The 55,402-nt window shown below is 72.4% G+C and carries 58 protein-coding genes (2 of these 58 only partly in view); 4 read left to right on the top strand and 54 right to left on the bottom strand.

Going from position 1 to position 55,402, the window contains the following annotated elements; genetic code table 11:
- The 22 genes from add to ABEA53_RS11290 all read right to left on the bottom strand — a co-directional run.
- Window positions 1-743 carry the 5' portion of an adenosine deaminase gene (gene add, locus ABEA53_RS11395; protein WP_345481293.1) on the bottom strand. The gene continues 262 nt to the left of window position 1, outside the view, so only the first 743 of its 1,005 coding nucleotides appear in the window; the start codon lies at window positions 741-743; its stop codon lies off the left edge, out of view.
- 34 nt (window positions 744-777) lie between these two features.
- Entirely contained in the window at window positions 778-1,902 is a 1,125-nt protein-coding gene (locus ABEA53_RS11390; protein ID WP_345481291.1) for a DNA topoisomerase IB, read from the bottom strand.
- A gap of 266 nt (window positions 1,903-2,168) precedes the next feature.
- Window positions 2,169-3,728, bottom strand: a complete 1,560-nt coding sequence (locus tag ABEA53_RS11385) for a Mur ligase family protein (protein WP_345481290.1) — start codon at window positions 3,726-3,728, stop codon at window positions 2,169-2,171.
- 244 nt (window positions 3,729-3,972) lie between these two features.
- Window positions 3,973-5,166, bottom strand: coding sequence for an elongation factor Tu (tuf, locus tag ABEA53_RS11380; RefSeq protein WP_345481289.1), 1,194 nt, complete (start codon window positions 5,164-5,166; stop codon window positions 3,973-3,975).
- Between the two features lie 220 nt (window positions 5,167-5,386).
- Window positions 5,387-7,507, bottom strand: coding sequence for an elongation factor G (fusA, locus tag ABEA53_RS11375; protein ID WP_345481288.1), 2,121 nt, complete (start codon window positions 7,505-7,507; stop codon window positions 5,387-5,389).
- A 143-nt stretch (window positions 7,508-7,650) separates the two neighbouring features.
- A complete protein-coding gene (gene rpsG, locus ABEA53_RS11370; protein ID WP_345481287.1) occupies window positions 7,651-8,121 on the bottom strand; it encodes a 30S ribosomal protein S7 in 471 nt (156 codons plus the stop codon).
- Window positions 8,121-8,495, bottom strand: a complete 375-nt coding sequence (rpsL, locus tag ABEA53_RS11365) for a 30S ribosomal protein S12 (protein ID WP_055964941.1) — start codon at window positions 8,493-8,495, stop codon at window positions 8,121-8,123. Before rpsL ends, rpsG begins: the two co-directional genes overlap by 1 nt.
- Before the next feature lie 287 nt (window positions 8,496-8,782).
- Window positions 8,783-9,211, bottom strand: coding sequence for a hypothetical protein (locus ABEA53_RS11360; protein WP_345481286.1), 429 nt, complete (start codon window positions 9,209-9,211; stop codon window positions 8,783-8,785).
- Between the two features lie 25 nt (window positions 9,212-9,236).
- The gene (locus ABEA53_RS11355; protein ID WP_345481285.1) at window positions 9,237-10,061 is read right to left on the bottom strand and encodes a hypothetical protein; all 825 of its coding nucleotides are present in this window, start codon (window positions 10,059-10,061) and stop codon (window positions 9,237-9,239) included.
- 45 nt (window positions 10,062-10,106) lie between these two features.
- Window positions 10,107-11,756 carry a S8 family serine peptidase gene (locus ABEA53_RS11350; protein WP_345481284.1) on the bottom strand — a complete coding sequence of 550 codons (1,650 nt, stop codon included), beginning with the start codon at window positions 11,754-11,756 and terminating at the stop codon, window positions 10,107-10,109.
- A 70-nt stretch (window positions 11,757-11,826) separates the two neighbouring features.
- Entirely contained in the window at window positions 11,827-12,516 is a 690-nt protein-coding gene (locus ABEA53_RS11345; protein WP_345481283.1) for a hypothetical protein, read from the bottom strand.
- A complete protein-coding gene (locus ABEA53_RS11340) occupies window positions 12,513-13,223 on the bottom strand; it encodes a hypothetical protein (protein ID WP_345481281.1) in 711 nt (236 codons plus the stop codon). Before ABEA53_RS11340 ends, ABEA53_RS11345 begins: the two co-directional genes overlap by 4 nt.
- A complete protein-coding gene (gene pilM, locus ABEA53_RS11335) occupies window positions 13,220-14,275 on the bottom strand; it encodes a type IV pilus assembly protein PilM (RefSeq protein ID WP_345481280.1) in 1,056 nt (351 codons plus the stop codon). Before pilM ends, ABEA53_RS11340 begins: the two co-directional genes overlap by 4 nt.
- Before the next feature lie 100 nt (window positions 14,276-14,375).
- Entirely contained in the window at window positions 14,376-15,206 is an 831-nt protein-coding gene (locus ABEA53_RS11330; protein ID WP_345481279.1) for a prepilin peptidase, read from the bottom strand.
- On the bottom strand, window positions 15,206-17,044 hold the full coding sequence (locus ABEA53_RS11325; protein WP_345481278.1) for a hypothetical protein: 1,839 nt from the start codon (window positions 17,042-17,044) through the stop codon (window positions 15,206-15,208). The genes ABEA53_RS11330 and ABEA53_RS11325 overlap by 1 nt, the downstream gene beginning before the upstream one ends.
- Window positions 17,044-17,748: a PulJ/GspJ family protein gene (locus ABEA53_RS11320; RefSeq protein WP_345481277.1), complete on the bottom strand. Its 705-nt coding sequence runs from the start codon at window positions 17,746-17,748 to the stop codon at window positions 17,044-17,046. The genes ABEA53_RS11325 and ABEA53_RS11320 overlap by 1 nt, the downstream gene beginning before the upstream one ends.
- A complete protein-coding gene (locus ABEA53_RS11315) occupies window positions 17,745-19,250 on the bottom strand; it encodes a prepilin-type N-terminal cleavage/methylation domain-containing protein (protein ID WP_345481276.1) in 1,506 nt (501 codons plus the stop codon). Before ABEA53_RS11315 ends, ABEA53_RS11320 begins: the two co-directional genes overlap by 4 nt.
- Entirely contained in the window at window positions 19,250-19,699 is a 450-nt protein-coding gene (locus ABEA53_RS11310) for a prepilin-type N-terminal cleavage/methylation domain-containing protein (protein WP_345481275.1), read from the bottom strand. The genes ABEA53_RS11315 and ABEA53_RS11310 overlap by 1 nt, the downstream gene beginning before the upstream one ends.
- Before the next feature lie 547 nt (window positions 19,700-20,246).
- Complete coding sequence (locus ABEA53_RS11305) at window positions 20,247-21,482, bottom strand: type II secretion system F family protein (RefSeq protein WP_345481274.1); 1,236 nt, start codon at window positions 21,480-21,482, stop codon at window positions 20,247-20,249.
- On the bottom strand, window positions 21,479-22,636 hold the full coding sequence (locus ABEA53_RS11300) for a type IV pilus twitching motility protein PilT (protein WP_345481273.1): 1,158 nt from the start codon (window positions 22,634-22,636) through the stop codon (window positions 21,479-21,481). Before ABEA53_RS11300 ends, ABEA53_RS11305 begins: the two co-directional genes overlap by 4 nt.
- Complete coding sequence (locus tag ABEA53_RS11295) at window positions 22,623-23,762, bottom strand: GspE/PulE family protein (RefSeq protein ID WP_345481272.1); 1,140 nt, start codon at window positions 23,760-23,762, stop codon at window positions 22,623-22,625. Before ABEA53_RS11295 ends, ABEA53_RS11300 begins: the two co-directional genes overlap by 14 nt.
- Entirely contained in the window at window positions 23,648-24,142 is a 495-nt protein-coding gene (locus tag ABEA53_RS11290; protein WP_345481270.1) for a GspE/PulE/PilB domain-containing protein, read from the bottom strand. Before ABEA53_RS11290 ends, ABEA53_RS11295 begins: the two co-directional genes overlap by 115 nt.
- Window positions 24,143-24,352: 210 nt before the next feature.
- Between ABEA53_RS11290 and ABEA53_RS11285 the strand changes: the two genes are divergently transcribed.
- Entirely contained in the window at window positions 24,353-25,654 is a 1,302-nt protein-coding gene (locus ABEA53_RS11285; RefSeq protein WP_345481269.1) for an alpha/beta fold hydrolase, read from the top strand.
- A 46-nt stretch (window positions 25,655-25,700) separates the two neighbouring features.
- Here the strand turns inward: ABEA53_RS11285 and csrA are convergent, their stop codons facing one another.
- The 27 genes from csrA to ABEA53_RS11150 form a co-directional block, all read right to left on the bottom strand.
- Entirely contained in the window at window positions 25,701-26,051 is a 351-nt protein-coding gene (csrA, locus tag ABEA53_RS11280; protein WP_345481267.1) for a carbon storage regulator CsrA, read from the bottom strand.
- Between the two features lie 9 nt (window positions 26,052-26,060).
- Window positions 26,061-27,224: a hypothetical protein gene (locus ABEA53_RS11275; protein ID WP_345481266.1), complete on the bottom strand. Its 1,164-nt coding sequence runs from the start codon at window positions 27,222-27,224 to the stop codon at window positions 26,061-26,063.
- On the bottom strand, window positions 27,199-29,196 hold the full coding sequence (locus tag ABEA53_RS11270) for a flagellar biosynthesis protein FlhA (protein WP_345481489.1): 1,998 nt from the start codon (window positions 29,194-29,196) through the stop codon (window positions 27,199-27,201). The genes ABEA53_RS11275 and ABEA53_RS11270 overlap by 26 nt, the downstream gene beginning before the upstream one ends.
- A 273-nt stretch (window positions 29,197-29,469) precedes the next feature.
- Window positions 29,470-30,402 (bottom strand): KPN_02809 family neutral zinc metallopeptidase, encoded by a 933-nt coding sequence (gene ypfJ / locus ABEA53_RS11265; RefSeq protein WP_345481264.1) that lies wholly within the window; start codon window positions 30,400-30,402, stop codon window positions 29,470-29,472.
- Window positions 30,403-30,517: 115 nt separating this feature from the next.
- The gene (locus tag ABEA53_RS11260; RefSeq protein WP_345481263.1) at window positions 30,518-31,273 is read right to left on the bottom strand and encodes an SDR family NAD(P)-dependent oxidoreductase; all 756 of its coding nucleotides are present in this window, start codon (window positions 31,271-31,273) and stop codon (window positions 30,518-30,520) included.
- Window positions 31,274-31,368: 95 nt separating this feature from the next.
- The gene (locus tag ABEA53_RS11255) at window positions 31,369-32,448 is read right to left on the bottom strand and encodes an EscU/YscU/HrcU family type III secretion system export apparatus switch protein (protein WP_345481262.1); all 1,080 of its coding nucleotides are present in this window, start codon (window positions 32,446-32,448) and stop codon (window positions 31,369-31,371) included.
- A 22-nt stretch (window positions 32,449-32,470) separates the two neighbouring features.
- Window positions 32,471-33,241, bottom strand: coding sequence for a flagellar biosynthetic protein FliR (locus ABEA53_RS11250; protein ID WP_345481261.1), 771 nt, complete (start codon window positions 33,239-33,241; stop codon window positions 32,471-32,473).
- Entirely contained in the window at window positions 33,238-33,513 is a 276-nt protein-coding gene (gene fliQ / locus ABEA53_RS11245) for a flagellar biosynthesis protein FliQ (protein WP_345481260.1), read from the bottom strand. The genes ABEA53_RS11250 and fliQ overlap by 4 nt, the downstream gene beginning before the upstream one ends.
- Before the next feature lie 10 nt (window positions 33,514-33,523).
- Window positions 33,524-34,363, bottom strand: coding sequence for a flagellar type III secretion system pore protein FliP (gene fliP, locus ABEA53_RS11240; RefSeq protein ID WP_425550622.1), 840 nt, complete (start codon window positions 34,361-34,363; stop codon window positions 33,524-33,526).
- On the bottom strand, window positions 34,360-35,043 hold the full coding sequence (locus tag ABEA53_RS11235; RefSeq protein ID WP_345481259.1) for a FliO/MopB family protein: 684 nt from the start codon (window positions 35,041-35,043) through the stop codon (window positions 34,360-34,362). The genes fliP and ABEA53_RS11235 overlap by 4 nt, the downstream gene beginning before the upstream one ends.
- A gap of 14 nt (window positions 35,044-35,057) precedes the next feature.
- A complete protein-coding gene (locus ABEA53_RS11230) occupies window positions 35,058-35,759 on the bottom strand; it encodes a FliM/FliN family flagellar motor switch protein (RefSeq protein ID WP_345481258.1) in 702 nt (233 codons plus the stop codon).
- Complete coding sequence (locus ABEA53_RS11225) at window positions 35,756-36,649, bottom strand: FliM/FliN family flagellar motor switch protein (protein ID WP_345481257.1); 894 nt, start codon at window positions 36,647-36,649, stop codon at window positions 35,756-35,758. Before ABEA53_RS11225 ends, ABEA53_RS11230 begins: the two co-directional genes overlap by 4 nt.
- 58 nt (window positions 36,650-36,707) lie before the next feature.
- The gene (locus ABEA53_RS11220) at window positions 36,708-37,538 is read right to left on the bottom strand and encodes a flagellar motor protein MotB (protein ID WP_345481256.1); all 831 of its coding nucleotides are present in this window, start codon (window positions 37,536-37,538) and stop codon (window positions 36,708-36,710) included.
- 1 nt (window position 37,539) lies between these two features.
- Window positions 37,540-38,361, bottom strand: coding sequence for a motility protein A (locus ABEA53_RS11215; RefSeq protein ID WP_345481255.1), 822 nt, complete (start codon window positions 38,359-38,361; stop codon window positions 37,540-37,542).
- Window positions 38,361-38,675, bottom strand: coding sequence for a flagellar FlbD family protein (locus ABEA53_RS11210; protein WP_345481254.1), 315 nt, complete (start codon window positions 38,673-38,675; stop codon window positions 38,361-38,363). The genes ABEA53_RS11215 and ABEA53_RS11210 overlap by 1 nt, the downstream gene beginning before the upstream one ends.
- A 169-nt stretch (window positions 38,676-38,844) precedes the next feature.
- Window positions 38,845-40,017 (bottom strand): flagellar hook protein FlgE, encoded by a 1,173-nt coding sequence (locus ABEA53_RS11205; protein ID WP_345481253.1) that lies wholly within the window; start codon window positions 40,015-40,017, stop codon window positions 38,845-38,847.
- A gap of 130 nt (window positions 40,018-40,147) precedes the next feature.
- On the bottom strand, window positions 40,148-40,579 hold the full coding sequence (locus ABEA53_RS11200) for a flagellar hook capping FlgD N-terminal domain-containing protein (protein ID WP_345481252.1): 432 nt from the start codon (window positions 40,577-40,579) through the stop codon (window positions 40,148-40,150).
- Between the two features lie 10 nt (window positions 40,580-40,589).
- Complete coding sequence (locus ABEA53_RS11195) at window positions 40,590-41,993, bottom strand: flagellar hook-length control protein FliK (RefSeq protein WP_345481251.1); 1,404 nt, start codon at window positions 41,991-41,993, stop codon at window positions 40,590-40,592.
- Window positions 41,993-42,835, bottom strand: coding sequence for a C40 family peptidase (locus ABEA53_RS11190; protein ID WP_345481250.1), 843 nt, complete (start codon window positions 42,833-42,835; stop codon window positions 41,993-41,995). Before ABEA53_RS11190 ends, ABEA53_RS11195 begins: the two co-directional genes overlap by 1 nt.
- Before the next feature lie 14 nt (window positions 42,836-42,849).
- Window positions 42,850-43,281, bottom strand: coding sequence for a flagellar FliJ family protein (locus ABEA53_RS11185; protein ID WP_345481249.1), 432 nt, complete (start codon window positions 43,279-43,281; stop codon window positions 42,850-42,852).
- Complete coding sequence (locus ABEA53_RS11180) at window positions 43,281-44,594, bottom strand: FliI/YscN family ATPase (RefSeq protein ID WP_345481248.1); 1,314 nt, start codon at window positions 44,592-44,594, stop codon at window positions 43,281-43,283. The genes ABEA53_RS11185 and ABEA53_RS11180 overlap by 1 nt, the downstream gene beginning before the upstream one ends.
- Window positions 44,591-45,340 (bottom strand): FliH/SctL family protein, encoded by a 750-nt coding sequence (locus ABEA53_RS11175; protein ID WP_345481247.1) that lies wholly within the window; start codon window positions 45,338-45,340, stop codon window positions 44,591-44,593. Before ABEA53_RS11175 ends, ABEA53_RS11180 begins: the two co-directional genes overlap by 4 nt.
- Entirely contained in the window at window positions 45,330-46,445 is a 1,116-nt protein-coding gene (locus ABEA53_RS11170) for a flagellar motor switch protein FliG (RefSeq protein ID WP_345481245.1), read from the bottom strand. Before ABEA53_RS11170 ends, ABEA53_RS11175 begins: the two co-directional genes overlap by 11 nt.
- Window positions 46,442-48,088 (bottom strand): flagellar basal-body MS-ring/collar protein FliF, encoded by a 1,647-nt coding sequence (gene fliF / locus ABEA53_RS11165; protein ID WP_345481244.1) that lies wholly within the window; start codon window positions 48,086-48,088, stop codon window positions 46,442-46,444. Before fliF ends, ABEA53_RS11170 begins: the two co-directional genes overlap by 4 nt.
- Entirely contained in the window at window positions 48,088-48,408 is a 321-nt protein-coding gene (gene fliE / locus ABEA53_RS11160; RefSeq protein WP_345481243.1) for a flagellar hook-basal body complex protein FliE, read from the bottom strand. Before fliE ends, fliF begins: the two co-directional genes overlap by 1 nt.
- Window positions 48,408-48,794, bottom strand: coding sequence for a flagellar basal body rod protein FlgC (locus ABEA53_RS11155; protein ID WP_345481242.1), 387 nt, complete (start codon window positions 48,792-48,794; stop codon window positions 48,408-48,410). The genes fliE and ABEA53_RS11155 overlap by 1 nt, the downstream gene beginning before the upstream one ends.
- On the bottom strand, window positions 48,794-49,135 hold the full coding sequence (locus ABEA53_RS11150) for a flagellar basal body rod protein FlgB (protein ID WP_345481241.1): 342 nt from the start codon (window positions 49,133-49,135) through the stop codon (window positions 48,794-48,796). Before ABEA53_RS11150 ends, ABEA53_RS11155 begins: the two co-directional genes overlap by 1 nt.
- A 251-nt stretch (window positions 49,136-49,386) precedes the next feature.
- On the opposite strand from ABEA53_RS11150, the gene ABEA53_RS11145 reads away from it, so the two are divergent.
- The gene (locus ABEA53_RS11145; RefSeq protein ID WP_345481239.1) at window positions 49,387-49,719 is read left to right on the top strand and encodes a cupin domain-containing protein; all 333 of its coding nucleotides are present in this window, start codon (window positions 49,387-49,389) and stop codon (window positions 49,717-49,719) included.
- A gap of 45 nt (window positions 49,720-49,764) precedes the next feature.
- Here ABEA53_RS11145 and ABEA53_RS11140 read toward each other — a convergent pair whose 3' ends face one another.
- The 5 genes from ABEA53_RS11140 to ABEA53_RS11120 form a co-directional block, all read right to left on the bottom strand.
- Window positions 49,765-50,103 (bottom strand): hypothetical protein, encoded by a 339-nt coding sequence (locus ABEA53_RS11140; protein WP_345481238.1) that lies wholly within the window; start codon window positions 50,101-50,103, stop codon window positions 49,765-49,767.
- Window positions 50,096-50,515 (bottom strand): flagellar export chaperone FliS, encoded by a 420-nt coding sequence (gene fliS, locus ABEA53_RS11135; RefSeq protein ID WP_345481236.1) that lies wholly within the window; start codon window positions 50,513-50,515, stop codon window positions 50,096-50,098. Before fliS ends, ABEA53_RS11140 begins: the two co-directional genes overlap by 8 nt.
- A gap of 7 nt (window positions 50,516-50,522) precedes the next feature.
- The gene (gene fliD, locus ABEA53_RS11130) at window positions 50,523-51,962 is read right to left on the bottom strand and encodes a flagellar filament capping protein FliD (protein ID WP_345481234.1); all 1,440 of its coding nucleotides are present in this window, start codon (window positions 51,960-51,962) and stop codon (window positions 50,523-50,525) included.
- Between the two features lie 80 nt (window positions 51,963-52,042).
- Window positions 52,043-53,179 carry a flagellin N-terminal helical domain-containing protein gene (locus tag ABEA53_RS11125; RefSeq protein WP_345481233.1) on the bottom strand — a complete coding sequence of 379 codons (1,137 nt, stop codon included), beginning with the start codon at window positions 53,177-53,179 and terminating at the stop codon, window positions 52,043-52,045.
- A 130-nt stretch (window positions 53,180-53,309) separates the two neighbouring features.
- The gene (locus ABEA53_RS11120; RefSeq protein WP_345481232.1) at window positions 53,310-54,128 is read right to left on the bottom strand and encodes a sigma-70 family RNA polymerase sigma factor; all 819 of its coding nucleotides are present in this window, start codon (window positions 54,126-54,128) and stop codon (window positions 53,310-53,312) included.
- Window positions 54,129-54,411: 283 nt separating this feature from the next.
- On the opposite strand from ABEA53_RS11120, the gene ABEA53_RS11115 reads away from it, so the two are divergent.
- Both ABEA53_RS11115 and flgK read left to right on the top strand, forming a co-directional pair.
- Window positions 54,412-54,906: a flagellar protein FlgN gene (locus ABEA53_RS11115; RefSeq protein ID WP_345481231.1), complete on the top strand. Its 495-nt coding sequence runs from the start codon at window positions 54,412-54,414 to the stop codon at window positions 54,904-54,906.
- 2 nt (window positions 54,907-54,908) lie between these two features.
- Window positions 54,909-55,402: the 5' end (the start) of a flagellar hook-associated protein FlgK gene (flgK, locus tag ABEA53_RS11110; RefSeq protein WP_345481230.1), read on the top strand. Its footprint extends 928 nt past the window's final position; the window shows 494 of its 1,422 coding nt (coding positions 1-494); it begins with the start codon at window positions 54,909-54,911; its stop codon lies off the right edge, out of view.

Here is a 55,402-nt window from a genome sequence, read left to right as displayed (position 1 = left end):
TCCGTGACGAACCCGTTCGAGATCGGGCAGCAGGTCAGGCCGATGCCGCGCTCGCGGACGAGGTCGACCAGCGCGGGGTCCTCGACGATGTTCGTGCCGTGGTCGATGCGGTCCACCGCGATGTCGAGCAGGGCCGAGCGGATGTGCTCGATGGAGCCGGGCTGGTCGATGTCGCAGTGCATCGTCAGCAGGAAGCCCTCCTCCCGCGCCCGCGCGAACACCGCGGCGAACTTGGCGGGCGGGTTGCCGCGCTCGTCGGAGTCGAGGCCGACGCCCACGATCCACGCCTTGTACGGCAGCGCCTCCATCAGCGTCGACATCGCGTGCTCCGCGCTCAGGTCGCGCAGGAAGCAGAGGATCAGGTCCGCGTGCACGCCCAGCTCGCGCTGCGCCTTCTCGATCGCCCGCCGGTAGCCGCCGATCACGTCCGGGAAGGGCACGCCGCGGCCCGTGTGCGCCTGCGGGTCGAAGAACAGCTCCGCGTGCACCACGGACTGCTCGGCGGCGCGCAGGAGGTAGGCCCAGGCGAGCTCGAAGAAGTCGTCCTCCGTGACCAGGGCCCGCATCGCCGGGTAGTACTGCGCCAGGAAGCTCGTCAGGTCGGTGAACCCGCCCTCGGGCAGGGGCACGTCGACCCCGTTCTCCGCCGCGAGCCGCATCAGCAGGTCCCGCTCGAGCGTGCCCTCGAGGTGCACGTGCAGCTCGGTCTTCGGCATCCCCGCGACGAACGACTCCAGGTCCATGCCCGGACGGTAGCGGCGCCGTGTTTCCGCGCTGCTACGGGGTCGTGACGGCGGCCTCCTCCTCGGCGCCGGGCTCGCCGACCTCGAGCTCGGCCGCCGCCTCGGCGGCCGGTTCCGGGACGCCGTCCGGCTGGGCGATCGGCTCGTTCGGGGACTCGAACAGCAGCGCCCGGACCTCCGCCTCCGCCGACGACGTGCGCGCGGGGTCGATCGTCTCGCCGGCCCGGTACCGGTCGACGAGCCGCGGGTCCACGTAGCTCGCCTTGGCGACCGTCGGGGTGTTCGAGAGGTCCTCGGCCGCGGCGCGCATCGCGTCCGCGATCGCCCGCTTCTGCGTGCCCTTCTTCTCCTCGGGCCCGTGCTTCGCGAGGCTCACCGCGGCGGACACGGTGCCGCGGAGCGTGCGGAAGTCCTTCGCGGAGAACTTGCCGTGCAGCCGCTTGCGCACGTAGTCGTTCACGTCCGCCGGGGTGATCCCGTGCCACTCCCCCGCGCGCTCGTAGGCCAGCAGGCGCTCGTCGTCGCCGCGGGCCTTCAGCTCGGTGAGCAGGACGGCCAGGTCGTGGTCGCGCATCGTCGAGTCCCAGGTCTTGTGGCTCTTCGCCGGGAAGCGCAGGTGCACCTCGTCGCCGTCGATGGTCACGTGCTCGCCGTGCAGGGTCGTGAGCCCGTAGCTGCCGTTCTCCTCCTCGTAGATGGAGGAGCCGATGCGGAGGCCGCCGAGGTCGAGCATGCGGAACGCGGCGGCCAGCACGCGGCGTCGCGGGTGCTCGGGGTCGCGGAGGTGCCGGCGCACGGTGCCGCGGGCGCCGGGCAGCGCCTCGGCGAGCAGCAGCATGCGCTCGAACTTGCGCTTGTCGTTCCGCTCGCGCCAGGTCGGGTGGTAGATGTACTGCTTCCGGTTCGCCTGGTCGTACCCGATCGCCTGGATGTGCCCGTTCTCGTAGGGCGCGATCCACACGTCGGTCCACGCGGGCGGGATGCCCATCGCCTCGAACCGCTGCCGCAGCTGCGGATCCTTCACCGTCGACCCGTCCGGCGCCCGGTAGCTGAAGCCGCTGCCGGCGCGGACGCGGTGGTACCCCTTGCCGAGCGGGTTGCTCTTGCGGAGCTTCGTTCTGCGCGGGCCGGGGGCCTGCTGGACGGGGGCGTCGGTCACGCTGCGGAAGCGTACGGACGCTCGGCTGGGCGTCGGACGGCGCGCAGCCGACGCTCGGTGGACGTGGAGGAGGAGAGGGCCGCCGAGCCCTCTCCTCCCCGTCCACCCGGTCCGGGACGGGCCGCGCAACCCCTCCGGTCGATCCGACTGCCCATCGGATCGGGGTGCAGGCGGCCCGGGTGCTCCTCGGACTGTCCGGGAGCGAAGCTAGGCGGCGCTGCTGTCGAGCGGTGCGGCGGACGCCAAGAGGACCCTGAGGACGCCGCTCAGGACGCGAGGTCGTGGGAGGGCGCGGCCTGGTAGCCCGCCTCCTGCAGCGCGGCCCGCGCCTCGCGCCTCGCGGAGTAGTCCGTGCGCACACCGCGGATGTCGCGGTAGTTCTGGTGCCCGGGACCGGCCCAGAGGATCGCGTCGCCCGGCTCGGCGAGGGACACCGCGAGCCGGATCGCGCGCTCGGGCTGCCCCTCCTCGTGGACGGGGTGGTCCGGCGCCGCCTCGCGCGCCGCGGCGACGAGCGTCGCGCGGATGCTCGCCGGGTCCTCGAAGCGCGGATGGTGGTCGGTGACGACCAGGACGTCGCTGCCCGCGACCGCCGCACGGGCCATGTCGGGGCGCTTGGTCGTGTCGCGGTCGCCGTCCGCGCCGAACAGCATGATCACCTTGCCCGGCGTCACCGCCCGCACGGCCGCGAGGGTCTCCTGGAAGGCGTGGGGGGAGTGCCCGAAGTCGACGTAGACCGCCGGTGCGCCCGGGCCGGACACCAGCTCGGTGCGGCCGGGCAGCGTCGCCGCCATCCCCTGCGGCCCCTCGAGCACCCGCTGCAGCCGCTCGAAGGCGTAGCCCGCCTCGAGCAGCATCACGACGGCGAGGCCGGCGTTGGCGGCCATGTGCGCACCGAGCACCGGGATGCGGGTCGCGATCCGTCGACCCTCCGGCCCCTCGAGCACGAACGCGGTGTGCGCCTGCGTCTCCTCGGTCACGGTGACGGTCCAGTCCGCGGCCTCGCCGCCGGCGAGGGCGATGGAGACGGTCGGCACGCCGGCGTCGGTCAGCACCCGCGCGCCCCACGCCGTGTCGAGCGACACCACGGCGCGGCGCGAGCGGTCCGGCTGGAACAGCACGGCCTTCGCGGCGTAGTACTCCTCCATGTCCGCGTAGTCGTCGAGGTGGTCGTGGCTGAGGTTCGTGAACCCGGCGACGTCGAACACGATGCCGTCCAGCCGGTGCCGCGACAGGCCCTGCGCGCTCACCTCGATGGCGGCGGCCTCGACGCCCGTCTCCTCCATGCGCGCGATCAGCGCGTGCAGCTCCGTCGCCTCCGGCGTCGTGAGCCCGGCGACGCGGCGCTCCTGGCCCACGCGTCGCTCGGCGGTCGAGCTGAGGCCGTTCGGCACCTCGAGCAGGTCGAGCAGCCCCGCGAGGAAGTGGCTGGTGGAGGTCTTGCCGTTGGTCCCGGTGACGCCGAGCAGCAGCGGGTGGTGCTCCCGCGTGCCGTAGACCTCGGCCGCGAGCTCGCCGAGCAGCACGCGCGGCTCGGGCGTCGTGAGCACGGGCACCTCGACGGCGAGCTCGCCGTGCGCGGGGTCCGTCAGCACGGCGACGGCGCCGCGGGTCAGCGCGTCGGCGACGAAGTCCGCACCGTGGCTGCGCACCCCCTGCAGCGCGATGAAGAGGTGACCGGGGCGGACGGCCGCGGTGCTGAGGCTGATGCCGCTCACGGCGACGTCGCGGGGGTCGCCCGCGAGGTCGAAGCGGGCGACGAGGTCGGCGAGCGGGACCGGATGGGTCGACTCGGGGACGAACGGGGACGGGACCGGAGCAGGCATGACCGGACCACTGTAGGTGGCGCGCTCCCGCCGCAGCGGACCCCGTGCCGGTGCCGGGTGCGCCGCCCACGCCCGTGCAGTACCGCGCGCAGCCGCCCGGAGTTCCGGACCGACCAGTGGAACCTGCCCGACATGCGCGGACGCGGCGGGTTCAGGGCCCGGCAGGGCACAGCCGCGGCGGCGCGGCGATGAACACAGAAGGGCCCGGTCCTCGCGGACCGGGCCCTTCTGGCAGCAGCGGAAGCTACTTGATGATCTTCGTCACCGTGCCGGCACCGACGGTGCGGCCGCCCTCGCGGATCGCGAAGCGCAGACCCTCCTCCATGGCGATCGGCTGGATCAGCTCGACCGTCATCTCGGTGGTGTCACCGGGCATGACCATCTCGGTGCCCTCGGGCAGGGAGATGACGCCGGTGACGTCGGTGGTGCGGAAGTAGAACTGCGGGCGGTAGTTCGCGTAGAACGGGTTGTGACGCCCGCCCTCGTCCTTGGACAGGATGTACGCGTTCGCCTCGAAGTTCGTGTGCGGCGTGACCGAGCCGGGCTTGACCACGACCTGGCCGCGCTCGACCTCCTCGCGCTTCGTGCCGCGCAGCAGCAGGCCGACGTTCTCGCCCGCGCGGGCCTCGTCGAGCAGCTTGCGGAACATCTCGACGCCGGTGACCGTGGTCTTGATGCTCGTCGGCTTGATGCCGACGATCTCGACCTCGGTGTTGACCTTGAGGACACCGCGCTCGACGCGACCGGTGATGACGGTGCCACGACCGGTGATCGTGAAGACGTCCTCGATCGGCATCAGGAACGGACGGTCGACGTCGCGCTCGGGCTCCGGCACGAACTCGTCGACCTTGTCCATCAGGTCGGCGACCGTGGCGCCCCACTTCTCGTCGCCCTCGAGCGCCTGCAGCGCGGAGACGCGGACGATCGGCGCGTTGTCGCCGTCGAACTCCTGGCTCGACAGCAGCTCGCGGACCTCGAGCTCGACGAGCTCCAGGATCTCCTCGTCGTCGACGACGTCGGACTTGTTCAGCGCGACCACGATGTAGGGCACGCCGACCTGGCGGGCGAGCAGCACGTGCTCACGCGTCTGGGGCATGGGGCCGTCGGTGGCGGAGACCACGAGGATCGCGCCGTCCATCTGGGCCGCACCCGTGATCATGTTCTTGATGTAGTCCGCGTGGCCCGGGGCGTCCACGTGCGCGTAGTGGCGCTTCTCGGTCTGGTACTCGACGTGCGAGATGTTGATCGTGATGCCGCGCTGACGCTCCTCGGGAGCGTTGTCGATCTGGTCGAACGCGCTCGCCGTGTTCAGGGCGGGGTACTTGTCGTGCAGCACCTTGGTGATGGCTGCGGTGAGCGTCGTCTTGCCGTGGTCGACGTGCCCGATCGTTCCGATGTTCACGTGCGGCTTGGTGCGCTCGAACTTGGCCTTGGCCACTGATGCCCTCCTCAGGACTGTTGGTCGAGGTGTCCTACCTCGGTCGAGAGGGCGCGGGTGTGCGCGGTTTCGACCGGACGAGGATACCCGGATCTGTTTCGGTTTGTGACAAACGTGTGCCGGCCGCCCGCGTGCGCAGGTCGGTCGCGGCGGGCGCGGCAGCGCGCTCGGACGGGGCGGGAGGAGCGGCCGGAACCGCGCCTCCCGTCCCTCGACCGGACTACTCGGCCTTGTTCTTCTGGATGATCTCGTCGGCGACGTTCCGAGGCACCTCGGCGTAGCTGCCGAACTGCATCGAGTAGACGGCGCGACCGGAGGTCTTGCTGCGGAGGTCGCCGACGTAGCCGAACATCTCGGACAGCGGGACCCGGGCCGTGACGACCTTGACGCCGGAGGCGTCCTCCATCGACTCGATCTGGCCTCGACGGGAGTTCAGGTCGCCGATGACGTCGCCCATGTACTCCTGCGGGGTGCGGACCTCGACGGCCATGACCGGCTCGAGCAGCGCGGGGGAAGCCTTGCGGGCCGCCTCCTTGAACGCCATGGAACCGGCGATCTTGAACGCCATCTCGGACGAGTCGACCTCGTGGTAGCCGCCGTCGAGCAGCGACGCCTTCACGCCGACCATCGGGTAGCCGGCGAGCACGCCGACCTGCATCGCGTCCTGGATGCCCGCGTCGACCGAGGGAATGTACTCGCGCGGGATGCGGCCACCGGTGACCTTGTTCTCGAACTCGTACGTCGTCTCCGCCGTGACCTCGAGGGGCTCGAGCGCGATCTGCACCTTCGCGAACTGACCGGAGCCACCGGTCTGCTTCTTGTGGGTGTAGTCGTAGCGCTCGACCGTCTTCTTGATCGTCTCGCGGTAGGCCACCTGGGGCTTGCCGACGTTCGCCTCGACGTTGAACTCGCGCTTCATGCGGTCGACCAGGATGTCGAGGTGGAGCTCGCCCATCCCCTTGATGATGGTCTGGCCGGTCTCGCGGTTCTGCTCGGTGCGGAAGGTCGGGTCCTCCTCGGCGAGCTTCTGGATCGCCGTGCCGAGCTTGTCCTGGTCCGCCTTGGTCTTGGGCTCGATCGCGACCTCGATGACGGGCTCGGGGAAGGTCATCGACTCGAGGACGACCTGGTCCTGCGGGTCGGACAGGGTGTCACCGGTGGTGGTGTCCTTCAGGCCGATGACCGCGTAGATGTGGCCGGCCGAGACGCCGTCGACGGGGTTCTCCTTGTTGGAGTGCATCTGGAAGATCTTCCCGATGCGCTCCTTCTTGCCCTTGGTCGAGTTGATGACCTGGCTGCCGCCCTCGATGTGGCCGGAGTAGACCCGGACGTAGGTGAGGCGGCCGAAGAACGGGTGCACCGCGACCTTGAAGGCGAGCGCGGAGAACGGCTCCGACGCGTCGGCGTGACGCAGGATCACCTTCTCCTCGTCGCGCGGGTCGTGCGCCTCGATGGCGGGCACGTCGAGCGGGCTGGGCAGGTAGTCCACGACCGCGTCGAGCATCGGCTGCACGCCGCGGTTCTTGAACGCGGAGCCGCAGAGGACCGGGTAGATCTCGCTGTTGACCGTGAGCTTTCGGATCGCGCCCTTGATCTCGGCGACCGTCAGCTCCTCGCCGCCGAAGTACTTCTCGAGCAGCGCGTCGTCGGTCTCGGCGACGGTCTCGAGCAGCGTGGCGCGGTACTCGTTGGCCCGCTCGACCAGGTCGGCCGGGATCTCCTCGATCGCGTACTTGGCGCCCATCTGCACGTCGCCCTTGGCGTCGCCGCGCCACGTGAGCGCGCGCATCTCGACCAGGTCGACGACGCCCTCGAAGGTGCTCTCGGAGCCGATCGGCAGCTGGATGACCAGCGGCTTCGCACCGAGACGGTTCACGATCGTGTCGACGGTGAAGTAGAAGTCCGCGCCGAGCTTGTCCATCTTGTTGACGAAGCAGATGCGCGGGACGTTGTACTTGTCGGCCTGGCGCCAGACGGTCTCGGACTGGGGCTCGACGCCCTCCTTGCCGTCGAAGACGGCGACGGCGCCGTCGAGGACGCGGAGGGACCGCTCGACCTCGACCGTGAAGTCGACGTGGCCGGGGGTGTCGATGATGTTGATCTGGTTGTTGTTCCAGAAGCACGTCGTCGCGGCGGACGTGATGGTGATGCCGCGCTCCTGCTCCTGCGCCATCCAGTCCATCGTCGCGGCGCCGTCGTGCACCTCGCCGATCTTGTGGGTGATGCCGGTGTAGAAGAGGATGCGCTCGGTCGTCGTGGTCTTGCCGGCGTCGATGTGCGCCATGATGCCGATGTTGCGGACCTTGTTCAGGTCGGTGAGGACGTCCTGGGCGACTGCCACGGGGGAACCTTTCGAAGATTTCGGTGAGCCCTACAGGCTCGCTGCCTTGAGGGAAACGCGCGAGGAGCCCGTTTCATGCCCGAGGCCGCGGACCCCGTTGAGCACGGGATCCGCGGCCGCGGTGGAGCTGGACGAGCCCGGGGCTACCAGCGGTAGTGGGCGAAGGCGCGGTTCGACTCGGCCATCTTGTGCGTGTCCTCGCGGCGCTTGACCGCGGCGCCGAGGCCGTTCGACGCGTCGAGGATCTCGTTCGTGAGGCGCTCGGTCATCGACTTCTCGCGACGGGCCTTCGCGTACGTGGTCAGCCAGCGCAGCGCGAGCGTGTTCGCGCGGTGCGGCTTGACCTCGATCGGGACCTGGTAGGTCGAGCCGCCGACGCGGCGACTCTTGACCTCGATGGTCGGGCGCACGTTGTCGAGCGCCTTCTTCAGCGTGGCGACCGCGTCCTGACCGTTCTTGGCGGCGACGTTCTCGAGCGCGCCGTAGACGATGCGCTCGGAGAGGCCCTTCTTGCCGTCGACGAGGATCTTGTTGACGAGCTGGCTGACGACCGGGGCCTGGTAGACCGGGTCGGCGACGACGGGACGCTTCGGGGCGGGACCCTTGCGGGGCATTACTTCTTCTCCATCTTCGCGCCGTAGCGGCTGCGGGCCTGCTTGCGGTTCTTCACGGCCTGGGTGTCCAGGGCGCCGCGGACGATCTTGTAGCGGACGCCGGGGAGGTCCTTCACACGACCGCCGCGCACGAGCACCATCGAGTGCTCCTGGAGGTTGTGGCCCTCGCCGGGGATGTAGGCGGTCACCTCGGTGCCGTTGGAGAGCTTCACGCGCGCGACCTTGCGGAGGGCGGAGTTCGGCTTCTTCGGCGTCGTGGTGTAGACGCGGGTGCAGACGCCGCGCTGCTGCGGGTTCGCCTTCAGCGCAGGCGCCTTGGTCTTGACGACCTTGGGCGTGCGGCCCTTGCGGACCAGCTGCTGGATGGTGGGCACTCTGCTGACTCCTCGCCGCCTCGAAGGCGGTTTCTCTGTTGTGCGCCGCCGTCAGGGCGGGCTCTGTCTCCGACGCCGCCCCGTGCGGGGCGACCTGCACCGCATGCCGGTGCCGGACGGTCGATGCGGATGTCGGACATCCGCGATGGTCCCGACGGTGGTGTCGGACCCGGCATCACCGGGTCCTCCGCGGAACGTGCTGTGCGCCGGAGAGCGGCACACACCCGCAAGATGATAGCCGCACTCGGGAGAGGGATCAAACACACCCGGGCCGCCGCGCGCGCCCGTCAGGGCTGCTCGTCGTCCTCCCACGGCCAGCGGGGGCGGCCGGCGCCGGCGCCGCGGGCGCGGACCACCAGGAGGACCACCAGCCCCGCCAGCGCGGCCAGCACGACGTCGGTCAGCGTGAAGACCGAGGTCGCCGACCGGCCGAGCGTCACGAGCCCCGCGCCCGCGCCGCCCGTGGCCAGCGCGACCGCGCCGGGCACGAGGATCAGCGCGACCGCGGCGATCAGCGCCGTCTCGAGCGGCAGGAGCGTGCTGCGCGCCGTCGAGCGCGCCGACCGGACCGCGATCGCGAGGGCCGCCACGACGACGCCGGCCGGCTCGGCGAGCGGACCGGCGGCGCGGACGGGCACGACCTCGAGGCCGCTGCCCAGGCTGACGAGCCCGTTGGCGGCCACCACCGTCGCGATCCAGCCGAGGCCGACGAACACCGCGATGCCGGCGCCCGCTCGCGCGTCAGCTGCGGACGTCGCCGACCTCCTGCTCGTAGCTGCGCCGCGCCTCCCGGTACCGGCGGCGCACGCGGATGCCGCGCGAGCCGATCGCGAGCCCGGTCCAGAGCATCACCTCGCGGGCGACCAGGCCGACCAGGATGAACTCCCAGTTGAGGAAGGTCTGCGCGAGCGTGTTGGCGTCGCCGAGGGTGTGGCGCACCAGGACCGAGAACAGCACCACCGTCAGCACGTAGACGATCGCGCCCACGATCAGGCTGGCGAGCACGTAGGCGACCCGGCCGGCGCGGTTGATCAGCAGCACCGTCAGCTCGAAGAGCAGGAAGAACAGCAGCACAGGCAGCCAGGCGAGCGAGGTGCCCGCGACCGACTGCACCTGTGGAAGGACCGCGGCGGTGCCGCCGAAGACGAGCGCGACGAGCGCGTTCGCGCCGAAGAAGACCGCCTGGAAGAGCCCGGCGGCCAGCAGGACCCAGGCCGTCGCGACCAGCCGGTTCCCCTTCTTGCGGGGCGGGGGCGGTGCGGAGCCCTCCTCCGTCGTGGGCAGCGGCCGCTGCGCGGGCGGCGCCGCAGGCGCATCGGCGTGCGGGTGCACCGCGGTGGCGGCTGCGGGCTCGACGACCTCGGTCCGCGCGTCGTCCCGGTCGGCCGCGAGCCGCTCGGTGCGCACGTCGTCGTCGCGATCGGCGGGCAGGCGCTCCGTCCGCGGCTCGTCGTCGGCGCGGGCGGGCTTGTACGGCGTGGTGGCCGCGGGCCCGTCGGCGGCGACCGCGGCCGGGCGACGGGCGTCGTCCGCCGCGTCGTCCTCTGGACGGTTCGGATCAGCCATGTCGGGGGTCCTCTCGTCGTGGCCCGGAGAGCCTACGGGAGGCGTTCAGCGCTGGACGCGGCGCACGGCGCTGGTGGCGGCGGAGTTCGTCGCGCCCGCCCGCTGCACCAGCACGCGAACGGCGATGCGGTGCCCGGCGTCCTTCGTCCTGAGGCGGTAGCTGCGCCCGGTCGCCTTCGCGATCGGCTTCCCGTCCCGCAGCCAGCGGTAGCGGACGTGCTGCGCGGCAGGACGCCAGGTGCCGACGCGAGCGGTGAGCCGGTGGCCCGCACGGGCCGTGCCGACCGCCTTCGTCGACGTCGCGTGGACCAGGACGCGCTTCGCGCCCACGAGGTCGCCCGCGTTCACGATCCCGGCGCCGCACCGCGTGCGGTCGCAGCTCGAGCCCGCCGGGAAGCGGGTGGCCGTGGCCGCGAGCCGCCGGCGCACCTCCCCCGCCCCGAGGCCGGGGTGGACCGAGAGCAGCAGCGCGATCGCCGCGGAGACGCGCGGGGTCGCCATGCTCGTGCCGGCCTCGGCGCCGATCGCGCCCCGGTTCCCCGGCGCCGAGAACGCGCCGGTCGAGGTCCAGGTGTCGCCGATGATCGGCGCGCCCGCCGAGCCTCCGGGCGCCGCGATCGTCGGCGACAGCCGCGCGTCGCCGCGGTTCGAGTAGTCCGCCAGCGCGCCGGAGCGGGTCGTGGCGACCACGCTGACGACGCCCGCGCAGTTGGCCGGGGAGGTGTCGGCGACGCTCCGCCCGTCGTTGCCGGCCGCCGCCACCACGATCGAGCCGCGACGGGTCGCGTCGTCGATCGCGGTCTGCAGCGCGCTCGAGCACGCGCCGCCGTCCGACCCGAGCGACATCGAGATCACGTCGGCGGGGTTCGCGTTGACGGGGACGCCTGCGACGACGCCGCCCGAGGCCCACTCGACGGCGGCGATCGAGTCCGCCTCCGTGCCGCCGCAGCCGCCGAGGACGCGGACGGGCTCGATCGTCACGCCCGGCGCCTCCCCCGCCACGCCGAGGCGGCCCCGCTGCGCGGCGATCTCGCCGGTCACGAACGTGCCGTGCCAGCTCGACGGGTCGTCGAGCTCGGTGCACGCGTCGCCCTCGTCGCGCGGGTCGGGGTCCCACCCGTCGCCGTCGCCGGTGCGGATGCCGGGCGTCTGCGACACGAAGTCGTAGCCGGGCGCCAGGGCGGCGCCGGCGAGATCCGGGTGCGGCGTGATGCCGGTGTCGAGCACGGCCACGACCACGTCGCGGCTGCCCCGCGTCCTGGTCCAGGCGCGGGGCGCGTCGACGCCGTACCCGCCCGCGCGGGCCTTCGACGCCGCGTCCCAGAGGTCCCACTGCTGCGGGAAGTACGTGTCGAGCGTCGTGCCGGGCGCCTTCGCGCCGGCGGTGGTGAAGCGCCGGTCCGGTGCCGCGCCCGCGACGGCGGGCGACGCGTTCAGGGCCGCCGCCGCCTGGTGGGCGTCGGTCGCCTCGACGGTGACCACGGCGATCCCGTGGCCGAGCCGCGTCACGCCGCGGACGTCCACCCCGCGCACCGAGTCCTGCAGGGCCGGCGTCGACGCGCCGGCGGCGACGCGGGCGACGAGGCGCAGCGTCTCTCCCCGCTGCTCGGCGAGCGCGGGCGGCGCGAGGGTCGCGACGAGGACCGCACCCGCCACGAAGGCGGTGACGGACGCGAGTGATCGCCGAGTGCGCACGAGGGCTCCTGATGACGGGCGGGACGGGCGGGTGCGCGCCCGCCCCCATGGAGCGGAGCGGTGGGGCGGATCAGCCGCGCAGGGCGTAGATCGTGCCGCTGATCGTCGTCGTGGGCGGGTCGCCGCTGTCCGTGCCCTTCGTGTAGGTCACGTTGTTCACGGCGAAGAGGCGGGTCATGCGCTGCACGTCCTGCGCGAAGGCGATGCTCGACTCCTCGCTGCCGGACACGGAGACGGTCACCGGGATGACCACGAGGTTCGCGCCGCTGATGAGCGGGTCCGTCTTGCCGAAGAGGCCGGTCTGCGCCGGGTCCAGCACGGGCGCCGCGACGGGCGTCGTGCCCGGTGAGGGCGTGGCCGACGCCGTCGGGGCGGGCGCTGCGGCGCCGCCGGCCGGGGACGCCGCGACGGGCGCGACGTAGTCGGTCGGGTCGCCGGTGCCGAGGGAGACGATCTTGACGCCGTCCTGCGCAGCGGTGTCGCGGATCTGCGTCGAGAAGGTGTTCCAGCGCAGGGACCCCGTCACCGCGCGGCCGACGAAGGCGTTCTGCTGGTCGAGCTCGGACTGCTTCGCGGCCGAGCGCGAGAGACGGCCGATCTCGGCCTGCGTGGCGGTGTTCGTCTGCTGCACCTGCTGCGCCGAGGCGTCCGCGGCGGACGCCGCCGCGAGCGACGGCTGCACGCCGAGCCCGAACGCGGCGCCGAGGATCGCGACGACGGCGACGATCGCGCCGAGGGTCCAGATGCGGGAGGGGTTCATCGCGGGTCCGTCCAGGAGCGGGCCGAGACGGCCTTCGGAGAGAGGTGCACCGTCAGCGCCACCGTGTAGCGACCGGTGGTGGTGTCGAAGGTCGTGTCGGCGGTCGCGTCCGCGTACGCCGGGATGGCGCGCAGGTCGCGCATCCACCCCGAGAACTCCTCGCCGAACGAGGGCGCGGTCACCTTCATGGTGATCGTCGCGACGCGGGTCGGCTCGAGGAGGTTCGTGGACTGCGGGTAGGCGGCGAGCGGCGTCGCGCCGTTCGCGCTGATGTCCGTCACGGTGTAGGAGGCCGGCATCGCGGACTCGATCGCGTCGATCTGCGCCTGCCAGTCGATCAGCGTCGAGCTGCCGACCTTCACCGCCGCCCTGCCGAGGGCGATCTGCGCCTCGAGCTGGCGGATGTCCTTGAACTTGCCGATCTGCGCGGTGAGCGCCTGCGACTGCGTCTGCTGGACGGCCAGTCGCTGCTGAGCGGCGGTCGCGTGCTGATGCGAGACGGCGACGACACCGGCCGCTGCGATCGCGGCGATCACGACGACGGCGACCAGCTTGCGGCGATGAGCGGCGACGGCACCGGCTGCGCGGACCTCGTTCGGGAGCAGGGACACCTGCGGCGTGCCGCCGACCCGCTGTCCGGTGCGCGGCTTCGCACCGCCGATCGGCTGGCGGAGGCGCGCGAAGGCGCTCGTGGCGGGGGCGCTCATGCCGCACCCCGCAGCGCGAGACCCACGGCGACCGCGGGGACGACTCCGGCGGAGAGCATCGCGACCTCGTCGACGCGCGGCCCGATGCGGATGCCCGCATCGCCGCGACCGGTCGCGACCGGCAGCCCCGTGGCGGAGGCGATCTCCTCCGCGAGCCCGCGCAGCTGCGATCCGCCGCCCGAGAGCACCACGTCGGTGACGGACGTGCCGGCCTCCTGCCGGGCGTTCTCGAAGAACGCGACGGTGGTGCGGGCCGCCTGCACGATGTCGCGGGCGCCCTCGGCGTTGACCCGGGCGACGAAGTCGGACTGGAGGTCGGTCGGGTCCGCGGTGATGCCGTAGCGGCGCTTCATGTCGTCCGCGCGGTCCGCCCGCAGCCCGAGCTGGTTGATGAGGGCCGTGGTGAGGTCGTGGCCGCCGTTGGGCAGCAGGCGGACGAACTGCGGCACGCCGGAGTCGGTGACGACGACGCTCGTCGACGTCGCGCCGACGTGCACGAAGAGCTGCACGCCCTGCCGGGTCGCCTTCGGCTGCGCGCGGACGACCGCGAAGGGGATGAGGTCGACGTCGACCACCTTGAACCCGGCGCGCTTCACGGCGCGGATGTTGGCGACGACCGACTGCTTGGTCGCGGCGACGAGCAGGCCGCGGAGCGACGCGCCGTCGGCGTCCTCGACCTCCTCCACCGGGTAGTAGTCGAGCACCGCGTCCTCGACGGGCAGCGGCAGCAGCTCCTGCGCCTTGAACGGCAGCGCATCGCGGAGCGCCTGGGGCGACATCGCCGGCATGATCAGCTCGCGGATCAGCACCTGCTGGCCGCCGATCCCGATGACCGCGCGACGGGTGCCGAAGCCGGCGGAGCCGCGCAGGTTCTCGAGGGCGGCGGCGACGGCCTCCTCGTCGACGACCACGCCCTCGCGGATGGCGTCCAGCGGGACCGGGATCTCCTGGTAGCGCAGGAGGGTCGCGGGCTGGCGTCCGTGCTCCGGCATCACCTCCGCGCCGCGGATCACGCCGTGGCCGAAGTCCAGGCCGACGATCGTCTTGGTCATGGTGTTCGCTGTCGCTTTCGCTCGTGAGCGGTGGTCGGGTTCAGTGTCGGGGCGCCGCAGGATCTCGGCGAGTTCCCAGTTGGGGGAACGCCCGAACGGGTCACGCCAGCCCGCAGAGGACGAGGTAGGCGTGCGCCAGCGGGTCGCCGGCGAGCACGCCGATCCACGCCCCGAGGAGCATCCACGGCCCGAAGGGGATTCCGGAGCGGCGCGTGGCCCGCCGCAGGAGGAGGAGCGCGACGCCGAACGCGGCGCCGAGCAGGAAGCCCGCCGCGACGCCCACGACGAGCGGTCCGACGCCGAGCTGACCGAGGAAGAGCCCCAGGACCGCGGCGAGCTTCACGTCGCCGAGCCCCATGCCGCCGGGTCGGACGAACCAGAGCACGGCGAAGAGGAGCGCGGCGGCCCCGGCCCCGGCGGCTGCGGTCGCGGCGGCGACGCCGTCGCCGCGGAGCAGGTCCGCGGTGCCGAGCAGCACGGCGCCCACGACGCCGGTGGGCAGCACGATCCTGTCCGGAAGGCGGTGCACGTCGAGGTCGATCGCCGCGAGCGCCACGGAGGCCGCCATCAGGACCAGGAGGGCGATCCACTCCAGTGCGGCCGCCGCGGCGAGCGTCGACGACGTGCCGAGCTGCGCGACGAAGGGCGGCGCGAACCGCACCGACACGACGACGAAGAGGACGCCGGTGAGGCCCTCCACGACGGGGTAGCGGGCGGCGATCGGAGCGCTGCAGTGGCGGCAGCTCGCTCTGAGCAGCAGCCAGGACAGGATCGGCACGTTGTCCCTCGCGCTGATCGCGTGCCCGCATCCCGGGCAGGCCGAGGGCGGCGACACGACGGACAGCCCGGCGGGCACGCGGTGGATCACCACGTTGAGGAACGAACCGATCGCGAGGCCCATGGCGAGCGCGAAGGCGGCGAGGACCGGCATCAGCTCGCGACCCCGGTCGCGGTGAACGCCGCCGTCGTCGACGCGTACGAACCGACCTTGAACGCGGCGGAGGTCGGCTTCAGGTAGTAGGGCGGGGTGACCGTCGAGAAGCGCGCGTCGTAGAGGTAGTTCTTGGCGTATCCAGTGGCGACGGTGGTCCCGCTCGTCGTGGCGACGGGCCCACGGAACCGCTGCGCGATCGACCCGAGCATCGTCAGGGTGCCGCGCGGAGGGCCGGCGTTGTAGTTCTGCACCTGGAAGGTGTGCACGGGCGAGAGGATCGCGGCGTCGATCTCCCGGCCCGTCCCGGACAGCAGCGGCGTGCTGCCGTTCAGCGGGTTCCAGACCAGCACGCCGTTGTTGCCGACCAGGCCGAGGACGTCGTTGCCGGGGCGCAGGTAGGTGATGTCGCCGGTCGCGTAGACGTAGTTGTCGCTCGCGATGGTGACCTTGCCCTTCACGACGCCCTTGACGTAGGCGTCGCCGGAGCGGCAGCCGTAGGCCGGGGTGGTCGTGTCCCAGAGCGCGGAGTTGGACGCGTTGCGCCAGTTGGTCGCGGGGCTCTCGCCGGCGAGCGGGTAGCGGACCGTGCCGTCCGAGTCCGTGAGGTTCCACCCGGCGCTGCCCGAGGAGCCGGTGATCGACGTCCCGCTGGAGCCCGTGCAGGTGTAGGCGGCGCTCCCCGACCAGGACCCCGTCGCCCGGTCGGGGACCGCGGTCGTGGCCGTGTAGTTGGGGTCGGCCGGATTCGTCGGCACGCTCTGCACGTAGATCAGGTTGTTGGCGGGGACCTGGAACGTCGCGCCCTTCGTGGAGTGCAGGGCACCGGCGCCGCCGCACTGCGACGGGGTGGCGTTGTTCGCCGCCGTGCCGTTCGAGAGCACCGAGGTGGCCCGGGACCACGGCGAGACCACGGTCATCGTCCCGTCGTTGTTCATCGTGATCTGCGTCGGGCCGGTGTACAGGCAGCCGGGGTTCGTGGCGATGTCGGCGTAGGTCTGCGCCTTCATGGCCGTGTTCGTCGCCGGCATGGCCAGCACCGGGGCGTAGTTGGGGGTGCCGGAGTTGTAGGTGCCCGCCGCGCACCCGGAGGGCGTGGCGACGATCGGCGCGTTCGGGTTGGAGGTGGTCACCGACCCGTTGAAGGTGGCGCCGCACACCGCGATGGTGTCGTTCGACCGGATCGGCCCGGCCAGCACGTCGCGGGCGCCGAACTGGATGGTCGAGCACGCCGAGGTGCTGCGCGACGCGGTGGACCACAGGTAGCTCGCGCAGTTCGAGCGCGTCCCGGTGATCGCCGGGTCCTGCGTCTCGTAGTCGGTGAAGTACAGGTAGTTGATGAAGCCCTGCTGCTGGACGGACGCGACGACGGTCCTGACGTAGCTCGCGTAACGGCCCGTCGCGCGGATCCTCAGCAGTCCGGTCGAGCCGTACAGCGAGTTGTCCACCTCGTACCGGAACGAACCGGCGCCGCCGCCCGGGATCGGCACGGGTGCCCACGTGCTCGAGGCGCCCGTGTCGAGGCTGAAGGCGGGGTTCGCCGTGCGCGGCAGCGTCACGGCGCTCGTGCTCGAGAAGGCGGCCTGCGGGTTGCCGTACTGCGGGTAGGTCGAATCCGCGTTGAGCTTGGCGATGTAGTCCTGCACGCCCGCGTAGGCCGCGTCGAGCGCCCGGGTCGAGCCCTGCGCGGAGACGGCCTGCCGCAGCCCCGAGGTGGCGCCGGTCAGGGCGGTGCCGATCGCGATCAGCATGACGGCGGTCAGCGAGACGACGACGATCAGGGCGACGCCCGCCTCCTGCTCCTCGCCGGCGCGCTTCCGCAGGATCCGCCGCATCATCAGAAGCCCCCGTTCAGGATCGCGATGTTCGGCATGGTGACCTCGTTGGTGAGCTGCACCGGGTCGTCTCCCGTCGAGAGCGTGTTGGCGACCGTGACCGTGACCGTGACGGACGCCACGCTGTTCGCCTGCATCGCGGTGAGCCCGCCCGCGCCCGGCAGGACCGCCGTGCCGGTCCCGTCCGCGTAGGCGAACATCGGGTTGGACGGGTCGGTCGTCAGCGGACCGTTCACGGTCCGGGTCGTGGCCGTGCTGCTGAAGGAGACGTAGCCGCCCGCGACCGTGCCCGCGTACCGCTGCTCGAGCAGGTTCCCGCGGGAGTCGACGGAGAAGACGACCCGGGTCGGCGAGATGGCGGCCTGGCTCGGTGCGACCGCCGCGTCCACGAACGAGTCGATCGTGAGCGAGGTGGCCGTCGACCCGGCGAGGACCGCGCCCTCCGACGTCGTCTGGGACGTGCTGACGCGGGCGCCCTGCCGGATCACCCGGGTCATCTCGTCCATCACGGTGCCGGCGACGCCGATCCCCTCGCGCGTCGACTGGTTGTCCGTGGAGGCGTTCATGACCTGCGCGAACAGGCGCGCGATGAGCGTGAGCATGATGAGCGTCACGAACATGGCGACGATCAGCTCGACGAGCGCGACGCCGGCCTCGCGGTCCTCGGGATGCCCGTGCAGGCGGGAGCGGAGGGCCCGGACGATCACGAGGCGGGCCTCGGGTCGAGCGTGAGCAGACCGCCGGACGTGATCGAGGAGAGCGGGCCGTTGTAGAGGCTGTTCGCGATCTTCACGGCGGGGCTCCCGATCCCGGAGGTGGTGAGACCGAGGAGGCCGCCGGCGTAGAGCCTGTAGGTGCCGTAGGGCAGGGCGAAGGTCCGGGTCTGCCCGGGGGCGAGGTACGTCGAGAAGGTGAAGGTCTCGGTGTTCTGGCACCCCGGTTGCCCGTTGTCCGTCGAGCTCTGGCCGACCGCGGTGACGTACGTGTTGCCGAGCGACAGCACCGGGGCGGTCACCGTGAAGACGCCCATGGGCACCGCGACGGCCGGCGAGGTGCCGCCGGGCGTCTGACCGGGCGCGCTGGCCCGCACGCCGGCTCGCACACCAGGGGCGGAACCCCACGCCGAGGGGTCCTCGGCGGCGCAGAGCGACCGCGTGTTCGGATCGGCCTGCTGCCCCGCGATCACGCCGTAGCCCGACGGGTAGGGGAAGAGCGCGATCGAGTTCTGCGGCGCTGCGGTCTCGTCGGAGCTCCACGGGGCGCCGGCGCTGAGGAACGTGGTCGCCATCTTGTCCGGGAGGACCGCGCCGGAGCCGGGCGCGTAGGTCAGCGGGTAGGTCGCCGTCTGGTCGTACGTGAAGGTCAGCGGCGAGGTGCCGCCCGCGCTGACGACGAGGTCCGCGGGCTCGTTCTGCTGCCCGGTGGTGGGCGTCGAGTTCTGCAGCTGGTCCTTCGACGCCGGCTTGGAGATCGCGACCCGGTAGGTGCCCGGGGTGACGCCGAACGCGTAGGTGCACCCGTCGACGTCGGTGGCGGCCGGCTGCGAGAGGAGGGCGGTCGCGCCGCCGGAGACCGGGCTGACGGTGACGCCCACGCCCTGCTCCCCCGTCCCCGAGGCTCCGGACACCAGCACGGCGATCGAGCCGGTCGACGCGTCGTTGATGCGGCCGTTCGGCGCGAGGATCGTGTCGCTCTGCACCGGGGCGGTCGTGGGAAGGCGCCCGGTCCAGTCGACCTTGACCGTGATGCGCCGGTAGGAGACGGTGCTGGAGCTGCCGCAGGTGATGTCGCTGCCGTCGACGCTGACGAGCGAGGTGGCCTGGGTGATCGTGTAGGTCCGGCCGGACACCCGCTGCGTGAGCGGCAGGTCGGTCGAGGTGGCGGGGATGTTGTGCACGTCGAACGGGTCGAGGATGCCCCGGTCGGTGTCGAGCTGCTGCTCCGCGAGGTTGACCGCCACCTGCCGCGAGCGGTTGTCCGCGGTCATCCGGATGACGATGTTCGCGCTGGTGAGGATGCCCGTGCTCACGATGCCGAAGATGACCATCGCCACGATGACCTCGACGAGGCTGAAGCCCTCGTCGGTCCGAGGGGACCGGAGGGCTTCGCGGAGGCGGTTCATGATCGACCTTCGTGCGGCGGTGGCGGGGAGGCGGGCGGGCGCCCGGTCCGCCTCCGGGAGGAGACGGACCGGGCGCCCGTGGAGCATCAGGAGCAGGCGGTGGTGCTGGCGCCCGTGCTCTGCGTGATGTAGTACGCGGTGCCGGCGTCGCTCGTGGCCTTCATGCAGAAGGTGAGCGCGGTGCCGGAGGCGGAGCCGCTGAGCAGCGCCGGAGCGGCCGCGCCGGTCGCGGTGTAGGTGCCGGCCGTGTAGCCGTAGTTGGACAGCGCGGTGCTGAGCGCGCTGCTCGACGTCGCGGCGCTGAAGCCGTTGCCCGTGGCGGTGTAGTACGCGACGTACGCGGTCTTCGCGTTGGTGAGGTCCGACTGCGCGGAGGAGTTCTTCGCGTTGTTCTGCACACCGATGTACACCGGGATGGCGATGGCGGCGAGGATGCCGATGATGATCACGACGACGAGGAGCTCGATCAGCGTGAAGCCGGCCTCGCGGTCGCGGAGCTGCTCACGGCGGGCCTTGAGGGCGGTGGTGATGGACATGACGGGTTCGTTTTCCGTTCAGGATGTGGAGTGGTGGATATCGCCCGGAAATCGAATGGTGAATGCGGCGATAGAGAAAAGATAAAGTCGCACGAATAGCAGAAGCAGACCCCTTGCGGGGGTGTTCTCTCGAATTCCTGTCCCCAGTGGGCGGGACGATCTCGTAGCACACCTGCTCCGTGACCGAGGATGCGACCTGCGACTCGCGGCGAACGGGAGGGAAACACCCCCCGTTCGGGACGGCCGGCACGACGGCAGCGGCCTCGCGGCTCGCGGCTCGCGGCTCGCGGAAGGGCCGGCGGCATCACCGGCCGCCAGGCGCGCGAGGCGCGCAGGACGCGCGCAGGACGCGCGCAGGACGCCGCAAGGCACCGCGCATCGAGGTGGCCGGGATCGCTCCACACCTCGGCGCACGCACACGGGCTCGGGCGGGCGGGAACGACACCGCGTCCGTGACGGATCGCCACGGACGCGGGTGCGGTCGGGTTCGACCGCGGATCGGATGCGGCTCCTGGGACAGGGTTCCCCAGGCCCATGCCGCGAGCAGCTACTTCGCGTGCTCCAGCGCGGACGACAGGCTGAAGATCGGCATGTAGAGCGCGACGACCATGCCGCCGATGACGACGCCCAGGACGGTGATCAGCATCGGCTCGATCAGCGACGTCAGGGCGTCGGCGGTCGCGTCGATCTCGGCCTCGTAGAAGTCGGCGACGCGGGCGAGCATGGTGTCGATCGACCCCGACTCCTCCCCCACCGAGATCATCTGCACGACCATGGCCGGGAAGATCTTCTCCTCGGCCAGTGGCGCCGCCAGCGATGCGCCGGTGCGCACCGATTCGGCGAGCCGGGCCGCGACCTGCTCGAGCACCCAGTTGCCCGAGCTCTGGCCCACGATGGAGAGCGCCCGCAGCAGCGGCACGCCTGCGGCCGTCATGTTCGCCAGGTTGCGCGCGAAGCGGGCGATGGCGACCTTGCCGAACAGCGGTCCGAAGACCGGGATCTTCAGGATCAGCGGATGGGCGATGCGCCGGACGGCGTCCTTGTCCTTGTTCGCCCGCCACCAGAAGCTGACGGCGAGCACGACGACCACGACGAGCGGCAGCAGCCAGCCCATCTGGTTGCTGACCACCACGAGCACCTGCGTCGGCAGCGGCAGCTGGCTGCCGAGGCTGGCGAACATGTTCTTGAAGATCGGGACGATGAACAGGAGCATCGCGATCACCGCGATGACGGCGATGCCGAGGACCGCCATCGGGTACGTCATCGCCGACTTGATCGTCGAGCGGAGCTTCGCCTCCTTCTCGTACGAGTCGGCGATGGAGGCGAGCGAGGTGTCGAGGAATCCGCCGGCCTCACCGGCGCGGACCATGCTGACCATGAGGGGCGGGAACTGCTTCCGCTCGCCGAGGGACGCCGAGAAGGACTTGCCCTGCTCGACCTCGCGCGCGACCTCGGTCAGCAGGCGCTTCAGCAGCGGGTTCTCCGTCTGGTCAGCGGTCACCGTGAGTGCCCGCAGCAGCGGGACGCCCGCTTGGGAGATGGTGGCGAGCTGACGCGTCGCGATCGCGAGCGCCTTCAGGGTCACGCGCCCGCCGCCGAACGAGATGTCCATGTTGAGGCCGGAACCGGCCTTCTTCTCGGCCAGGGTCGTCGGCATCAGACCCATGGACGAGAGCCGCGCGATCGCGAGGGACTCGCTCGCCACGTCGAGCGAGCCCTTGACGACCTTGCCGTCGCGGGAGCGGGCCCGGTAGGTGAAGGACTTCTGGGCGGTCGCGCTCATCGGAATCCGCCCATGGTCGAGAAGGTGTCGGTGGTGGCTGCAGCACGGGGCTTCACGGACCCGGCCATCTGGCGGAGCGTGTTGACGTCCTGCGCCTTCGCCTCGGCGGCCTCGAGGGAGATGACGCCGGAGTGGATCAGCGTGACCAGGTGCTGGTCCATCGTCTGCATGCCGAGCGCGACGCCCGTCTGCATCGCCGTCGTGAGCTGGCTGGTCTTCCCGGTGCGGATCAGGTTGCCGATCGCCGGCGTGACCCGCAGGATCTCGACCGCGACGGCGCGACCCTGGCCGTCCGCGCGCGGCACGAGCGTCTGGCAGACGACGCCCTGCAGGACCATCGAGAGCTGCATGCGGACCTGCTGCTGCTGGTCCGCGGGGAACACGTCGACGATGCGGTCGATGGACTGCGCGGCGTCGGAGGTGTGCAGCGTCGCGAAGACGAGGTGGCCGGTCTCCGCCGCCGTGAGGGCGACGTGGATCGACTCGAGGTCGCGGAGCTCGCCGAGCAGGATGATGTCGGGGTCCTGGCGGAGGACGTGCTTGAGCGCGGCGCCGAAGCTGTGCGTGTCGGTGCCGACCTCGCGCTGGTTGACCAGCGCCTTCTTGCTCGTGTGCACGAACTCGATCGGGTCCTCGATCGTCATGATGTGGTCGGCGCGGGACTCGTTCGCCCGGTCGATCAGCGCGGCGAGGGTCGTCGACTTGCCGGAGCCGGTCGGGCCCGTGACGAGCACGAGGCCGCGCGGCAGGTCCGCGAAGGAGCTGAGCGCCTCCGGCAGGCCGAGGTCGTCGAACGACTTGATCTCGGTCGGGATGAGTCGGAACGCCGCGCCCCACGCCTCCCGCTGCCGGTACACGTTGACGCGGAAGCGCGCCTGGTCGCCGAGGGCGTAGGCGAAGTCGAGCTCGAGCTCGGACTGGAACCGCTCGAGCTGCTGCGGCGACATCGCCGCGGTCAGGATGTCGCGCACGTCCTCCGCGGTCCAGACGCCGACGTTGCGGACGGGGCGCAGCGCGCCCGAGACCCGCACCATCGGCATCGCGCCGGCGGCGACGTGCAGGTCGGAGCCCTTCATGCCGATCACCGCGCTGAGCGCGGTGTCCAGGCGGGCGAGGCCCGTCGTGGTCTGGCGGACGTCGTCAAGCAACGACACGGAGGACCTCCTCGATCGATGTGAGCCCTGCGGCCACCTTGTTCCAGCCGTCCTGACGGAGGGAGACCATGCCCTGGCCGACCGCGGCGCGGCCGATCTCGCTCGCCGACGCGTGCGCGACCGTGAGCCGCTCGACCTCCTCGGTGACGCTCATCACCTCGTGGATCGCGATGCGGCCCCGGTACCCGGTGTTGGCGCACTGCGAGCAGCCGACGGGCACGAACACCTCCTCGTCCTCCTCGATGAGCAGGCCGATGCGGGCGAGGTAGTCCTCGTCGTAGGTCGTCGGACGCTTGCACTTGTCGCAGAGGCGCCGGGCGAGGCGCTGGGCGACCACGCCGACGAGCGCCGAGGCGACGAGGTACGGCTCGATGCCCATCTCGACGAGTCGGGTGACCGCAGACGGGGCGTCGTTCGTGTGCAGGGTCGACATGACGAGGTGGCCGGTGAGGGCGGCCTCGACCGCGATCTGGGCGGTCTCGTGGTCGCGGATCTCACCGATCAGCACGACGTCCGGGTCGCTGCGGAGGATGCTGCGGAGCGCGGAGGCGAAGGTGAGGCCGGCCTTGGCGTTGATCTGCACCTGGTTGATGCCGGCCATGCGGTACTCCACCGGGTCCTCGACGGTGATGACGTTGACGCTCGGCTTCGACACCTCCTGGATGGCGGTGTAGAGCGTCGTCGACTTGCCGGACCCGGTGGGGCCGGTGACGAGGAGCATGCCGTTGGGCCGCGTGTAGGCGCTCTTGAAGGCCTCGAAGTTGCGGCCGATCATGTTCAGGTCGGCCATCGTCTTGGCGGACCCCGACGAGTCCAGGATCCGCATGACGATCTTCTCGCCGTACACGGTCGGCAGCGTCGCCACCCGGAGGTCGATCTTGCGGCCCTGGTGGAGGACCGAGATGCGGCCGTCCTGCGGGCGGCGGCGCTCGGCGATGTCGAGCTCCGCCATCACCTTGAGGCGGGAGATCACGCCGGCCTGCACCGACGTCGGCGCGGCCTGCACCTCGTTCAGCACGCCGTCGATGCGGTAGCGGACCCGCAGCTCGTGCTCGCCGGGCTCGATGTGGATGTCGGAGGCGCGGTCCTGGATGGCCTGCGAGATGAGCAGGTTGACGAAGCGCACGATGGGCGCGTCGTCGTCCTCGACGACGGCGGCGGCCTCCCCGACGGCCCCTGCTCCGACAGCTCGTGCTGCAGGTCGCTGAGCTCGTCGTCGGCGCGGTGGTAGCGGTCGATGACCGTCGACAGGTCCTTCGGGTCGACGAGCACCGGGCGGATGCGCAGGCGCGTCGCGGCGGAGACGTCGTCCAGGGCGAGGATGTCGTTGGGGTCGGCCATCGCGACGATGAGCGTGCCGCCCTCGCGGCCGATCGGCAGCAGGTGGTGCCGCCGGCACAGGTTCGCGGAGATGCTGACCGCGGCTTCGCGGTCGACGGGGTACTCCAGGATCTCCACGAAGGGCGCACCGAACACGTTCGCGCCGCTGGGCGTGATGACGGACATCGACGCTCCTCCTCCTGAAGACCCGCAGCCCCGCGGCTGTCGGTGCTTCAGGTTAGGAAAGGGCCTCCCCCGCCCGGAGCTCCTGAAGGGAGGCGCCCCAATGCGGGGGCCACCCCCCCCCCCCCCCCCCCCCCCCGATTCCGGGGTGCGATCACCCCTGGTTCCGGGGGCGCGAGGCTTGCGGTCGGCTCCTCGTCGGAGGATGAGCTGGTGATCACCGCCGAGTACACGATCCCCGGGCTGCACGTGCGCGAGCACGAGGTCGCCGTCCCGCTCGACTGGGCCTCCCCCGACGGCGAGGGCATCACCGTGTTCGCCCGCGAGGTGGTCGCGGCCCACCGGCGGCACGAGGACCTGCCGCTCGTGCTGTTCCTGCAGGGCGGGCCGGGCGGCAAGGGGCCGCGTCCGGTCGACGGCGGCGGGTGGTTCGCCCCGCTGCTCGAGCGGTACCGCCTCGTGCTGCTCGATCAGCGGGGCACCGGCCGCAGCAGCCGCATCGACGGCGCGCGCATGGCCCGATTCGATTCCGGGGCAGCGGGAGCCGCGTTCCTCGCGCGCTTCCGCGCCGACTCCATCGTGCGCGACGCGGAGCACCTCCGCGCCACGGCGTTCGGCGGCCGCCGCTGGGCGACGCTCGGGCAGAGCTACGGCGGGTGGCTGACGCTCACCTACCTGTCGATGGCGCCCGAGGCGCTGACCGCCTGCCTGGTGACCGGCGGCCTCGCCTCCCTCCACCCCTCCGCCGCCGAGGTGTACCGCCGCACCTACCCGCGCGCGCTGGCGAAGAACCGCGAGTTCGAGCGCCGCTACCCGCAGGACGTCGCGACGGTCGCCCGCATCGCGGACCTGCTGGAGGCGGAGGACGTGCGGCTGCCCGACGGCGATGCCATGAGCGTGCGGCGCCTGCAGTTCCTCGGCAGCGGGTTCGGCATGGGGCACGGCTTCGAGGAGGTGCACTGGCTGCTCGACGAGGCGTTCGCCGGGTCCGGCGACGGCCTGTCCGACACGTTCCTGGCGCAGGTGCAGGCCGAGACGGGGTTCGCCGACAACCCCTTGTGGGCGGTGCTGCAGGAGTCGATCTACGGCGACCCGGAGTCCGGCGCGACCGGATGGGCGGCCGACGCCGAGCACGCCCGCCACCCGGAGTTCGCGACGGACGCCCGGCCCCTGCGCTTCACGGGCGAGATGATGTTCCGCTGGATGCTCGACGAGATCCGGCTGCTGCGCCCCTTCGCGCCGGCGGCCGACGCGCTCGCGGCGAGGACGGACTGGTCGCCGCTGGTCGACCGGGAGCGGCTCGCGGCGAACGAGGTGCCCGTGGCCGCGGCCGTGTACTTCGACGACCTGTACGTGGACGCGGGCCTGCAGCTCGAGACCGCCCGCGCCGTGGGCAACGTGCAGGCGTGGGTGACGAACGAGTGGGAGCACGACGGCATCCGCGACAGCGGCGACAAGGTCGTGCGCCGCCTGCTCGAGCTGATCGACGAGCAGGGCGGCCCGCTGCCCGCCTGAACGCTCCTTCCGTTCCGGAGGACGGATCGTCCTGCGGAACGGAGGATCAGGCGCGGGGGCGGGGCTTCGGGCGCGGGGTCGCGCCAGAAGGCGCCGGAGGAGCGGCAGGGGACTCCTGCGCCGCGGGCTGCTCGGCGGCGTTCGCCGGCTCCGCGGGCTCGGGCTTGCGGGCGCGGCTCAGCAGGCCGACGAGCAGGTCGGGGGTCTGCGCGGCGGAGGCGGCGGCGCCGGTGTTGGCGTCCTTGACGGCGTTCACGACCTCGGCCCGCTGGATGCTGACGCCGCGCGGGGCGTCGAACCCGATGCGCACGCCGTCGCCGCGGACGTCGATGACGGTGACGACGATGTCGTCCCCGATCATGACGCGCTCACCCTTCTTCCGCGTGAGCACCAGCATCTGGGAAGCCTAACCCGCCAGCTCGCGCCAGGCCTCGGGGAGACCGATCGCGGCGAGCGCCTCGTGCCGTCCCGCGCGCGGCGCCCGCAGGCTGGCGACCGCGTCGACCTGCAGCCGACCGCGCAGGCGCCCGGTCCACTCGAGGGTCTCCTCGGGCTCACGGCCGGCGTCGACGACGAGCCACGACTGGTCGCTGTCGATGGACAGCAGCTGCTCGAGCTCGCGCTCCGCGAGCGGTCCGCGGCCGACGCCGTAGGCGACGATGACCGGCTGGTCGCTGCGCACGCCGTACGCCCGGGCGGCGACCGCGCCGCGCCGGTCGTCGACCCGGCGGCGCGTGTTGCCCTCGATCGCGCCGCCGTCGCAGACGTAGCCCTTCTGCATGCGGGCCCGCAGGGCCTTCGCCACGTGCACGGGGTCGTCGCCGAGACCGACGAGCAGCAGCAGGTCGCCCGCGCGGTTGCGCTGCGGCGGCGGGGCGCCCGGCGTCGTGCGGCCCATCCGCGAGCGCGGCTGCGCGGTCGCCCACACGTACTGCTGCACCGCGGCCACCTCGGCGGCGGTCGGCTCCGCGGGCGCGGCGGGCGGTGCCGGAGGCGCGACCGCGGGCGCGGGGGCCGCGGCCCGACGCGGTGCGGGCCGCACCGGCGTCGCCTCGAGCGCCCGGACGGGCACGGACGCGGTGATCGCGCGCATCGGCGGGCGCTGCGGCTTCAGCGCGGTGAAGGTCGTCGGCGTCGCCGCCGGCTCTCGCGGGCGCAGCGGGCGGGCGGGGGTGCCGCCGGCGGCCTCCCCCGGCTCGACGTCGATCCGCAGCGCGTCGAGCACGGAGGCGAAGTCGCCGCCCTGCGTGGACACCTGCGCGGCGGGAGCGGGGACGGCCCAGGGGTCGGCGCCGTTCGCGCTCGCGGGCGCCAGGTCGGCGGCGTCCGCGTCGTCGAGCAGCGCGGCGAGCCCCACCCGGGAGCGCATCGAGAACTCGTGCGCGCCCTCGGGGGCGGCCCGGTCGGGCACCTCGACGGTGACGTCGACGACGCGCCTGCCGAAGATGCCGGCGATGCCGCCGACGATCGACTCCTCGGTGTCGACGATGCGGGCGTCCGGGCCGTACTCGGCGGCGACGCGGGCCGCGAGACCCGTCAGGGTCTCAAGCCGGAATCTGATCGAGGGCACGAACCACTCCAACGGTCTCGATGATGACGTCGGCCGACGTCACCTCCTGGTAGGACAGCACGGGCAGGCCGTTCGTCTGCGGCGCGACGAGCCGCCGGACGGCGGGCCGCAGCGCGGGGGCGCACACGAGCACGGGCGACCAGCCGCGGACCTCCGCGGTCTGCACGGCGTTCCGCAGCGACTCGACGACCTGGCCGATCCGCTCGGGGGTCATGAGGATCTGGGTCCCGAGCTCGGAGGGGCGCAGGTTCTCGAGCATCGACTGCTCGAGGTGCGGGTCGATCATCACGACCCGCAGCGTGCGGTCGTCGAGGTGCGCCGACACGAGCACCGGGCCGAGAGCGGTCCGCGCCGCCTCGATGAGCCCCTCCGGGTCCGTGGAGACCTTGGCCCGCAGCGACAGCGCCTCGTAGATGCGGGGCAGGTCGTTGATCGGCACCTTCTCCGCGAGGAGGCCCTGCAGCACCCGGTGCACCTCGGCGAGGGTCAGCAGGCCCGGGACCAGCTCCTCCACGAGGGCCGGGCTGATGCGCTTGACCCCCTCCGTCAGCACGCGCACGTCCTCGCGGGACAGCAGGCGGCCGGCGTTGTCGGTGATGACGCTGGAGAGGTGCGTGACGAGCACGGAGCCGCGGTCGATCACGGTGGCGCCGGTCGTCTCGGCCGCGTGCCGCAGCTCGGCCGGGATCCACTTGCCCGCGAGCTGGAAGACCGGCTCGATCGTCGGGGTGCCCGGCAGGGCGTCGAGGTGGTCGCCGAGCGCGAGCACCTTGCCGACGGGCGCGATGCCGCGCCCCATCTCGACGCCCGCGACGCGGATCACGTAGGTGGAGGGCGGCAGGTCGACGCTGTCGCGGGTGCGCACCGGCGGCACGACGACGCCGAACTCCATCGCGATGCGGCGGCGCAGGGCCTTCACGCGGGCGAGCAGGTCGTCGCTGACGCCCGACACGAGGTCCACCAGGTCCGGCGACAGCTGCACCTCGAGCGCGTGCACCCGCATCTGCTCCATGAGCTCCTCCGGGGTGTCGGAGGCGGGCGCCTGCTGCGAGGCGACCTCGGCGAGCGCGGCGTCCTTGGCCTTCGCGTCCTCCGCCCGCTTGATGCGGAAGGCGACGAAGATCAGGGTGCCGCCGACGAGGAAGAACGGGATCTTCGGCATGCCGGGGATCAGCGCGAGGAGGCAGGCGGCGACGCCCGCGATCATCAGCGCGAGCCGCGACTGGGTCAGCTGGGCGCCCGCGTCCTGGCCGAGCTCGCTGTCCGAGTTCGACCGGGTGACGATCATGCCGGTGGAGACCGCCATCAGCAGGGCGGGGATCTGGGCGGTCAGGCCGTCGCCGATGGTCAGCAGCGTGTAGGTGTTGACCGGGTCCCCGATCTGCTGACCGTGGATGACGACGCCCATGATGATGCCGCCGAGGATGTTCACGAGCACGATCACGATGCCCGCGATCGCGTCGCCCTTGACGAACTTCGAGGCGCCGTCCATCGCGCCGTAGAAGTCGGCCTCGGCGCTGACCTCCTTGCGGCGGCGGCGCGCCTCGTCCTCGGTGATGAGGCCGGAGTTCAGGTCGGCGTCGATCGCCATCTGCTTGCCGGGCATCGCGTCGAGGGTGAATCGCGCGCCCACCTCCGCGACGCGCTCGGCGCCCTTCGTGACCACCACGAACTGGATGACCACGAGGATCACGAACACGACGGCGCCGATGACCATCGAGCCGCCGACCGCGACGGAGCCGAAGGCGTGGATGACCGCGCCGGCCTGGCCCTCGCCGAGCACGAGGCGGGTCGAGGCGACGTTGAGGCCGAGCCGGAACAGCGTCGCGATGAGCAGCAGCGACGGGAAGACCGAGAAGTCGAGCGGGCGCCGCGCGAACATCGTCGTGAGCAGGATCACGAGCGCGAACAGGATGTTCACGGTGATCAGCAGGTCGAGCAGCCACGCCGGGATCGGCACGACGAGCAGCATGATGACGCCCACCAGGCCGAGGGGCACGGCGATGGCGGACGCGGTCCTGCCGAGGGCGAGTCCTCGCACGGATCTCCGTGTTCGTCGGCGGTGCGACCCGTGCGGCTCCGCCGCGGTCGCTCCGAAGGTCTCCGGCTCCGCCGGGCTGCCGCGGTCCGGCCCGTCGAGTCGACGGCACCGCGTGCGCCCATCATCCGGGCGGACGCGCCCCGATCGGGGGCGCGCCACGCCCGATCCCCCCGCACGGGGGGCACGCGGAAGGGGGAGGCTGCCTCAGCCCAGATCGGAGGTGCTGAACGTGTCGCAGCGCGCCGGGTCGCCCGTGCGGTACCCGGTCGTGAACCACTGGCGACGCTGCGCCGAGGTGCCGTGCGTGAACGACTGCTCGTCGACGGACCCGCCCCCGAGGTTCTTCTGGATGAAGTCGTCGCCGATGCGGCCCGCGGTGTCGAGCGCGCGGTCGATGTCGTCGGAGGTGATCTCCTCGATCAGCGGTGCGCCGGAGTCGTCGGGCACGGTCGTCGCGTGGTTCGCCCAGGTGCCGGCGTAGCAGTCCGCCTGCAGCTCGAGCCGCACGCTCCCGCTCGTCGGGCCGGTCTCGCCCTGCTGCACCCGCGCGTTCGTGCCGAGCAGGTCCTGCACGTGGTGCCCGTACTCGTGGGCGAGCACGTAGGCGTCGACGAAGAGGCCGCCCTCCGCCCCGAACTTCGTGTGCAGCTCGTCGTAGAAGGAGAGGTCGATGTACACGAGCTCGTCGGCCGGGCAGTAGAAGGGCCCGACGCCGCTCGTCGCGGAGCCGCACCCGGTGTCGGTGCTGCCCGAGAAGAACACGGTGTCCGACGGGGTGTACCGCTTGCCGAGCTTCCCGGACCAGTAGTCCTGGATCGACTCGATGTCCGCGACGACCGCGCACTCGGTGCGGTCGTTGGCGTCCTGCCCGGTGCGGCACTCGTCCGAGAGCTGCTCGCTCGTCGCCGAGTCGCCCGACCCGAGCCCGTCGAGCACCGGACCGAACGGGTCCGTGCCGGCCCCGGTGCCGGTGCCGCCGCCTCCGGTGCCCCCGCCGCCGAGCAGCTGGATCAGCAGCACGACGACGACCCCGACCACCCCGAGGCCGCCGCCGCCGAGCGCGACCGCCCGACCGCCGCCGCCCCGCCGGTCCTGCACGCCGGACGTGTCGAGGTTCGCGTCCTCCCTGTATCGCACCTGTCTGTTCTCCCATCACCGCCTGAGGGATCGCCCGGCGGAGGGGTGCGGACGCCGGACGCGGCCCGGGCGGATGACCGGCCGGCTCCGGCGGAGCACGGCCGGTCCGGTCGGGCTACTGCGCCGCGTAGCCGCCGTCGACGAGGTGGTAGCTGCCCGTGATGAACGAGGCGGCGTCGCTCGCGAGGAACGCGACGAGGTGCGCGACCTCGTCGGGGGTGCCCATGCGGTGCATCGCGTGCTTCGCGGCGAGCGCGGCCTTCGCCTCGTCGGAGAGGTTCGCGTCGAGCAGCGGCGTGCTGATGAAGCCGGGGCCGACGGCCGTGACGCGGATGCCCTGCCGGCCGTACTCGAGCGCGGCGTTCTGCGTGAGCCCCAGCAGCGCGTGCTTCGTGGTCACGTAGGCGGAGGCGTTCTGGATGCCGACCGAGCCGAGCACCGACGCCATGTTGACGATGGAGCCGCCGCCGTGGGTCAGCATCGCGTTGATCTGCGCGCGCAGCCCGAGGAAGACGCCGTTGAGGTTGACCTCGATCACCTTGCGCCAGCCCTCGTCGCTGTACTCGCCGATCGGCTTCGACTCGCCGCCGATGCCCGCGTTGTTCACCGCGATGCGCAGCGGGGCCAGCGCCTCGGCGGCGGCGATCATCCGCTCGATGGCGGCCGGGTCGGTCACGTCGCCGACGAACGGCGCGGCGGCCCCTCCCGCCGCGGTGATCTCGTCCGCGACCGCCGTCGCGGAGGCCTCGACGACGTCGGCCACGAGCACCGATGCGCCGCTGGCGGCGAGGACCCGGGCCACGGCCCGGCCGATGCCGGAACCGCCTCCGGTGACGATGGCTGAGCGGTCGGACACGTCGTAGGTGGGCATGGTGGTCCCTTCTTCCCGGCGCTCCCGCGCCGCGCGGCTTTCGTTGACGCATCAACGATACGGCGGCGCGGGGAGGGGACCGCTGGGAGCGGGGATCAGGAGGCGAGGCGGTGCACGCCGAGCGCGGCCCCGCGGCGCTTCAGCGACATCACGAACGCGAGGACCCGGGCGACCGCGCCGTAGAGCTCCTCCGGGATCTCCTGCCCCACCTCGCACGCGGAGTACAGGGCTCGGGCGAGCGGGACGTCCTGCACCATCGGCACGCGGTGCTCGGCGGCGCGCTCGCGGATGCGCGCGGCGACCTCCCCCGCGCCCTTCGCGACGACGCGCGGCGCCGACTTGCCGGGCTCGTACTGCAGCGCGACGGCGACGTGGGTCGGGTTCAGCATCACGACGTCGGCACCGGCGATCGCGGCCATCATCCGGTTGCGGGAGATCTGGATGGCACGGCTGCGCCGCTGCGACCGGACGTGCGGGTCGCCCTCGGTGGACTTCGACTCGTCCTTGATCTCCTGCTTCGTCATCATCGTGTGCTGCCGGTTGCGGCGGCCGACGACGAGCACGTCGAGCGCGCCGAGCACGACGCCGGCGACGATCGCGGACTGCAGGATCGCGACGATGACGCCGGAGGCGGACGCGACGATCGACGAGACGGGCATGCCGCCGGAGGCGCCGAGCAGCGGCAGGGCGCCCTGGATCGCGATCCACAGGGCGATGCCGACGACGCCGGTCTTCAGCAGCGCCTTCGCCCCCTCCCACAGCGCCTGCTTGCCGACGAGGCGCGCGCTGCCCCTCACCAGGTCGAACTGGTCGAAGCGCGGCTTGAACCGCTTCGTGCTGATGCCGCCGGAGGCGAGGGAGCCGACGATCGCGCCGACGACGGCCGCGGCGAGGATCGGCGCGAGGATGCCGGGCAGCACCCCGAACGCGCCGAGGAAGTAGGCCTGGGCGCCCTCGGCGGTCGGCCTCGCGATCACGTCGCGGATGCCGAGGAGCAGGTCGCGGGCGGCGGTCGCGCCCGCGCCCGCGACCATCGGCAGGGTCAGCGCGGCGCCGCCCATCGACAGCCAGCTGGCCATGTCGCGGGAGTGCTGGATGCGGCCCTCGCGCCGGGCCTCCTGCATCCGCTTCGGGGTGGCCTTCTCGGTGCGCTCGCCCGCCGGCTGATCCGGCACTAGGGCGTCCCTCCCCCGCCGCTCACGAGACCGAACCCATCAGCCGCAGCGCGTCCTCGAGCAGGGCGCCGACGATGCGCGGCAGGGCGATGAAGATCGCGCCGCCCGCGAGCAGGGTGATCAGGATCTTCAGCACGAAGCCGAGCGAGAACGCGTTCAGCGCGGGAGCGACGCGGGTCAGCACGCCGAGGCCGACGTCGGCGAGGAACAGCACGACCACGATCGGCCCGGCGATCTGCACCGCCGCCACGAACATCTGGCCGAGGCCCGGCAGCAGCCGCTCCCCCGCGTCCTGAGCGAGGAACCCGGTGACCGGCAGCGCGTTGAAGGTCCGGAAGAGACCGCCGAGCACCAGCTCCGCACCGCCCGAGACGAAGAGCAGCCCGAGCGCCACCATCTGCATGAGGCGCGTCATCTGCGCGCCGTTCACGTTCATCAGGGGGTCGAACGCCTGGCTCATCTGGAACCCGGCGAACAGGTCGATGAGGCTGCCCGCGGACTGCACCGCGGAGAAGACCAGGTAGACGAGGAACCCGAGGAGCGCGCCGATCACGAGCTGGCTGATGAGGGCGACGACGAAGGCGCCGGTCTCCATCGACCCGCCGAGGCCGGCGGCCGCACGCGGTGCGACGAGCAGCGACAGCGCGACCGCGAGCATCCCCTTGATGCGCAGCGGGACGCCGGAGAACGAGAAGGGCGGCGCCAGCACGAGGAACGCCGTGATGCGCACCGCGGCGAGCATCGCGGCCTCGACGAACGCCTCGTCGATCCCGAACGAGCCGAGCTCGGTCACGACGCGTCGAGGTAGCTCGGGATCATGGCGAACAGCTGCTCGGTGAAGGTGACGGCCTCGGAGATCATCCAGTGTCCGCACACGACCAGTGCGATGGCGACGGCGATCGCCTTCGGCACGAACGAGAGCGTCGCCTCCTGGATCTGCGTGATCGACTGGAACACGCTGATCGCGAAGCCGACGACGAGCGCGGTGATCAGCAGCGGCGCGGCGAGCTCCGCGGCGAGCATGAGGGCCCGGAGGGCGAGGTCGACGACCTGGTTCTGGTTCATTCGCCGCGCCTCACGTGTTGTAGCTCTGCACGAGCGCGGTGATGATCAGGCTCCAGCCGTCCACCAGCACGAAGAGCAGGATCTTGAACGGCAGCGCGATCATCGTCGGCGGCAGCATCATCATGCCCATCGCCATCAGCCCGGAGGAGACGACGAGGTCGATGACGAGGAACGGCACGAAGATGACGAGCCCGATGATGAACGCGCTGCGCAGCTCGGAGAGCATGAACGCGGGCACGACGGTGAAGAAGGGCGTGTCGGCGGCGGACGCCGGGTTCGGCTGGTTCGCCGCCCGGGTCATCAGCGCGATGTCGCTCTCGCGGGTGTGCTGCAGCATGAAGTGCTGCAGGGGCCCGGCGGCTCGGCCCAGCGCCGCGTCGAACTGGATCTTCCCGTCGAGGAACGGGGTGAGCGCGTGCGTGTTCACCTGGTCGAGCACCGGCCACATGATGAACAGCGACAGGAACAGCGCGAGGCCGGCGAGCACCTGGTTCGGCGGGATCGTGTTGAGCCCGAGCGCGTTCCGCGTCATCGCGAGCACCACGAAGATCTTCGTGAACGACGTCATCATCAGCATCAGCGCCGGCGCGACCGACAGCAGCGTGATCGCGATGAGGACGGTGATCGAGGTGTTCGGCGTGCCGACGCTGATCGTCACCGCGCCGGAGGGGCTCGGCGTCGGCACCGTCGGGGCGGGGACCATCGGGTCGGCGTGCGCCATGGCGGGCACGCCGACGACGAGCCAGACGAGCGCGAGCGCGGCGAACCCGAGCAGCACGAGGCGCGACCGGTGTCGCTGGACGAACCGGACCGCGCCGGGGGCGCGGGCCGGCAGGGTGGCGGGGCTCACCGCAGCTTCTTCAGCGCGTCGAACGTCTGGCGCCACGTCGCGGGCGACAGCACGGAGCCGGCGAGCGGCCCCTGCGCGCCGGGGCGCTGCTGCATCGCGGCCTGCTGGTGCACCGCGGCCTGCTGCTCCGCCTCCCGCATCGCGCGCCGGCTCGTGTAGACCGGGGCGGCCGGAGGCGCGGCGGGGCGCGTGTAGGACACCGCGCCGTCGAGGCGGATCGCCTCGGTGACGGGGCCGACGCCGGGGCGCCCGGGCAGGATCCGGACGGTCTGCGTGATGGGGCCGCGCGGGTCCCCGGGGTCGGCGGCGCCCTGCACGATGACGGGCACGTCGGCCGTCGCGATCGTGACCGTGCGCAGCTCCTGCTCGAAGCGCGCGACGGAGATCGGCTGGGAGGTGACGAGCGACGGCTCCTCGGTCGACGTCTCCGCGGCGCCGAGCGTGTCGAGCACCGTCACCGCGTGCTCGGTGACGCCGAGCAGGTAGCGGCGACCGCCGGCGTCGACCACCGCGATGCCGGCCTTCGCGCCGAGGCCCTGCCGGGCGACGACCGCGATCTGGCGGTTCCGGGGCTGCGAGCCGGGCCGGCCCTTCGTGATCCACCGGTGCGCGAAGAGGAGCGCGCCGAAGACCGCCCCGAGGGCGACGACGACTCGCAGCGCGAGGAAGACGGTGTCCACTGCTCGGGTCCGGCTCAGATCTCGTCGGCCGGGTCGAGGACCTCGGTGACCCGCACGGCGAACCGGCGGTCGACGACCACGATCTCGCCGTGCGCGATCATGCGGCCGTTCAGGAACACGTCCGCCTCGCTGCCGACCGCGCGGTCGAGCTCGATGACGGTGCCGGGCTGCGCGTCGAGCAGCTCCTGCACGGAGACGGTCGCGCGGCCGATCTCGACCGCGAGGGTCATCTGCACGGTGCTGATGCGGCCGAGGCGCGACGAGACGTCGCGGAAGGCGCGGGGCGGAGCCGGGGTGCGGAGCGCCACGGCGAACCAGCCGGCGACCCCCTCCTCGCCGATCAGGTCGAAGACGACCGCGTCGGCGGACTGGAACAGGCTCGCCGGCACGCCGTCGCTGACCTCGCCGAGCTGGCCGCCGCCGATCACGTCGGACGCGAGCTCGAGCGCGGGGCGCAGCACGTCGCCGAGGCGCACGCGGGCGTCGCCGCCGCCGGCCGCGATGAGCTCGGTGCGGTCGAGCAGGATCAGCGAGATGTCGGCGGACCGCGGCCCGACGTAGGTCGCGGAGACGCCCGCCTCCAGCGCCTGCATGGGCACGGGGTCGGACCCGTGGAACTGGATCATCAGGGGCGGGCCGGGCAGCGCGGCGACGAGGGCCTCGGCCACCGCCGCCTCGTCCGCACCGGTGGTGGGGCGCATGGTGGACGTGCTCATGCGGAGCCTCCGTTCGAGTCGACGACGACGCACGCGAGGCGCTCGCCGTTCCCGCCCACCGCCGCGTGGAGCACCGGCTCCCCGTCGAGGGTGACGAGCAGGGGCCGGTCGGCGTAGTGGGCGAGGGGGATGAGGTCGCCCTCCGCGAGCGACAGCACGGTGTCGGGGCCGACCCGGGTCGGCGCGAAGCGCAGCGCGACCTCGACCGGCGCGAGCGCCAGGTGGCCGCTCACGCGGGTGGTGACCTCGGCGGCGTCCTGCGCGGGCGCGACCTGACCGAGGCGGTCGAGCACCAGGTCCACGTCGAGCGCGAGCGCGAGCTGCCGGCGGACGCCCTTGCGCAGGGTGCCGACGACGACCACGACCGCCTGGGCGTCGCGGTCGACGGAGCCCGGGGGCTCCGTACCGAAGGCTTCGAGCGTCGGCTCGGGCAGCAGGGCGTCGGTGGCGGCGGGCAGCTCGGTGAGGTGCTCGACTGCGGCGGAGCGGGCGAGCGCGCGCTCGACGGCCGTCAGGGCGCCGCCCCCGTCGGACTCCCCCGGGGCGCCCAGCATGCGGGCGGCCCAGTACCGGGCCTCGTCCGCCGGGATCCGGTAGAGCACCCGGCCGCCGTCGGCGGACGCGGTCGCCCAGACGGTGGGCCCGTCGGCGGAGGCGATGTACGCGCCGAAGGACTGGATGCGCGAGGGCGCGGTGGCGACGTCGACGACCGCGCGCGTCGTGGCGGTGATCTGCATGCCGAGCTGGCGGCCCCACGCCTCGAGCGCGGCGTCGAGCCGGTCGCGCACGTCGCCGCTGATCAGCTCCGGCGACTCGAAGTCGTAGGGCTGCACCTCGAGTGCGGCGCCCGGCGCGTGCACGCGGGCGCGGCTCGGCGTCCGTTCCGTCACGGAACGGATCTTCCATGACCGGCACCCGAACGGGGGTGCGCCACTCCGAGCGGGCGTGCTAGTGGTGCCCGCCCGCCTCCGCCTCGGTCTTCTCCGCGGGCTGCTCCTCGTGCTGCGCGGGCGCGGCCTCCGCGGTCTTCGACGCGGGCTCCGCGGCCGGCGCCGCCTCGGGCTGCACGGAGTGCAGCACGATGTCCACGCGCCGGTTGTGCTCGATCGCGGCCTCGCCGCTGCCGGCCTTCGAGTTCTGCGAACCGTACGAGACGAACGAGATGTCGGCGGGGTCGACCGCCTTGTCCTCGAGCAGGTACTGCAGCACGCTGTTCGCCCGCGCGGAGGCGAGGAGCCAGTCGGTCTTCCAGACGCCCGCCGAGCCGTGCGGGTCGGCGTGGCCCTCGATCGTCACCACGCCCGCGTGCTTGTGCAGCGTGGGCGACAGCCGCTTGAGGACGTCGAGCGCCTGCGGCTGCAGGTCCGCGTCGTTGCCGCCGAAGTAGGTGCTGGAGCCGACGAGCGACAGCGTGATCGACTTCGCGCCGGCCTTCACCGTCACCTTGCCGGCGAGCCCGGCCGACTTCAGCTCGTCCGTGATCTCCTTCGCGCTCTGCATCAGCGCGATCGTGCTGTTGGAGAAGCCCTGGCCGTCCTTCTTGACGTCCTGCTTCCGCACGATGCCCTGGCTCTGGTCGACCTTCGTCGACTTCGTCGTGCCGAACCCGGAGGCGAGGGAGTTCTTCAGCTCGTCGTACTTCTTCTGGTTCACCGTCGAGAGCGCGTAGAGCACGATGAACAGCGCCATCAGCACGGTGATCATGTCCGCGTAGGACACCAGCCACCGTTCGTCGACGTGGTGCTCCTCCGCGTGGCCCTTCCTGCGGCGTCCGGACACGCTACGCCGCCGCCTCTGCCGCCTTCGGCGCCTTCGCGCCCTTGGCGGGCGCGCCCTTCGCCGCGGCCTTCGGCTGCTCGGAGGCCGGCAGCATGGCGTAGAGCTTCTCGGACAGCGTGCGCGGCTGGGCGCCGGACTGCACGGCCAGCACGCCCTCGGTGAGCAGCGTGAGGCGCTCGGACAGCAGGTCCGTCATCTTGCCGATGCGCGAGCCGATCGGCAGCCAGATGACGTTGGCCGTGAGCACGCCCCAGAGGGTCGCGACGAACGCCGAGGCGATCGACTCGCCCAGCGTCGACGGCTTGTCCAGGTTCTCGAGCACGTGGGTCAGCGACACCACCGTGCCGAGGATGCCGATGGTCGGGGCGTAACCGCCCATCGCCGCGAAGAACTTCGCGGCCGAGCGGCCGGTCTTCTCCATCGCGGCCGCCTCGTCCTCCATGAGGATCCGCAGCTCGTCCGCGTCCATGCCGTCCGCGACGTTCTGCAGCGCCTTCTTGAGGAACGGGTCCTTGATGTCCCCGGCCTTCGCCTCGAGCGCGAGCAGGCCCTCCTTGCGGGCGACCTCGGCGAGCTCGACGAGCTGCACGACGTCCTTGCCCATCTTGGGCGCCTTGTAGAGGAACGCCTTCGGGATCATCTTCAGCGAGCCGATGGTGTCGGCGAGCGTCGTGGAGGCCATGGCGGCGCCGATCGTGCCGCCGAAGACCAGGATCATCGGCGCTGCGAGCAGCAGCGACGTGATGTGGGCGCCCTCCATCGTCGCCATGACGACGAGCGCGCCGATGGCGATGACGATGCCGGCGATGGTCGCGGGATCCATCAGCGGCCTCCCACCGGGCGCACGGCGCCCTTCGCGCCGTCGACGACGCCGAAGCGGCGCGGCGACTTCGCGGTGGCCGGGACCGCCGCGGGCATGTCGAAGTGCATGGAGTGCGCGAGCGCGATCACCCGGGCGCGGTACTCCGCGATCTCGTCGATCACCTCGTCGATCGCCTCGGTCACGATGAAGGTCGTGCCGTCGACGAGCACGACCGTGGTGTCGGGCTGCTCCTGGATGCGTTCGATCAGGTCAGGGTTGACCGCGAACGTCGAGCCGTTCAGTCGTGTCAGCAGGATCATCGTCTCCCCCGTCATGGGTCGGCATCGCGCTCCGTCCGTGGAGCGCTCGTCGCCGTCTCAGCAGACAATCGGCATCCTGCGCCCGGCCGTCAGTGCCCGTCTGGCCCCACTCCGGGTCCTGGATCCCGTGCACGCGGCGCGGGGGCCGGCGCTGCCGCCGACCCCCGTGACCGTGCCGTCGCGACTAGCGCTTCAGCTGCATGAGCTCCTGCAGGATGTCGTCCGAGGTCGTGATGATCCGGGCGTTCGCCTGGAAGCCGCGCTGGGCGATGATCAGGTTCGTGAACTCCTGGCTGAGGTCCACGTTCGAGGCCTCGAGCGCACCGGACACCACGTCGCCGTAGCCGTCGGTCCCGGCCGTGCCGAGGCGCACCGACCCGGAGTTGAGCGTCTCCGTCATCGAGGAGTTCCCCGCCTTCGCGAGGCCTTCCGGGTTCGTGAAGACACCCACGGCGAGGCGCGCGATCGGCACGGTGGCGCCGTTGCTGAACGTGCCGCTGATCGTGCCGTCGGTGCCGAAGGCGACGGTGAGCAGCGTGCCCGCCGCGGTGCCGTTCTGGTCCGCGAAGTTCGGGGTGGTGAGACCTGCGTAGCCGGACATGCCGCTCAGGTCGACCTGGAGGCCGCCGACGGTCGCGGTCGTGTCACCGGTGAGCAGCGCGGATCCCGCCTTCACGGTCCCCGTCGCGGTGTCCGAGCCGTTCTTCATCGTGTACGACCAGTTGCCCGCGCCGTCGGCGACGAAGGTGGCGCTGAGCGTGCTCGCGGCGCCGTCCTTCGCGTAGACGGTGATGTCCCGCTCGAGCGAGGTGTCCTTCGCCGCGTCGACCGGCAGGTTCCCCGCCAGCGTCGCCCTGGTCGACTCCACGGCCGGGGCCACGGTGCCGGCGGGCAGGGTCAGCGTCTGCGGCCGGCCGCCGGTCGACACCGTGCCGTTCACGGCCGGCCAGCCCTGCACGAGCGCGCCGTCCGCGGTCGCGAGGCGGCCCTCCGAGTCCCAGTGGAAGGAGCCGTTGCGCGTGTAGAGCGTCTGCGACCCCTGGGTGGTGACGAAGTAGCCGTCGCCCGAGATCATCGCGTCCATGTTGTTCCCGGTGGTGGTCTGCGACCCCTCCGTGAGGTTGGTGCGCACGCCCGCGACGCGCACGCCGAGGCCGACCTGGTTCGGGTTGGTGCCGGCCTTCGCGCTGGTGGCGAGGCCCGCCGCGGAGACCGTCTGCGACAGCGCGTCCTCGAACTGCACGCTGGAGGACTTGAAGCCGACGGTGTTGACGTTGGCGATGTTGTTGGACGTGACGTCGAGCATCGTCTGCTCGGCGCGGAGCCCGGAGATGCCGGAGTAGAGGGAGCGGAGCACAGCGGTTCCTTTTCGGTGTCGGATGGTCGGCGGCCGCTGAGAGGCGGTCCGCCGATGTGTGGCCGTCCTGGCCGAGAAGTCGCCGTCATGGCTGCCGCAGGCGATGCGGCGTCGTGGGGGTGGAGGGGGTCTAGGCGGCGGTCACGCCGGTCACGGCCGACAGGCCGACCGTGCTCGTGCCGACGGTGAGCTGCGGCGTGCCGCTGCCCGAGAAGGAGACGGCGCTGACCTTGCCGGACTGTGCCAGCCCGGCCGAGTCGGTCCAGGAGACGGTGCGCCCGAGCATGCTGGTCGCGGTCGCCTGCATCTGCGTCTGGTAGTTGCTCGTCGAGGTGGCGTTGAGCGAGGTCATCTGCTCCATCGACGCCAGCTGCGCGGTCTGCGAGACCATCTGCGCGCTGTCCATGGGCGAGCTCGGGTCCTGGTTCGCCAGCTGGGTCACCAGCAGCTTGAGGAAGAGCTCGCTGTTGTACTCCTGGTTGGCCTTCGGCGTGGTGCTCGTGCCGCTGGTGTGGATGGCCGTGCCCTGCACGGGCGCGGTCGCACCGGTCGTCGTCGTCATGTCGGTCCTCTCAGGCGAGCACGTCGAGCAGGGCGCTGCCCGGGCTCGGGATCCGGCGGTCGGTCGGGGTGTCGTCGGCGGCCCGCGCGCCGGCGGTCCAGCCGGGGCGCTCGTCACGGGCGGCGCCGCCGCCCGTGCCGCCGGAGCCCGCGCCGAGCCAGGTGGTGGCGGCCTGCTGGCCGCGGCCGTCCTGCGCGGGCGCGTCGCCGGTGCCGAGGGCGAGCGTCGTGGCCGAGCCCGCCGCTCCGGCGCCGAGGTCGCGGCGCAGGTCGGTGAGCATGGTGCGGAGCGCGTCGCGGGCGTCGGTGGAGGCGGTGAAGAGCTGCACGCTGAGGTCGCCGTGGGACACGGTGGCGTGCACCGTGACCGGGCCGAGGTGCTCGGGGCTGACCCGCACGACGAGCACGTGCTCCCCCTCCGGCGCCGTGCGCAGCGACAGCAGCGGCCCCTGCAGCTGCTGCGCGACGGACGGCTCAGCGGTCGCCACGAGCGCGGGCGCGGCCTGCGGCGCGGCGACCGGAGCGGTCGGCGCGGGCTGCTGCGCGGCCGCGACGGGTGCGAGCTGCGCGGACGGGCTCGGCGCGGCGGGCTGATCGGTCACCGGTGCGACCGCTGCGGGGGCCGCAGCTGCGGCAGGGGCGGCTGCCGCAGTGGCGTCGGACGGTGCTGCGGATCCCGCCGCGGCGGCCGGGGCCTCCGCGGTGCGCTCGCCGCGACCCGGCGCGCCTGCGGGCCGGGCCGCACCGGCGGCTGCGGTCGCTGCGGCTGCGGTCGCTGCGGGTGCGGGTGCGGGCGCGGTCGCCGCGGCGACGGGCTGCGCGACTGGCGGCACCGCGGCGCCGAGCAGAGCCGCCCCGGCGTCGGCGGGGACCGCGGGCGCGGCATCAGCCGCGTCCTGCTCCTCCCCCGCTCGGACCGGCCGCGTGCCGGGCTTGCCGGGCGCGGCGGCACCGAGGACGGGTGCGGCGGCCGCCGTGTCGGCGGCGACCTCCTCGCCCGTCGACGGCTGCGCAGCGGCGGGGGCAGGCACCGCGACGGCGGTCGCCGGTGCTCCGGTCGCCGGCGCCGCGGTCGCCGCGGCGCCCGCGGCTGCGGCCTCGCCGGGCACGGGGGCCGTGGTCCCGGGCTGCTCGGGTGCCGCCGCGGCGGTGGTCGCGGCGCCGGTCGCCGCGCGGCCGAGCATCGCGGCGAGCGCGGCGGCGGCGCCGAGCAGGGCGGCGGGCTGCTGCATCGCGGAGGCAGCGGGCTGCGCGGGTGCGCCCTGGTCCTGGCCCTGGGGCGCCGGCTGGGCGCTCGCGCCCATCGCGGCGTCGAGCGCGGTGCCGAAGCCGCTCGCCGAAGTCGCGGACCCCTGCGCGGACGCAGGAACCGGTGCGACGGACGCGTCCGCGGGGGTGATCGTGAGTGCGGGCATCAGGCGGACGCTCCCAGCAGTGCGGCGCGCTGCGCGATGATCTGCTGCGCGGAGGCGGAGGAGGACGCGGCACCCGTGGCGGTGCCCGTGCCGGTGAGCCCGAAGGACGCGAGCATGCTGCTGAGCGAGGTGCCGGAGCCGCTCGAGTCGGCGCCGCCCGACGAGGTGTCGTACAGCCCGACGTCCGCGCCGTAGGTCGTGAGCATCGCCGTGGCCTTCATCGCGGCGGCCTGCGAGAGCCCGCTCGGGGTGGATCCGGAGGCCGGGGTGGACGAGGGCGCGGCGACCGCGTCGCCCGTCGCGGGCACGATGCGGCGGATCGTCGTGATGTCCGAGTCGTCGAACCACGCCTTCTGCACCGAGACGGTGCGGCCGGGGTACGGCGCGTGGATGACGGTGTCGTCGCCCATGTAGATCGCGATGTGGTCGCCGCCGTTCAGCACGATCAGGTCGCCCGGCTTCGCGTCCTTCAGCGAGTCGACCTTCTCCCCCAGCACCTTCTGCTCGTGCACGGTGCGGGGCACGTCGACGCCGAGCTTCCCGAACGCGGCCTGCACCAGCCCGGAGCAGTCGATGCCGCTCTTCGACTCGCCGCCGAGCACGTAGGGCACGCCCTTGTACTCGAGCGCGGCCTTGACGACGTCGCCGCCCGTCGCGCCGTTCGGCGAGACGAGGCCGCCGTCCGCGGACGCGGTGGCGGAGGTGGTCGGCGCGGCGGCCGAGGCGCCGTCGAGCGCGCTCGCGAACGACGAGGCGGAGCCGGCCGAGGTCGCCGTCGACGCGGCGTCCTTCAGCAGGCCGAGCTGCGCGAGGCGCGCCTGGATCGCCTGCATGTCGTTCATGACGTCCGCGTAGCTCATTCGGCGGCCTCGCGCTGCAGGCGGAGCCGGGCCCGGGAGGCGAGCTCGTCGAGGATCGTCTGCTCCGCGCGCAGCTCGGTCTCGCGCTCGGCCTCGTCGTGCTTCTCCTCGAGCTTCTCGACGGTGCGCACCTCGCGGCGCGCCAGCCGGTGGGCCTCCTCCGCGTCCGCGACGAGGCGGTGCTGCGTGAGCGCCAGGGCCTCGAGGTCGGACAGCATCGTGGAGGTGGAGGCGCGTGCGGCGGACAGCGCGTGGATGCCCCGCACGTCCTTCGCCTCGTGGGCGTGGTCGTCCAGCTGATCGAGCAGCTGGTGCCGCTCCTGCGCGAGCTCGGACGCCCGGGAGCGGGCGCGCACCATCTCGTGCGCCGCTCGCTCCTCCTTGAGGCGCCGGATCCGCAGCAGACCGGCGAGACCGAACATCGCCATCAGGCCAGCCCCATCGTCCTCACGAGCTGCGCGAGGCGCTGCCAGGCCTCGTCGGACGGCGTGACGTCCTCCATGTCCTGGCGCAGGAACGCCTCGATCTGCGCGGCGTGCGCGACCGCCGCGTCGACGCGCGGGTTCGAGCCGGCGGCGTAGGCGCCGACGTCGAGCAGGTCCTGCACGTTCTTCTGCGCGGCCAGCGCGCCGCGCAGCGCCGTCGCGACCGCGCGCTGCTCGCGCGAGGTGACGCGGGAGGCGACGCGGGACACGGAACCGAGCACGTCGATGGAGGGGAAGTGCCCGGCGGTCGCGAGCTTGCGGTCGAGCACGACGTGGCCGTCGAGGATCGAGCGGGCGGTGTCCGCGATCGGCTCGTTGTGGTCGTCGCCGTCGACGAGCACCGTGTAGACGCCGGTGACGGAGCCCACGGGGCCGGTGCCGGCGCGCTCCAGCAGACGCGCGAGCAGGCCGAAGACGCTCGGCGGGTAGCCCCGGGTGGCGGGCGGCTCGCCGGCGGCGAGGCCGATCTCGCGCTGGGCCATCGCGACGCGGGTCAGCGAGTCCATCATCAGCAGGGCGTGCGCGCCGGTGTCGCGGAACGACTCGGCGATGCGGGTCGCGGTGAACGCGGCGCGGGCGCGCGTGAGGGCCGGCTGGTCCGCGGTCGACACGACGACGACGGACCGGGCGAGGCCCTCCTCCCCCAGGTCGTCCTCGAGGAACTCGCGCACCTCGCGACCGCGCTCGCCGATCAGGGCGATCACGTTGACCTGCGCGTCCGTGCCGCGGGCGATCATCGACAGCAGCGACGACTTGCCGACGCCGGAGCCGGCGAAGAGGCCGATGCGCTGGCCGCGGCCGACGGTCGTGAGGGTGTCGAGCACGCGGACGCCGAGCGCGACCGGGGTGTCGATGCGGGCGCGCTCGAGGGCGGAGGGGGCCTCCGCGTCGACGGGCACGCGCGCGTCGAACTGGAGCGGGCCGCGGCCGTCGATCGGGCGGCCGGTCGCGTCGAGCACGCGGCCGAGCAGGCCGTAGCCGGTCGGCACGGTCATGCGGCGGCCGGTCGCGCGGACGGGGGCGCCGACGCGCAGCGAGTCGATGCGGTCGACCGGCATGACGGTCAGGCCGTCCGCGGCGACCGCGACGACCTCCGCGCGGGCGCGCTGCTCGCCGACGTGCACGATCTCGCCCGTCGACGCCTCGATGCCGCGCACGGTGATGCCGAGCCCGACGACGGAGGCCACGCTGCCCAGGCGCTCGGGGCGCGCGGGCTCCCGCAGCGCGTCGAGCCGGCCGGCGATCCTGGCGCTCACTCGTCGCCGCCCAGCAGCGCGCGGCGCACGCGGTCGACCGCGCTCGCGATGCACGCGTCGACGACGCCGTCGGGCAGGTCGACCATCGCGTCGCCGCGGGCGACGCGCGGGTCCGGCAGCAGCTGCAGCCCGGCCTCGTCGGAGGCGACCATCGAGACGAGCTCGAGGTCGTCCGGGTGCATGCGCACGATACGCACGGGCACCGGGCCCGCGGCCTCGAGCGCGCGGCGCAGCGCCGCGACGGCCGCGCCCTCGCGGTCCTCCGCGATCGCGCGGCCGAGGATCATGCCCGCGATCTCGAGCGCGGCCGCGAGCACGGCCTCCTCGGTGCCCTCGAGGGACATCGCGGTGTGGGCGTTCAGCTCGCCGGCTGCCCGGCGCACCGCGCCGAGCGCCGACTGCAGGCCGTCGATCTGCTCGCCGAGCACGCGGTCCGCCTCGGCGCGCAGCGCGTCACGGTCCGCCGAGAGCGTCTCGGTGGCGGCCTTGCGGCCCGCGGCGTAGCCCGCCGCGTGCCCCTGCACGCGGGCGCGCTCCCGCACCTCCGGCGTCTCGTCCTTGACGAGCTCCGGGTACGCGAGCGGCGTCATGCGCACCGCGACGGGGCGCGTGCGCAGGTCGTCGTCGGCGGAGGCGTAGCCGGGCGTGACGCGCGGGATCGCCGGGGCGGGCCGGGCGGGGGCGGGCTGCGGCGCCGACCCCAGCTCGGGGAACGCGATGGGAGCGAACGAGGTGCTAGTCGACATACTCATCCTCTTCTTCGGCGGCCTGCTCCACGGGGAGCTCGGTCTCGTCGGCCGCGCCCGGTTCGGGCGCCGTCTTCTTCAGCTCGAGCCCGGCGGTGCCGGCCAGCTCGCGCATCGCGCGCACGAGCAGGTTCCTGGCGTCCTCGACCTGGCTCTTCTTCACGCGCCCGAGCTCGCCGGCCTCCTCGGCCAGCGCCTCCCGGTTGCGCTCCGACATGTTGGAGGTGATCGCGGTGGCGATCTCCGGGTCCGCGCCCTTGAGGGCGAGGGCGATCGTGCCGAGCTCGATGCCGCGCAGCAGCTGCTGCACGTCGCGGTCCTGCAGGCGCGAGATGTCCTCGAACGAGAGCAGCTTCGCGCGGACCTCGTCGGCGAGGTGGCCGTCGCGGTCGCGCAGGCCCTCGAGCAGGGCGCCCTCGTCGGCCGGCGCGGCGCGGTTCATGATGTCGACGAGCGGCTGCACGCGCAGCGGGGCGGGACCGCCCTCCGCGTCGTCGTCCTCGTCGACGATCACCGTCTCCGACGCGGCGACCTTCGCCCGGCCCCGCAGCACGCCGGCCACGACTCGCCCGGCCTCCGGCGCGGGCGAGCCCATGGTGGCGATGGCCTGCGCGATGTCGACGCGGCGGTCGCCCTCGTGCAGCATCAGGATCTTGGCGGCCTGCTCGGGGCCGAGCTGCACGAGCACGAAGGCCACCGTCGCGGCGGTGTCGGCCTCGAGCAGGGCGACGATCCGGTCGGCCTCGAGCTCCTCGAGGAACGCGAATGACGCGCTCGCCTCCGGCGCGGAGATGCGCTCGAGCAGGTCCGCGGCGCGCTCGCCCTCGAAGCTCGCCTCGATCAGCTCGGTGGCGATGTCGTGGCCGGTGCGCTCGCCCGGCTCGTCCGCGCGGGACGCGACCTCACGGAACGCCTGGATCGCCGACTCGGCGTCGGCGCCGGAGACCCGGCGCATGCGCGCCATCTCCGCCGTGATCTCGTCCTGCTCCTCGAGGCTGAACGTCTTCAGCACGGCGGAGGCGCGCTCGGTGCTCATGTTCATGAGCACGAGCGCGGCCTTCTGCATCCCGGTCAGCTCCGGGACGTCGAGGGTGTCCTGGGTCACACGCCCGCCCGATCACCCATCAGCGCGCGGAGGTACTCCGCCGTCTGCTCGGGGTCCGTGCCGGCGAGCGCGTCCACGTCCGCCTGCATCTGCGAGAAGGGGCTGTTGAGCGCCACCGTGGGCGCGTCGCCCGGGTAGGAGGAGGCGAGCGCACCGGCCCCGGCGAGGCCGCCGAGCTGCGCGGTCGGCGCGTAGCCGCCGAGCACCGGGTCGCCGCCGAGGGGCACCACGTTCAGCTCGCCGGCGTCGCGCACGGTGGGCTCGGGACGCTTGAACAGCTTGCGCACGAGACCCATGAGCAGCACGAGCAGCACGAGGCCGCCGACCACCTTGATCGCCGTCGTGATGATGTCGGTCATCTGGCCGGCGCTCTGCGCGGCCTGCGACTGCTTCAGCGCCGACGCGGCCGACTTCGCCGCGGCGTTCGAGAACGCGACCGAGGTGACGGAGACGACGTCGCCGCGGGCGGTGTTCACGCCGGCGGCGTTCGACACCATCTGCTGCAGCTGCGTGGCCGAGATCTGCGAGGCGACCGCCGAGTTCAGCGCGACCGCGATCGTCTGCCGGTTGAGGGTGCCCGGCGTGATGGTCTGGTCGGTCGTCGTCTTGTCGACGGCGTTGTTCTTGACGCTCTGCACCTGCTGGTACGAGGGCGAGCCCGACCCGGAGCCGCTCGTGGAGCTGTTGCCGCCGGTCGACGTGTCGGTCGTGTCCGTGCCGAGCACGCCGCTCGCGCCGTTGGCGCCGGCGGCCGCGCCGCCGCCGTTCGCGTACTTCGTGCTGTTGGTGGACTCGGAGAGCGCCGGCGCCTGCTGCGGCGTCGAGTAGGTCTCGCTGTGCTTCGTGCCGCTGGAGCTCGACACGTCCGCCGCGACGGTCACGACCGCGTTGCCGGGGCCGAGCACCTTGTCGAGCATCGCCTGCACGGCGGCCTTCGTGCTCGTCTCGTACTCCGCGGCCGCGTCGGACGAGCCGCCCGCGGTGCCCCCGCCGACGGCAGACAGCGTGTCGCCCTTCTGGTCGACGACCGAGACGTTGTCGGTGGTGAGGCCGGGGTAGGCGGCCGCGACGAGGTGCACGATCGCGTTGACCTGGTCGGTGGACAGCGAGGTCGCCGCGTTGACGAAGACGGACGCGGTCGGGTCCTCCTTCTCGTCCGTGAACACGGACTGCTGCGGGATCGCGAGCTGCACGGAGGCCGACGAGACGCCGTCGATGCCCTCGATCGTCTTGGCGAGCTCGCCCTCGATCGCGCGCTTGTAGGTGACGTTCTGCTGGAACTCGCTCGCGGTCACGCCCATGTCGTCCAGCAGCGAGTAGCCGCCGGCACCGGAGGAGAGCAGGCTCGCGGTCGCGAGGCGCTCCTGCGCGACGCTCTCGGCCGGCACGAAGATCGTGGTGCCGTCGCTCGACAGCGTGTAGTCGACCTTGTCCTTCGTGAGCTGGGCCGTGACGCCCGACGCCTCCGAGGCGGAGATGCCCGAGTAGAGGACCTGGTAGGTCGGCTTCGAGAGCTGGCTCGCCAAGGCGACGCCGCCGAGCACGAGCACGGCGACGCCGATGATCGCGATGGTGCGCTGCGCGACCGTGAACTGCTTCACGATCTCCAGTGCGCGCGTCCCCGCGCCGTTGAGCCGCTTCATCAGGCCTGCATCCGCATGATCTCGTTGAACGCGTCGACGCCCTTGTTGCGCACGGCGGAGACGAGCTCCATCGTCACCTGGGCGCGGGTCGCCGCGAGGGTGGCCTGGTGGATGTCGGTGAGATCACCGGTGACGGCCTTGACCGCCAGCGTGTCCGCCGTGCTCTGCAGCGCGGACAGGTTGTCGACCGCGCCGCCCAGCACCGAGCTGAACGAGGTGCCGGACGCGCCGGAGGTGCCGGGGACGCCGAGCTGCGTGGAGGTGGTGCCGGCGACGCCGGTGAGGCTGTTGATCCCGGACAGCGGGGAGATGGAGGTCATCAGCTCCTGCCGATCTGGAGGGCGGCCTCGTACGTGGTCTTGGCGCGGTCGACGACCGCGGCGTTCGCCTGGTAGCCGCGCTGGGCCATGATCAGCGTCGACATCTGCTCGCCGAGGTCGATGTCGGGCATGCGCACGTAGCCGCTCTTGTCGGCGACCGCGTTCGTGGGGTCGTACACGAGGCGCCCCTGCGCGTCGCCGTGGGCGACGGCCGCGACGGCGACGCCGTTCTCGCCGCCCTGGTCCTGGACCTCGAGGTACTCGGCCTGGAAGGCGGCGCCGGAGGTGGCCTTCGCGGTGTTGACGTTCGCGATGTTGTTCGAGATCGCGTTGAGCCACGCCTGGTGGGTGTTGAGCGCCGAGGCGGCGATGTTGATCGCGTCCATCAGCTGGTCCGCATCGCGGTCTGGGTCGCGCTGAAGTCCATGTTCACCGCGCGGGTGGCGAACTGGTACCGCAGGACCGTCTCGATGTTGTTCAGCGTCTCGGAGTCGAGGCTGACGTTGTTCCCGTTCTGCTGGGTGGGCGCCTGCGACGTCGTCGTCGTGGCCACCGCCGTGCCGTCGCCGCCCTGCACCGAGTTCGCGAGCGCGCTCTCGAAGGAGACGAGCTTCGCGTGGTAGTTCGGCGTGTTCACGTTCGCGATGTTCTGCGCGATGGTGCGCTGCCGCAGCGCGAGCCCGTCGAGCGCGCTCGTGAGCGCGTTCGTGGTGACCGAATCGAACACGGAGGAGTCCGTCCTTGCGAGGGAGGGGGCGGCCGATCCGTGGCCTGGTCTATCGAGCGATCCATGCTCGACGACCTGAAACTAGGCGCAACCTTCAACTAGACATGGAACCAACGCACCCCCCGTTCGGGTGTGTCGCGGCCCCCACTTCTGCCGCCCCGCTCATCGGCTGCTCCATCCCCTCCATCGCGGCGTGTCGACGCGGGAAGCGGCGAGCGGTGCGGCTGAGGGGATCGTGCGACGATGCCCGGATGGACGAGCGCGTCGTGCGGAAGCTGCTGCTCGAGCAGGACCTCGGATGGGACCCCACCGGGCGGGTCGAGGTGCGGCGCATCACCATGGCGCCGAACGCGGCGGCGGGCCGGCATCGGCACAACGGGCCGGTGCTCGGCACGATCGAGCGCGGCTCCGTGCTGTTCCAGGTCGAGGGCGGCGACGCCGTCGTCCTCGGCGCGGGTCAGGCGTTCGCGGAGCCGGCGGACGCGGTGATCGAGCACTTCGACGCCACCGACGAGGGCGTCGTGTTCACCGCGGTCTTCCTGCTGCGCGCGGGCGAGCAGGGCGAGCTCGAGCTCCTGGACTGAGCTCCTCCGTTTCGCAGGGAGGCTCGCCTGCAAGACGGAGGCGGGTCAGCCCAGGCGGTCGACGTAGACCGGCGGAGCGGTCGCGGCGCGGTACTGCGGGCGGCGCACGGCGCGCATCGACGCGGCGACGACCTGCTGCTCCTCGCGGATGCGCCCGAGCAGCGCGCGCTGCCGCGTGAGGATGCGCGTGGCCCGGTGCTGGTCGTCGGCGCTCATCGGCGCCGGCTGCACGGCCGGCGGCTCCCACCCCTCGAGGGCGGCGAGGTCGCCGGACTCCGCCGCCTCGACCCGGTGCTCCAGGTCGTCGAGCACGGGGGCCCAGGGGTCCCAGGGCCCCGCCGGGTCGGTGGATATCGACGCGGCCTCCGGGACGGACTCAGCCAACGGCGTCCCTCCGGAGGGCCGCCTCCTGCATCGAGACCTTGAGCGCCGCCTCGTGCCAGGCGGTGCGCAGCGGCTCGAGCAGGGTGATGCACTCGCGCGTCTTCACGACGTCGCGCTGCACGTTCGCCTGCACCATGCCGGTCAGCACGTAGTTGTAGACGGCGAGCAGTCCGGGACCGCCGTCCCAGACCTCGGGTCGCAGCGAGCCGACGAGCTCCGCGACGATCTCCTGCGCGTGCAGCAGCTGCGCGGACGCGAGCGACCAGTCCTCGCCGAGCTGCGCGGCCTCCGCGCGGGCGAGGTCCAGCAGCAGGCGGTCGTAGAGCATGACCAGCAGGCGCGCGGGCGACGCGCTGAGCACGGAGTCGCGGTTGTAGAGGCTGCGCGCGGCGGCGAGGTTCGAGGGAGGCATCGCGGTCCTACTTGCTCTGGTAGTTGGTCGTCAGGCCGTTGATCTGGCCGGTGAGGTAGCTCGACTGCGAGCTGAGGCTGTTGAGCGCGAGCTCCATGGCGTTGAACTGCGCCTGGTACTGCGCCTGGATCGTCGCGAGGCGGGTGTCCCAGTCGCTGATCTGGGTGGTGAGCGTCGACTGCGTGCCCTGCTCGGACGCGACCTTCTGGCTGAGCGTTCCGGAGGACGGTGCGGAGGCGGTCGAGGCGGCGTCGGCGACGCGCTGCGCGATCCGCTGGTACATCGCGGTCGTGCCGGCCGGGTCCTGCTTCATCGCCGCGGCGAAGGCGTTCTGGTCGAAGGAGACCGAGCCGTCCTTCGACAGCACGATGCCGATGGACGAGGGCGACTTCCCCGTCACGGGGTCCTGGCCGGTCGCCGCGGTCAGCAGCGCGTCCTTGACGAGGCGCACCGAGGAGTCGCCGGTGAAGACCCCGCCCGAGGTCGAGGTGGTGCTCGTGCTGCCGCTCGTGCTCGAGCTGGTCGTGATCGCGGACGCGGACGCGATGCCCGAGAAGACGGTCGCGAGCCCGGTGACGAGCGCCTGAGCGGAGGTCGTCGCCGCGGTCGCATCGGCGGCGACCGCGACCGAGACGGGCGTGCTGCTCAGCGCGGCGACCGAGACCGAGAGACCGCCGGGCAGTGCGGCGAAGGTGTTCGTCGAGGACGACACGGTCTGCGCGGCCGTGCTGCCCGGGTAGAGCGTGATCTGCGCGTCCTGCGCCTTCGTCACCTGCACGAGCGGGACGCTGGAGGTCGACGACTGCTGCGCGGTCGGATCGGTGCTGGAGCCGGTGAAGACCGAGAACGCACCCGCCGATCCTCCGGTCGTCGCGGAGAGCTGGATGCGCCACTGCGGGGTGCCGTCCGCCGCCTTGCCGGCTGCCACCTTGCTCGCGGACACCCCGGCACCTGCGGTGTTGATGGCGCTCACCATGTCGTCGACCGACGCGGACGCCGCGGTGACCTTCACCCCGGTGCCGCTGCCGACCTGCAGCGTGATGACGTGGTCGGCGGAGGCGAACGCCGAGGTGTCCGTCATCGTGCCCGTCACCGACAGCTGCGTCTGCGCGAGCGAGTCGACCGTGAACTGCGTGATGCCGGCGGTCGCGCCGGACGACGCGGACGCAGTTGCCGCGGAGGAACTGCTCGTCGTCGTGAAGGAGGTGAGCGCGTTCGCCGAGAGCGCCGACTTCGCCGTCGTCGCGATTCCCGCGATGGCGGTGTTCAGCGACTGCAGCGCGGACGTGTGGGTCTGCAGCGAGGTCAGCTGCGTCTTCAGCAGCGACTGCGGCTGCGACTCGATGGACATCAGCTTGGTGATGATGCCGCTGGTGTCGAGACCGCTGGAGAGCCCCGAGAGGCCGAGACCGGTGAGGGAGGTCGTGCTGATGCTCGCGCTGGCCACCGTTCAGTCCTTCCCGGGATGTGAGAGAAGCCGGTACGACGGCGCCGAGGGCGCCGTCGTACCGGCCGGGTTCCTACGCGTCAGCCGAGCAGCTTCAGCGCCAGCTGCGGCAGCGAGTTCGCCTGGGCGAGCATCGCGGTGCCGGACTGGGACAGGATGTTCGCGCGCGAGTAGCTGACCATCTCCGACGCCATGTCGACGTCGGTGATGCGGCTCTTCGCAGCGGTCAGGTTGGTGATCGACGTGTTGATCGTCGACACCGCGCTGGCGAACCGGTTCTCGAGCGCGCCGATGGCGGCACGAGCGTTCGACACGTTCTTCAGCTGCAGGTCGATCGCGGTGATCGCGGCCTGGGCGTGGTCGGCGGTGTCGAACTGGATGCCCGTGTTCGCCGCACCCGTGGTGCCCGCGCCGAGCTTGGTCGACGAGACCGTGCCGGCGTCCTTGGCCGTGACCAGCACACCGGTGGCGGCGCCGTTGACGTCCTTGACGACGGTCGAGGTGAAGTTCGACGCGAAGCCCGTGTTGGCGTTGAGCTGGTCCGAGAACGCCTGGAACGAGGCGGGCGCGGCGGCGAAGGTCACCGAGTTGGTGGTCGCCGTGCCGTTCGCGTTGGTGCTCTTGAAGTCGACCACGTCACCGGCCGCGGGCAGCGTCGTCCAGCTGGTGCCGGTGGACGTGGTGCCGTTGTTCAGCGCCGTCGCGATGTTCGTCAGGTTCGCGCCGGACAGGTTGACCGTGATGCGGCTGGCCGCGTCGCCGTCGGCACCGATCTGGAACTTCATGTTGTTGGTCGAGCCGTCGAGCAGCTTCTGGCCGTTGAAGTTCACCGAGGTGCTGAGACGCGAGAGCTCGTCCGTGATGGACGTGGCCTCGGTCGCGATCGCCGAACGGGCGGTCGTGCTGTTCGAGTCGTTCGCCGCCTGGACCGCCAGGTCGCGGAGCCGGCCGAGGAGGGACTGCGTCTGCGTCAGGGCGCCGTCGGCGGTCTGGACGACCGAGACACCGTCCTGCGCGTTGCGCGCCGCCTGGGTCAGACCCGAGACCTGCGAGCCCAGCTGGGTCGCGATGGTCAAGCCCGCCGCGTCGTCACCCGCGTTGTTGATGCGCAGACCGCTCGAGAGCTTCTCGAGCGACTTCGACAGCGAGTTCTGCACCCCCTGCAGGTTCTTGTACGTGTTGAGCGCATCGAGGTTGGTGTTGATGCTGAATCCCATTTGAGTTCCTCCGTGATTCGGGATCTGGTCTGCGGTCCATCCGTGGTCCGACGCGAATGGCTATCGGCCTGATCGTCAGGCCCGTTAGCCGTTCGCCCCGAAGTAGGGGCAGAACAGGCGGGAAAGCGTTCTAAGCGGTGCGTTCGGAAAGGAATGCGGGCGCGGCCGGCTGGGCCATCCGCGCGCTCGAAGTCTCAGCGAGGCGTGCCAGGTAGGCCGCGCGGCGCGCCGGAGCGAACTTCTGCTGCTCGTCGAGACGGGGCACCGGGCCGGTCGAGTACTGCGTCTCGAGGCCGTGCCGCATGAGCCGGATCGCCTCCGACCGCTGCTGCGACACCGCGGAGTGCGTCAGCCCGAGCTCGACGGCGAGCTCGCCCACCGCGCGGTCGTGGAAGTAGATCTGCTCGACGATGTAGCGCATCTTCGCGGGCAGGCTCGTCACCGCGGCCGTGACGTAGCGGGTGCGCTCGGTCTCGAGCACCACGTCCTCCGGGCTCGCCGCCTCCGCCGCGATCGTGTCGGCGATCGTGTCGTCGAGGGAGGAGACGGAGTGCGAGGCGCCGGACAGCGCCTCCATGGCGGCCTTCCGGTCCACCCCGAGCGACTCGGCGACCTCGTCGACGCTCGGTGCGCGGCCGAGCGCGTTCGTCAGCGACTCCTGCACGGTCAGCGACTCGCGGATCTTCTTCCGCGCCGTCCGCGACGCCCAGTCCGCCGAGCGCATCTCGTCGGCGATCGCGCCGAGGATGCGGCGGCGCGCGAACGCGCCGAACGGCACGCCCTGCGTCGGGTCGAAGCTGTCGGCCGCGAGCACGAGGCCCAGCGCGCCGGCCGACGCGAGCTCGTCGCGGGAGAGGTGCGTGGCCTTCCGCGCCACCTCGTTCACGAGGTAGCCGACGATCGCGAGGTTGTCGCGGACCAGCGCATCGCGCTCGGTTCGTGTGCCCATTCGAGGATTCCTTGTCCTGCCCGGCCATCCATGGCGGCTCGTCCTGACTGGACGCTAGGGGCGGGCCCGCGATCGCGCCCCTCGCGCCGCGCCCCCAGTAGGGGGACGTGGCCGATGCGTGCACGGCTCCCCCCGTTCGGGGGCGCGTGGCCCTCCCGGCCCCGAACGCGGGGCGCCCGTACGCTCCACGGCGACGCGAGTCCCCTTACATGCGCGGCCGAGCCGCCGATGGTGAGGGTGCGGCGTGCGGTACGACGCGGAAGACACCTGCCTGGAGGAATCGATGAGCGTGAACGACCTCTCGACCCTGCTGTGGCGTGAGCGCGAGCTGCTCGAGATGCTCGTCTTCAAGCTGGAGGAGGAGCAACTGCTGCTCACCGCCGGCCGGTCGAAGTGGCTGCACCACGCGACCCGCGAGGTCGAGCAGGTGCTCGGGCACCTCCGCACCGCGGGCATCGAGCGGACGGTCGAGGCCTCCCTCGTCGCGGTGGGGTGGAACCTGCCGGAGGACGCGACGCTGCGGCAGCTCGCCGAGGGCGCGCCCGACGAGGCGTGGCGCGACGTCCTGCTCTCCCACCTGACGGCGCTGACCGCGCTGACGTCGCAGATCGCGGACCTGCGCGACACGAACCTCACCTACCTCCGCGCCGCCACCCGCGCGACGCAGGAGACGCTGGCCGGCTTCGGCACCGCACCCGCCGAGCCCGTCGGGTACGGCGCCCGCGGCCCGCGCGTGCCGGTCGTCTCCGGCGCCCGGCTGTTCGACCGGCAGGGCTGATCGTGAGCACCTTCAGCGGTCTCGGCACCGCGGCCTCGGGCCTCACGGCCGCACGCCTCGCGCTCGAGGTCACCGGGCAGAACGTCGCGAACGCCAACACCGAGGGCTACACCCGGCAGCGCGTCACGCAGTCGCCGATGGCGCAGACGGCCCTCGCGACCTACGCCACCCAGAGCAGCGTCGGCGACGGCGTGCTGGTGACCGGCGTGGCCCGGCTGAACGACGCCGTCGTCGACGCGCGGGTGCGCAGCACCGCGGCGACCGCCTCCTACTGGAGCGCCTCGGCGAACGCGCTCGGCACGGTCGAGACGGCGCTGAACGAGCCGAGCACCAGCGGCCTCTCGTCCGTGCTCAACAAGTTCTGGGGCGCGTGGCAGTCCATGGCCAACGCGGTCGGCACGAAGTCGGCGGAGGGCGCGGCGAGCAACCTCATCGCGCAGGGCCAGCTGGTCGCCTCGTCCGTCTCGGCCGGCTACACCGCCGCCTCGACCTCCTG

The sequence above is a fragment of the Amnibacterium soli genome (genome assembly GCF_039544415.1).
Lineage (GTDB): Bacteria > Actinomycetota > Actinomycetes > Actinomycetales > Microbacteriaceae > Amnibacterium > Amnibacterium soli.
The sequence above is the reverse complement of the archived record's forward strand: the minus strand, read 5'-3'. Positions and strand labels throughout refer to the sequence as shown.

Bases quoted from the DNA above. Each gene is read 5' to 3' on its own strand.
- fliF (WP_345481244.1), bottom strand. From the start codon at position 48,088: ATGAAGCGGCTCAACGGCGCGGGGACGCGCGCACTGGAGATCGTGAAG.
- ABEA53_RS11115 (WP_345481231.1), top strand. From the start codon at position 54,412: ATGAGCGTGAACGACCTCTCGACCCTGCTGTGGCGTGAGCGCGAGCTG.
- ABEA53_RS11290 (WP_345481270.1), bottom strand. From the start codon at position 24,142: ATGTCCGTCATCACGCCCAGCGGCGCGAACGTGTTCGGTGCGCCCTTC.
- ABEA53_RS11230 (WP_345481258.1), bottom strand. From the start codon at position 35,759: ATGAGCACGTCCACCATGCGCCCCACCACCGGTGCGGACGAGGCGGCG.
- rpsG (WP_345481287.1), bottom strand. From the start codon at position 8,121: ATGCCCCGCAAGGGTCCCGCCCCGAAGCGTCCCGTCGTCGCCGACCCG.
- ABEA53_RS11310 (WP_345481275.1), bottom strand. From the start codon at position 19,699: ATGTCCATCACCACCGCCCTCAAGGCCCGCCGTGAGCAGCTCCGCGAC.
- ABEA53_RS11355 (WP_345481285.1), bottom strand. From the start codon at position 10,061: ATGGCTGATCCGAACCGTCCAGAGGACGACGCGGCGGACGACGCCCGT.
- ABEA53_RS11385 (WP_345481290.1), bottom strand. From the start codon at position 3,728: ATGCCTGCTCCGGTCCCGTCCCCGTTCGTCCCCGAGTCGACCCATCCG.
- ABEA53_RS11345 (WP_345481283.1), bottom strand. From the start codon at position 12,516: ATGAACCCCTCCCGCATCTGGACCCTCGGCGCGATCGTCGCCGTCGTC.
- ABEA53_RS11325 (WP_345481278.1), bottom strand. From the start codon at position 17,044: ATGATGCGGCGGATCCTGCGGAAGCGCGCCGGCGAGGAGCAGGAGGCG.
- ABEA53_RS11340 (WP_345481281.1), bottom strand. From the start codon at position 13,223: ATGAGCGCCCCCGCCACGAGCGCCTTCGCGCGCCTCCGCCAGCCGATC.
- ABEA53_RS11330 (WP_345481279.1), bottom strand. From the start codon at position 15,206: ATGCCGGTCCTCGCCGCCTTCGCGCTCGCCATGGGCCTCGCGATCGGT.
- ABEA53_RS11125 (WP_345481233.1), bottom strand. From the start codon at position 53,179: ATGGGATTCAGCATCAACACCAACCTCGATGCGCTCAACACGTACAAG.
- ABEA53_RS11315 (WP_345481276.1), bottom strand. From the start codon at position 19,250: ATGCTCCACGGGCGCCCGGTCCGTCTCCTCCCGGAGGCGGACCGGGCG.
- ABEA53_RS11270 (WP_345481489.1), bottom strand. From the start codon at position 29,196: ATGCTGCTCGTCGTGCCGATCCCGGCGTGGCTGCTCGACCTGCTGATC.
- ABEA53_RS11200 (WP_345481252.1), bottom strand. From the start codon at position 40,579: ATGACGACGACGACCGGTGCGACCGCGCCCGTGCAGGGCACGGCCATC.
- csrA (WP_345481267.1), bottom strand. From the start codon at position 26,051: ATGCTGGTGCTCACGCGGAAGAAGGGTGAGCGCGTCATGATCGGGGAC.
- ABEA53_RS11305 (WP_345481274.1), bottom strand. From the start codon at position 21,482: ATGAGCGCGACCGCCCAGAAGTCCTTCACCTACCGGGCCCGCTCCCGC.
- pilM (WP_345481280.1), bottom strand. From the start codon at position 14,275: ATGACCAAGACGATCGTCGGCCTGGACTTCGGCCACGGCGTGATCCGC.
- ABEA53_RS11145 (WP_345481239.1), top strand. From the start codon at position 49,387: ATGGACGAGCGCGTCGTGCGGAAGCTGCTGCTCGAGCAGGACCTCGGA.
- fliE (WP_345481243.1), bottom strand. From the start codon at position 48,408: ATGACCTCCATCTCCCCGCTGTCCGGGATCAACAGCCTCACCGGCGTC.
- ABEA53_RS11155 (WP_345481242.1), bottom strand. From the start codon at position 48,794: ATGGACGCGATCAACATCGCCGCCTCGGCGCTCAACACCCACCAGGCG.
- fliQ (WP_345481260.1), bottom strand. From the start codon at position 33,513: ATGAACCAGAACCAGGTCGTCGACCTCGCCCTCCGGGCCCTCATGCTC.
- ABEA53_RS11190 (WP_345481250.1), bottom strand. From the start codon at position 42,835: ATGAACGACATGCAGGCGATCCAGGCGCGCCTCGCGCAGCTCGGCCTG.
- ABEA53_RS11215 (WP_345481255.1), bottom strand. From the start codon at position 38,361: ATGGATCCCGCGACCATCGCCGGCATCGTCATCGCCATCGGCGCGCTC.
- ABEA53_RS11120 (WP_345481232.1), bottom strand. From the start codon at position 54,128: ATGGGCACACGAACCGAGCGCGATGCGCTGGTCCGCGACAACCTCGCG.
- ABEA53_RS11195 (WP_345481251.1), bottom strand. From the start codon at position 41,993: ATGCCCGCACTCACGATCACCCCCGCGGACGCGTCCGTCGCACCGGTT.
- ABEA53_RS11210 (WP_345481254.1), bottom strand. From the start codon at position 38,675: ATGACGGGGGAGACGATGATCCTGCTGACACGACTGAACGGCTCGACG.
- ABEA53_RS11260 (WP_345481263.1), bottom strand. From the start codon at position 31,273: ATGCCCACCTACGACGTGTCCGACCGCTCAGCCATCGTCACCGGAGGC.
- ABEA53_RS11175 (WP_345481247.1), bottom strand. From the start codon at position 45,340: ATGTCGACTAGCACCTCGTTCGCTCCCATCGCGTTCCCCGAGCTGGGG.
- fliS (WP_345481236.1), bottom strand. From the start codon at position 50,515: ATGCCTCCCTCGAACCTCGCCGCCGCGCGCAGCCTCTACAACCGCGAC.
- ABEA53_RS11185 (WP_345481249.1), bottom strand. From the start codon at position 43,281: ATGGCGATGTTCGGTCTCGCCGGTCTGCTGCGGATCCGGCGCCTCAAG.